Source organism: Mesorhizobium sp. M1252 (assembly GCF_040318265.1).
GTDB lineage: Bacteria > Pseudomonadota > Alphaproteobacteria > Rhizobiales > Rhizobiaceae > Mesorhizobium.
Map to the genome: position 1 here is coordinate 1 of NZ_JAMYLX010000014.1, position 57,671 is coordinate 57,671.

The following is a 57,671-nucleotide window of genomic DNA, read 5'->3' on the forward strand; positions in this document are numbered from 1 at the left end:
CCGCGCTGCCGGGGGGGCGGGGGTGTCGGCCGGCTGGGGGTTGTTTTCGCCGGGGGGGGCTCGTTTCTCCTGTGGGGGGGGGGTTTGGGGTGGCCCCCCCCCCGCTTCGAGCGGCAGCATCGACGCCTCGCCACGCCGGTTCACCTTGCGCATCTGGTCGATGAACAGATGATGCATGATCGTGAACAGCCACTTTCGCGGGCTCTCTCCCGTCTGCCAGTTGTCCAGCCGCAGCAGCGCCCGCTCCAGGCAGTCCTGGACAAGATCGTCGGCGGAATCGCGGTCGCGCAGCAGCGAGCGTGCATAGCGGCGCAGGCGCGGGATTTCGTCGAGAATGGCTCTCTGCTTTTCGTCCATGACCTTTTGTCTTTGTGCATGCCGTTGCCGCAAAACCGCTGCGCCTGGATGAGGACAGCTTTGGCTGATCTGAAAAATTCCTCTGTTCATGCCTGTCGTCGGCTCCAAAACGCTGGGGCACTTTTGGGCGACAGGCATGACGCTCTCAGCTCAGCGCGGCGTGGCGTCGATGGTGACCCGGTCGGGATAGAAGGCGCCGTGGGCGCAAATCTCGGCCATCTCGTCGAAGGGCTGCTCATAGGCCCACATCGCATCGTTACCGGTTTCGCCCGCCGGCAGCACGTTCCAGTAGCTGGAGTCGCCCTTGTAGGGGCACAGCGTCGACCGCTCCGTCTTCCTGAGCTTGCGGAAGTCGATGTCCTCGAACGGGATGTAGAAGGAGAAGGGATGGGGCGGCTCGGTCACCATTTTGGCTTTTGCCGAGGAAGCGATGATGGTGCCGTTTGCAAACACGACGACACGCCCGTTGAAGGGCTCGACTGTGATCACCTTGCCCGGATTGCGCCTGAAGCCGGGTGACGGGTTCGCATGCTGATCCATGACTGCTCTCCTTGTCCGCTGGTGGTTCGATGCCGGTCGACGGCGTCAGCTCTCACTGGTCACTGATGGGCCGGCGACAGCGGTCACACGCGACAGCTTCTGGCGCTTTTCGAGCTGTGGCTTTTCATAGGTCTTCTTCATCGTTCTTCCTTTTCTGACGTCTGGCAGCCGGTCCGCGCGGCTGCCGGCCGTGGATCATGGCTCCAAGGGACAACAGGCGCATCTCCCGTCCGGCCGATGCGCCGCCGAAGGAAATCCGGGCCAGCGTGGCAAGAACGATTCGCATGTGTTTCGCCGCGATCCGACGGCGGTGGATTTATCTCAGCCGGGACGGCCATGCTTGGGCCGGGCGGAACACGGTTTTGGCGAATGCGGCCCTGTCAGCACGACCGCAAGGCTTGGACAGGCGCGAACAGCTACCGGCGCGGCTATGGCGATGGCTGCTTGGCGCCGGTGCACGCCGCGAAATACCGATAATAAAGGACGACAGGTGAGACTCTACAAAATCAAGATGATTTGCCGGATATTTTCGCCTTTTCGGCACGATAAGCAAAATAAATTTTCGACAGACGAACCTTCACTTCGGAAAAATGTCCATTTCATCTCTGTTAACCAAATATTAACCAAAATTATCCGATACATACCGAAGTTATTCGCTGTCGTAATCCGAACCTAAGTTGTAATAATCATTGCACAGTTCGCTTCTGACATTACTGTATCGTTGATGTCTTGCGAAGCATGCAACGGAGGAGCTGTAGGAGTGAAATCCGGGTCAAGACTGTGTTGCGAGGAACGGTCTGCCCGACGGAGGAAACACGCATGAGATTGCTGAAATATGCGCTGCTGGCGGGAGCGTCGCTGCTTCCCATCCTGCCCGCGATCGCCGCGACCGCGACGGGCAGCATGAATGTCCGCATCACGATTACCGACGAATGCAAGGTGCAGACGGCGAGCGATCTCGATTTCGGCTCGCACGGTGTCATTGATGCGAATGTCGACCAGACCAGCACCATCAACGTGCAATGCACGACCGGCAAGTCCTACAATGTTGGTCTGAGCGCCGGAGCGGGCGCGGGCGCAACGGTTGCTGTTCGCAAGATGACCGGGCCGGCGTCGGCGACGATCGACTACACCATCTACAGGGAAAGCACCCGGACGCAGCTTTGGGGCACCACGATCCCCACCGACACGGTCGGCGGAACCGGCAACGGCGCCATTCAGCCGCTGACGGTCTACGGGCGTGTTCCACCGCAGACGACACCGGCGGCGGGCCTCTACACCGACACCGTTGCGATCACCATAACGTACTGACAATCGATACCAACACGAGGACGATCATGCGATCCATGCTTTCATGCATCGGAGCCACGGCTGTTCTGTTGCTGTGCGCCGGTCTCTCACAAGCCGCTTCGCTCAGGGTGGCGCCGACAGGTCTCGAGCTGATCTCGCCCGACGCCTCGGCGGTTCTCAACCTCAGCAACGATGACCCCAAGCGGCCGATCAATGTGCAGATACGCGTCTTCGCCTGGAGCCAGGCTGGCGGGATCGAGACGCTGACGCCGACTACGGACGTCGTCGCCAGCCCGCCATCGACCAAACTCGGACCCAATGCCCAATACGTGGTTCGCGTCGTGCGCGTCAGCAAGGCGCCGGTGCGGGCCGAGGAAAGCTACCGCGTCATCGTCGACGAGTTACCCGACCCGTCGCGCAAGAAGGCCGGTACGGTCGCGCTCGCGCTGCGCTATTCGGTCCCGGTGTTTTTCCGCGACGCCGATGCCGCCGCGCCGGCAGTCGCCTGGAGTGTTTCGCTCAAGGGCGGCAGTCTTGTGCTGACAGCCAGCAATACCGGTGAAAGTCGTCTCCGCTTGTCCAACCTATCCCTGACCCAGAACGGCAAAAAGCTCGGCAACCGAAACGGGCTCGTCGGCTATGTGCTGGGCGGCGCGACCATGCAGTGGCCGATCGGCAGCAGCAAATCCTTGTCCGCTGGCTCCGTGCTTTTGAAGGCACAGAGCGATCTTGGACCCTTCGATGCCAAAGTTGCCGTCAAGGGCAAATAGGATCGCGCTAGTCGTCGCGCTCGCGATTTTCACACCTTTCTCGGCGGTGAACGCGCAAGAATTGCCGGCCGTGACGAACCCTGAAGACCCTGGCCAGCAAGCCGGCCGCAGCCTTTATCTAGAGGTGTTCATCAACGACGTCTCGACCAAACTGATCGGCAGCTTCACCCAGATGCCGGATGGCGGCCTGGCATCGACGCCGCTAGAGCTGAAGGAGCTCGGGCTGAAGCCGCCGCAGGGCGCTGTCGACACCGACGGCCTGGTCAGGCTCGACCAGCTGGCGGATGTGTCGTTTCAGATCGACGAAGCGGCGCAGCGCCTCTACGTCACCGCCGCCAATGACAGCCGCGAGGCGCGCATGGTCGATCTCGGCTTGCGCTTGCAGGACCGGCCGGCGCCGCAATCGGGCTTGGGCGCGGTTCTCAACTATTCGCTGTTTGCCAGCTCCAACACATTGTTCGACAAGCAGGTCGAGCTGTTCCAGGGCGTTTCCGGCGGCTTCGATGCGCGCGTGTTCAGCCCCTATGGAACGCTCAGCCAATCCTTCATCGCCGGCTATTCCGACGGCAGGCTGGGCGGCTTCACGCGGCTCAACACGACATGGAGCTATTCCGACCCCGACCGGCTGATGACCTATCGGGCCGGCGACTTCATCTCCGGTGGATTGTCGTGGACGCGTCCGGTCTATCTCGGCGGCATCCAGGCGCAACGCAACTTCCACCTGCGATCGGACCTGGTGACGCTACCCCTGCCCTCCTTCGGCGGCACGGCGGCTGTGCCGTCGACGCTCGAGGTCTATACGCAGAACGTGCGCACCTATTCCGGCGACATCCAGCCCGGGCCGTTCCAGGTCACCAATCTGCCGGTGTTCACGGGCGCCGGACAGGCGCAGGTGGTGCTGCGCGACAGCCTCGGCCGCGAGACCACGGCCACCTTGCCGTTCTATGCCTCCAGCATGCTGCTGCGCCAGGGACTGCTCGACTTTTCGGTGGAGGCAGGGATGGCGCGGCGCAATTTCGGCATCTCCTCCGACGATTACGACGGCCGCGTCATGGGGGTCGCCACGGCGCGTTACGGCGTGACCGACCGGCTGACATTGGAAGCCCATGCCGAGGGCGGCGCCGACCTGATCAATGGCGGCATAGGCGCTGCCTTCCCGCTCGGGGCATATGGCGCGGCTTCGCTGGCAGTCGCCGGCAGCCATCATGACGGGCGCACCGGCTCGCTGGTCGATGCCAGTGTCGAATTCGGCTATGACGGCTGGGCGATCAACGCCCACATGCAGCGGGCCTTTGGCGGCTATGAAGACATCGCCTCGGTGACGGCGGAGCCGGTTCTCGACCCCGACGACTTCACCCGTTTCAGCGCCGGCGTCCCGCGCGCGGTCGACCAGGTGACACTCAGCGTGCCGATGCCGATCGATTTCTCCAGCCTCAACCTGTCCTATACGCATTTGAAGAGCGCCGAGGGCGAAAGCAGCCAGATCGTCGGCCTGTCCTACAGCCAGGCGATCTTCAAGCGCAGCACGCTCTATGCCACCGCCTTCGCCGATCTCGACGACGACAGCAGCTATGGCGTGTTCGCCGGGATTTCGATCCCGTTCAACGACGAGATCTCGGCGTCGACAGGCGTCGAGCAAGGCCCTGACGGCCTCAATGTCACTGCCGACCTCGCCAAATCGGAGCGGGCCGAGGACGGCAGCATCGGCTGGCGGCTGCGCACCTCGGAGGGCGAGGTCCCCAATCGTTCGGCAGCGGTCAGCTACCGCGCGCCGTTTGCGCGTTTCGAGGCCGGCGCCCAGCAATTCGAGAAGGACTTTCGCGTGACCGGCCAGATGGACGGCGCCATTGCGGTCGCAGGCGGCGGGGTGTTCGCCACCAACCGCATCGACGATGCCTTTGCCGTCGTTGATGTCGGCACGCCTGATGTCGAGGTCTTGCATCAGAACCGGCCGGTAGGCAGGACCGACAGCAAAGGCCGCATCCTGGTCACCGGGCTCAACTCCTATGAGCTGAACACGATCTCCATCGACCCGAAGAATCTACCAGTCGACGCGGATGTCCCGGCTACCAAGGAGACCGTCGTCCCAGCCGACCGCAACGGCGTCGTGCTGAAGTTCGGCGTGTCCGAGGCGGCACAGGCCGCGCTGGTGACGCTGGTCGACTCGAGCGGAACGCCGCTCGAAGCCGGACTGTCGGGACGCGTCGATGGCGGCACTGAAGACTTTGTCGTCGGCTATGACGGGCAGGCCTATATCAAGGGCCTCGGCAAGCAGAATTCCGTGCAGGTCGAGCGCGCGGACGGCGGTTCATGCCGGGCAGAGTTTCCCTTCGAGGCGGTGCGCGGCCGGCAGGTGGTGATCGGGGACGTGGTGTGCCAATGAGAGCTGAGGAAAAATGCTACGCGCCGTAATCATCGCCCTGCTGCTTATGCTGCTGCCGTCGCTCGCCCGCGCGCAAAGCTGCAGTTACACCGTCACCAGTATGAATTTCGGCCTCATCGACACACTGTCAGGCACGGCGGCGACATCGACCGCGACCCTCAGCATGAATTGCAGCGGCAGTTTGCCGTTTCTGCTGCCCGTCCTGGTCTGTCCGCACTTCGCCTCCGGCACAGGCGGCGCTTCCTCGGCGGCCGCCAGGCAGATGGCGAACGGCGCCAACAGCCTCAACTACCAGCTCTATTCGGATCCTGGAATGAGCGTCGTCTGGGGCTCCTACAACTGGGCCTATGCCTCGCGCCCGCCGCCGCAGACGCTGAACCCCAATCTCTTCGGCAACTCATCGGGCACGGCGACCATCTATGGCCGCGTGCCCGGCGGCCAGTCGACCGTTCCGCCCGGCACCTATCTCTCGACGTTTTCGAGCACGCATGTCGAGATCCTCTCCCGGACGACCCTGTTGGGCAGCAGCTGCAGCGGCGGCTTGGGCAACCCCGACACCAATCCGACCTTCACCATCAACGCGACGGTTGCGGCCAATTGCCTGGTCACCACCCAGAACATCGATTTCGGCTCCAAGGGCGTGCTCACCGCCAATGCCGACGCCACCGGCCAGGTCTCGGTCACCTGCACGCCGTCGACCGCCTATACGGTGTCGCTGAATGGCGGCACGACAGGCGGCACGCCGACCAACCGAAAGATGTCAAAGGGGGCTGAGCGGGTGACCTACGGCCTCTACAAGGACGCCGCGCGCTCGCAGCCCTGGGGTGACGCCGGAACGCCGGGAAGCACGGTGGCCGGCACCGGAACCGGCTTGGCGCAACCGCTCATCGTCTACGGCCGCGTGCCGCCGCAGACGACGCCCTCGGCCGGCGTCTACACCGACACGGTGGTGGTGACCATCACCTACTGAGAGCGGCCATTGCCTGGTGAAAGCCAGCGCGCGTAAATCTCGCCGACGATGCCGCGGCGAAAGACCAGCACGCAGATCATGAAGATCAGGCCGGTGGCGATGGTCACAGGGAAGCCTGAGGTGGCGAGGGTGTTTTCCAGGCCGACGACGAGGCCGGCGCCGACGACAGGACCGACCATGGTGCCGATGCCGCCGAGCAGCGTCATCAGGATCACCTCGCCCGACATCTGCCAGGTGACGTCGGTCAGCGTCGCGAACTGGAAGACGATCGCCTTGGTGGCGCCGGCAAGCCCGGCAAGGGCTGCCGACATGACGAAGGCGGCGAGCTTGTAGCGGCCGACCGAATAGCCCAGCGAAATGGCGCGGTTCTCGTTCTCGCGGATCGAACGCAGGATCATGCCGAAGGGCGAGTTGACGATGCGCCAGACGGCGCAGACGCCGATGAGGAAGACGGCGAGAACGACGAAGTACATGTTGAGCGTGACGTTGAGATCGACGATGCCGAACAGATGCCCGCGCGGCACGCCCTGTATGCCGTCCTCGCCTTCCGTGAACGGCGCCTGGACGCAGAAGAAATAAAACATCTGCGCCAGCGCCAGCGTGATCATCGAGAAATAGATGCCTTGCCGGCGGATGGCGAGGAAGCCCATGACCAGGCCGAGCACGGCCGCTCCGGCGGTGCCGAGCAGGATGCCGGCTTCCGGCGGCCAGCCCCATGCCTTGACGGCGTAGGCGCAGAAATAGGCGGCGGCGCCGTAGAAGGTGGCGTGGCCGAACGACAGCAGCCCGGTGTAGCCGAGCAGCAGGTTGAAGGCGCAGGCAAACAGCGCGAAGCACAGCATCTTCATCAGGAAGATTGGATAGACGAAGAAGGGCGCGGCGATGAGCGCCACTATGGCCAAAGCTATCAACACCCGCTCCAGCCGCACGGAGGCGGCGGTGCGCTGGTCGTGAAGGGCTGCCTCGCTCATCTCAGGCGTCCCTTCCGAACAGGCCGGCGGGGCGCAGGAGCAGCACGATCGCCATGATGACGAAGACGACGAGGTTCGACGCCTCGGGATAGAACACCTTGGTCAGGCCCTCGGCGAGGCCGAGCATATAGCCGGTGACGATGGCGCCGAGGATCGAGCCCATGCCGCCGACCACGACGACGGCAAAGACGACGATGATGATATCGGAGCCCATCAGCGGACTGACCTGGTAGACGGGCGCGGCGAGAATACCGGCAAGGCCGGCGAGCGCCGCGCCGAGCCCATAGGTGAGCGTCAGCAGCAGCGGCACGTTGACGCCGAAGGCCTGCACCAGCTCGGGATTTTCGGTCGCGGCGCGCAGATAGGAGCCGAGCCTGGTCTTTTCGATCAGGAGCCAGGTGCCGATGCAGATAATGAGCGAGGCCACCACCACCCAGCCGCGATAGTTGGGCAGGAACATGAAGCCGAGATTGGTGCCGCCGGCAAGCTGCGCCGGAACGGCATAAGGGTTGCCCGACACGCCGTAGTAGAAACGGAACACGCCTTCGATGACCAGCGCCAGTCCGAAGGTGAACAGCAGCCCGTAGAGCGGATCCAGGCGGTAGAGCCGCGACAGCGCCACGCGCTCGACCGCCATGCCGAAGACGCCGACGATGAGCGGAACCAGGAGCAGCGCCGGCCAGTAGCCGATGCCGAGATGGACGAGCAGCAGGTAACCGATGAAGGCGCCGAGCATATAGAGTGCGCCATGGGCGAAATTGATGATCCGCAGCAGGCCGAAGATGACGGCCAGGCCGAGGCTCAGCATGGCGTAGAAGGAGCCGTTGATCAGCCCGACCAGCATCTGGCCGAGCAAGGCCTGGACGGGGATGCCGAAGATCATGGTCATGGCGTCACCGATGGTGTTGCAAGGGGGATGCGTCTGTGCGCACGTACCCCCACCCGGACCTTCGGTCCGACCTCCCCACAAGGGGGAGGTAGGGCGGTGGCCCTCCACCCTCCCCCTTATGGGGAGGGTCGCTGCGCAGCAGCGGGGTGGGGGTACTGCCGTGGGCTGTCGTCATCATACCCCCAACACCTCGTGCAGCTGTTGCGTGTGAGCGGCAAGCTCGCTTACGGCAAAACCCTCCACCACCTTGCCGTGCTCCATCAGGTAGAAGCGGTCGGCGATGCGGGCGGCGAAGCGGAAATTCTGCTCGACGAGCAGGATGGTCATGCCGCGCTTTTTCAAGGTCGCCAGCAGTTCGCCGATGCGCTGGACGATGACCGGCGCCAGGCCCTCGGTCGGCTCGTCGAGCAGCAGCATCTGCACGCCCGTCCGCAGGATGCGGGCGATGGCCAGCATCTGCTGTTCGCCGCCGGAGAGTTTGGTGCCGGGGCTGTTGCGGCGCTCCTTGAGGTTGGGAAAGAGATCGAAGATCTCGTCGACGCTCATGCCGCCCTTGGCCACCACCGGCGGCAGGATCAGGTTCTCGTCGACGGTGAGCGTGGCGAAGATGCCGCGTTCCTCCGGCACGAAGCCGATGCCGCGATGGGCAACACGATGCAGCGGCAGGCGCATCAGGTCGCTGCCGTCGAAGGCGACGCTGCCGCTGCGCTTGCGGACCAGCCCCATGATGGCGCGCAGCGTTGTGGTCTTGCCGACGCCGTTGCGGCCGAGCAGCGTCACGGTCTCACCGCGAAAAACGTCGAGGTTGACGCCATGCAGCGCATGGCCCTCGCCATACCAGGCATGGAGATCGCGCACGGCAAGCAGCGGCTCACTCATGCTCGGTCCCCCTGCTCGGTCCCCATGTAAGCGATCCTGACGCGCTCGTCCTTGCTCACCGTCGCGTAGTCGCCGGCGGCGAGCACCTGGCCGCGCTGCATGACGGTGATCCAGTCGCAGAGGTCGGCGACGACGGTGAGATTGTGCTCGACCATCAGCACGGCGCGGTCCGTTGCCAGCGAGCGGATAATGCCGGAAATGACGCCGACATCCTCGTGCCCCATGCCGGCCATCGGCTCGTCGAGCAGCAGCACTTTCGGGTCGAGCGCCAGCGTGGTGGCGATCTCGAGCACGCGCTTTCGGCCATAGGAGAGATCGCCGGCCGGACGATGCGCGACATCGTCGAGACCGACGACGGCAAGCAGTTCGCGCGCCCGTGGAGTCAGTTGGTCAAGCGCGGCCAGCGAGCGCCAGAACTGGAAGCCGAGCCCGCTCGGCCGCTGCAAGGCGACGCGGACATTGTCGAGCACGCTCAGATGCGGAAAGATCGCCGATATCTGGAACGAGCGGACGAGACCCATGCGCGCCACCCTGGCCGGCGCGGTGCGGGTGATGTCGTTGCCCAACAGTTCGATCCTGCCGCTGCTCGGCTGCAGGAACTTGGTCAAGAGGTTGAAGATCGTCGTCTTGCCGGCGCCGTTCGGCCCGATCAGTGCATGGATCTGGCCGTGATGGACGTCGAGGTCGACATTGTTGACGGCGACGAAACCGGCAAAATCGCGCCGCAGGCCGCGGGCGGAGAGCACCACCCGCGGCTTGATTTCGGCACCGTCCGGCTGGACGGCCACGGCTTGCGCCAGCGTCACTTGGTGACGAGCGGGCAGCCGCTGTCTTCAGCCTTGATGAAGGCCTTGTCGCCCGGAATGGTCGCAAGGTAGGTGTAGTAGTCCCAGTCCTTCTTCGACTCCTCGGGCTTTTTGACCTGATAGAGATACATGTCGTGCACCATCGAGCCGTCGGCCTGTACCTTGCCGTTGGCGTTGATGATGTCGTCGACGGGCATTTCATGGAGTTGCTTGGCGACCGCCTCGGTTTCGTCGGTGCCGGCCTTGTCGATGGCCTTGAGATATTGCAGCACCGCCGAATAGGTGCCGGCCTGGATCATGTTGGGCATGCGGTTGGTGCGCTTGAAGAAGCGCCCGGCGAAGTCGCGGCTCTTGTCGTCGCGGTCCCAGTAAAACCCTTCGGTGAGCACCACGCCCTGCGCCGCCTGCAGGCCGAGGCCGTGCACCTCGGCAAGCGTGAACAGAAGTGCTGCCAGCCGCTGGCCGCCGGCGACGATGCCGAACTCGGCCGCCTGCTTGATGGTATTGGAGGTGTCGAGGCCGGCATTGGCAAGGCCGATAACCTTGGCGCCGGAGGACTGCGCCTGCAGCAGGAAGGAGGAATAATCCGTCGATCCCAAGGGGTAACGCACCTCGCCCAGCACTTTGCCGCCGCTTGCCTCAACAACCTTTGAGGTCTGCTCCTTCAGCGAATAGCCGAAGGCATAGTCGACGGTGATGAAATACCAGCTGTCGCCGCCCTGCTGCACCAGCGCGCCGCCGGTGCCGACCGCCTGCGAGTGGGTATCGTAAGCCCAGTGGAAACCGTAGGGCGAGCATTGCTTGCCGGTCAGGTCGGCCGATGCCGCTCCGGTGACGATGTCGATCTTCTTCTTTTCCTTGGACAACCCCTGGACGGCGAGCGCCACCGAGGATGTCGTCAGTTCCATGATCGCGTCGACCTGCTCGGTGTCGTACCACTGGCGCGCAATGTTGGAGGCAATGTCGGGCTTGTTCTGGTGATCGGCGTTGACGATCTCGATTGGCGCGCCCTGCACCTTGCCGCCAAAATCCTCGACCGCCATCCTGGCGGCCTCGACCGACCATTTGCCGCCGAAATCGGCATAGACGCCCGACTGGTCGTTGAGGATGCCGATCTTGACCTTGCCGTCGGAAATTTCGCCGGCCGCCGCCGGCATCGCAGTCGCCGCAAGCAGCGCGGCTGAGACGAGATAGGATGCTTTCACAGGTGGTTCCTCCCTTGTGGCCGACGCTGGAAAACGCGGCGGCCTTGCAATGGTTCAACAGCTCCGTCCGGTACTCGCTGAAATCCGGGCCAGCGCCCGCCACTTCTCCTCTTGGCAACCCCTCCGCCCTGGGTGCGCCGGGAACCGTAGCATCACATTTCGCAAGGGGAGAATGCTATTTTCGTAGCATGGCGTGTGGGCGCTACCAGTCCGGCTCAATTGGAAGGTCTTCGGAAAAGCCGCTCGGGCCAGGAAGGGACAGCGTTGCGGCCGCGGCGTCTCGCAATGCCGCCGGAGGCCTTTTGAGATGTTCGCTGTCCAGCGGAAGGGCAAGATAGGCGGTGGCAATGCGTGCAGCCGCTTCCGCCTGTTCACGATCTCTCATTGCCTTGACCGCAGACCGATCAGGCAGCGTGGCCAGCCAAGCCTTGTGCAGAGCGAACATTCGAGGGTCGACCGTCGGCATGCTTACGGGATAGCCACGCTCATCGATCGCCACAGCCTCCACCTTCGGGGCGTTGATGAGCCATTGCAGCCCCTCCATGGGTGCGCTGTCGAGATCGTCGGCATGCTGTGTAATCGAGGTAGTGGCGTTGTCCTTGAGGACATGTCTTGCCTGCGGACGGATCAGGTCGACCAGATAGCCATCACGGTTCGCTGCCCTGAAGGCCCGGGGCTGGAGCGGCTTGAAGGACCTGTCCACTTTACGCAACACGCCTATCAGGCCGGACTGGCTTACCCTCTCGCCGGTCACGAAGCTGATGCGACGTCGCGAATCGAAGAGCAGGTCGATGTCGCCGGTTGCCGTGAGACCGCTGGTGATCTGGACGCCCGCCAGAGCCTCGTAAGCGAACAGCGCATTCGTGCCGACAACCAGCAACTGCTTGCCCAGCAGGTCTGTTTCGGCGCACCGCCGCAATATCCGTGCGGCGATGGCCGGTACCCTGCCCAACCCCATTGCCACATTGACTTTCGCCAGGCCGTTCAGGCGATCGGCCAGACCTGCCAGCAGATCCTTGTTCTGCACCCTGCCCTCGGAAAACGCAGCGAACGCCTTCTCCGTCTGGCTGCTTTTCGGCCCGAGTGAATTCTCGACCTGCCGGACCTTCCGCAGCAGGTATTCAGCACCGCTGCGCTCAACCCAGCGCATGCTGCCTGCAAAGCGCCTTTGGCGCTGGTCATCAGCACGCTGCCAGGCCTCGTAGACCTGTTGCGTATCTATGAGTTGGCGCCGCTGCTCGCCGGTCAACTCTCTCAGCATCGTTTTCCACTCTTAAGCCAAGATCAAGTTAACATAGTGGAAAACTCTTAATTAACAATATGTTGCTATGTTTTTTCCACTATCGCAGCTATCACCCACACGCCGAGTGGAAAATACCCTAAAAACAATAGGTTATGTCCAAGAAAGGGAGGCCAGAACCTCACACGCGGGTTTTTAGCTGCGCGCACCATGGCAGCCGCTTGCCGTCGCCTCACCGCTTCTGCGGATAGATCGTCTCGCCGCGCTTCAGCATCTCGACAAAAGCCTCGATCTTCTTCCTGCGCCCCGCCTCCGTCTTCATGTTGTGCGTTCGAAACGCCAGCGCGAACCGGTTCTGGGCGGAAAGCTTTGCCAGCATCTCCTTCGCCTTCGGCTCGGCATCGATGGCGGCCTGCAGATCGTCAGGGATCTTCATGTCCTTGCCTGAGGCATAGGCGCGGTCCCAGCGGCCGTCGGCCTTGGCCGCCTCGACCTGTTTCAGCCCGTGTTCGGTCATGCGGCCCTCCTCGACCAGGCGGGCGACATTGTCGATGTTGATCTTGCTCCAGATGCTCTTCTTGCCGCGCGGCGTGTAGCGCTGCAGAAAGCTCTTGTCGTCGAGCGGCTTGCGTATGGCGTCGATCCAGCCGAAGCACAGCGCCACGTCGATGGCCTGCTTCGGCGTGATCGAGGCGAGGCCCGAGCCGACCTTGTGGACCTTGATCCAGACCTCGCTCTCGCCGGCATGATTTTCGCGCAGCCAGGCGTAAAAACTGTCGGGATCGGGGAATTCATGAACCTTGTCGGGATCGACCTTGAACGGCGCCATCATCACCTCGTTGTTGCCGGGCCGGCTGTATCGGCTGTCGATGCCAGTTTCCGTCAGCGGCGTCGATACCCCCTAGCCTATTGCGAGCCGGCTTGCGCCGCAGCCGACGCCCGTGGCAGTTTCCTGCTGGTCAGCCGGGCAAGGCAGACTGCAATTCGGGGGAAATGCCATGCGAGCGATGTTACTCGGCCTCATCCTTCTGCTGCCGACCTCGGCACTGGCCGAACCGATCGAAACCCAGAAAATCATCACCGCGCTGACCGGCGACTTCAATGGCGACGGCGCCGCCGATCTGGCGATGATCGTCGAGACCGAGCCCGAAGACGATACCATGGACATGCATTTCTTCCTGAGGGACAAAAAGTACAATTTTCTGAAACCCGCCGGCGTCGTGCATGAGCAGGTCTACGGCGAATGGAACGACTACGACCAGCCGCATTATGAGGGCTCCGGCATCGAACCGGAGTTGACCTTGCTGCCCAACGGCTCGATCAAGATCTATCTGCCGGGGCTGATCGGCCCCGGCGAGCGGACCGACATGACGCTGACCATCGCCTGGCGCAACGAGGCCTTCGTCGTCGCCGGCGTTGCCTATGACCATTACAAATACCAGTCCGTTGTCGTCTACAGCAGCTGCGACTACGACGTGCTGACCGGCAAGGGCAAAAGTATGCAGACGCAGGATGATGATAGCAAGGTGAACAGTATCGTGTCTGTCGAAGGCCAGGTCGTGCCCTTCGCGGAGTGGGACACGGGGACGCCTTTTAGGGTGTGCGGGGATTGAGGGGGCAGCCAATCTCCCCCCTTGTGGGGGAGATGGCCGGCAGGGGGGCCGCTGTCCCGCCAACGCACCGGCTAGTGTCAGCCACGTTTATCCCGCGATTCTTGTCAGAAAATAGATCGAGAGGTCGCGATCCTTCGCGCCCCCCCTCTGCCCTGCCGGGCATCTCCCCCACTTGGGGGGAGATTGGCTTCACTGCAGATGCGGTTTCTTCAAAAAGCTGTTTCGGTCGGCGGATTTCACTCGCAGCCAAGTCTCACGACCGTCACGCACGACCCTGAGAGGAATCTCCGAACCCGCCGGATTCTGCCATAGCTTGCGGTAGAAATCGGCGAGACCGTCGACCTCGCCATCGCGCACGTCGGAGATGATGTCGCCCTGGCGCAGGCCGGCCTTGGCGGCGGGGCCGCCTTCGGCGACGCTCATCACCACGACCGCACCGTTCGACTCGGCCGAGAAGGCGCCGAGCCATGGGCGCGGCGGCTTCGCCACCTGGCCGCGCGTCAGGAGATCGTCGAGGATCGGGGTCAGAAGGTTGATCGGCACGACCATGTTGATGTCGGCGACCTCGCCGTTGCGGCTCATCTGCAAAAGCAGCGAACCGATGCCGAGCAGGCTGCCATCCTGGCCGATGAGCGCCGCGCCGCCCCAGGACGGATGCGCCGGGGCAATGAAGATCGCCTCGTCGAGCAGATATTCCCAATAGCCGGCGAATTCCTGCTTGGTGACGATGTGTGCCTTGACCGAGCGGCCGGTGCCGTCGGCAAACACCACGGGGTCGCCGATCTTCGCCTTCGAGGCGTCACCCAGCGCCACCGCCGGCAGGCCGAGCGGCGCCAGCGCCTGCACCAGGCCGAAGCCTGTCTCCTGGTCATAGGCCAGCGCATGCGCCGGCACGACGCGGCCGTCCTGGTCGGTCAGCCAGACCTCCTCGGCCTCGGTGATGAGATAGCCGATGGTGAGCACCAGCCCGTCGCCGCGGATGACGACGCCGCTGCCTTCCCGGCGCGTGCCCAGGGCATTGGCCGTGAAGGCATCGTCGGGAACCATGGCGCGCACGCCAACGACGGAGCGCAAGAGCGGGGAAACGGGATCGATCGGCATGCGGTCATCCTGGCAGATATGCGTGGGCAGTATCCTCTATAGGTATGCCGCGCTGCACAGGGCGCAAGGGCTTAGGCAACAAGGCAATCATTTCAGAGGCTGGCGCTGCCCCTCATCCGCCTGCCGGCACCTTCTCCCCGTATAGTGACGGGGAGAAGGGAGATGGCCGCAACATCGGCGCTCTTGGCAACGCTGGCAATTGGGGAAATCAGTAGGCGACAGCGTCCTTCTCCCCGTCACTATACGGGGAGAAGTGCCCGGCAGGGCGATGAGGGGCGGCGCCGACATCGATAATAGTTCAACACAAGTTGAACCTTTCTGAATTGCACCTATGTGTTCCCGTATCTAGGTTCCGCCGACTTTTCCGCCATCAGTCTCGCGCCGTCGCGCAAGTCGTTTCGCCCGCCAAACCAAGGAATTTCCCGCATGACCGAATACACCCCGCCGAAAGTCTGGAGCTGGAAGAAAGCCAATGGCGGTACGTTCGCCAGCATCAACCGGCCTATTGCCGGTCCGACGCATGACAAGGTGCTGCCGGTCGGCAAGCATCCGCTGCAGCTCTATTCGCTGGCGACGCCGAATGGGGTCAAAGTGACTGTCATGCTGGAGGAGCTTCTGGCGCTCGGCCACAAGGGCGCCGAATACGACGCCTGGCTGATCCGCATCAACGATGGCGACCAGTTCGGCTCGGGCTTTGTCGAGGTCAACCCCAACTCCAAGATCCCGGCGCTGCTCGACCGCAGCGGCAAGACGCCTGTCCGCGTCTTCGAGTCCGGCTCGATCCTGCTTTATCTCGCGGAAAAGTTCGGCGAGTTCCTGCCGACCGAACAGCCGGCGCGCGCGGAAACCTTGTCCTGGCTGTTCTGGCAGATGGGTTCGGCGCCCTATCTCGGCGGCGGCTTCGGCCATTTCTACGCCTATGCGCCCGAAAAAATCGAATACGCCATCGACCGCTTCGCCATGGAGACCAAGCGCCAGTTCGACGTGCTCGACCGGCGGCTGGCGGAGACCGAATACCTCGGCGGCGCCTTCTATTCGATCGCCGACATGGCGGTATGGCCCTGGTATGGCGGCCTGGCGCTCGGCCGCATGTACAATGATTCCGCCGAGTTCCTGTCGGTGCAGGACTACGAGCACGTACAACGCTGGGCCAGGGCGATCGACGCCCGCCCGACCGTGCAACGCGGCCGCATGGTCAACCGCGCCTTCGGCGACCCCGCCATGCAACTGCACGAGCGCCACGACGCCAGCGATTTCGAGACGAAGACGCAGGATAAATTGGTGGTGGCGGAGTGAGCTAATCTCCCCCCTTGAGGGGGAGATGGCCGGCAGGCCAGAGGGGGTCGGCTCGACTGGGCGCGACCTCCTGCGACTGATGAAGGTTAGCGCTCCACGCGCGGCGACCCCCTCTGTCGCCTTCGGCGACATCTCCCCCTCGAGGGGGGAGATTAGCCCATCAATTTCGCCAGCCTCGGCACGCCTTCACCCACGGCGCGTTCATCTGCGAGCGTAAAGCTCATCCGCATCGTGTTGCGGCCCGAACCGTCGGCGTAGAATGCGTTGCCCGGCACGAAGGCGACGCGGGCTTCCTTGACCGAGCGGGCGAGCAGTGCCGTGGCGTCCGCACCTTCGGGCAGCGTCAGCCAAACGAACATGCCGCCTTCCGGTCGGCTCCAGCTGACGCCATCCGGCATTTCCGCTTCGAGTGCCGCAAGCAAGCCGTCGCGGCGCTGGCGATAGGCGCCGATCAGCTTTTCCACCTGGCCGTCATACACGGCCTCGGAGACGCGGTGCATGACCAGCTGGTTGATCGACGGGCTGTGCAGGTCCGACGCCTGCTTCATCAGCACCAGCCGCTCGACGACGCGGCGCGGCGCGCAGACCCAGCCGACGCGCATGCCCGGTGACAGGATTTTCGAGAACGAGCCGCAATAGAGCGTGCGGGCGTTTTCGATGCCGCCGGAGCGTTCGCAGTCGAGCGCCAGGATCGGCGGCTGGCCCTCGCCGTCATAGCGCAGCGCGCGATAGGCGGCGTCCTCGATGATAGCAATGTCGAGCTCGTCGGCGAGGTCAAGCACCGCCTCGCGCTGCTGGCGATTCAGCGTCTCGCCGGTCGGGTTGTCGAAATCGGGCACGAGATAGGCGAATTTCACCTTGCCGCCCTCTTTTGCAAAAGTAGAGGGGGCAGCAGCCGCCGCCTGGTAGGCGGCCGGCGTCATGTTGCCGCCATCCGGCGTCAGCCGGTCGTAGCGCGGCTCATAGGCGTTGAAGGCCTGCAGCGCGCCGAGATAGGTCGGCCATGTTACCAGTGCTGTGTCGCCGGGCGACAGGAAAAGCTTGCCCAGATAATCCAGCGCCTGCTGCGAGCCGGAGGTGATGAAGATGTTGTGCTCGTCGCAGGCAATGCCGAGCTTGCCCATCTGGCCGGCCAGCCATTTTCTGAGCGGCAGATAGCCTTCGGAGACCTGATACTGAAGTGCTGCGCTCGCCTCCGCACCGCCCAGCACCGAGGCATAGGCATCGGCGATCGCCTGGGCCGGAAACAAGGCCGGATCGGGGATGCCGCCGGCAAAGGAGATGATGTCGGGCTGGTCGAGCAGTTTGAGCAGCTCGCGGATTTCCGACGCCTTCATGCGCGAGGCGCGCGACGCCAACAGGTCCATCAAACTCACGAGCCCACCTCCCGGGATACGGCATCTGGTCCAGCATGACCGTTCTGGCCATGCGATTTAGGTCAATCTGACTGACCTATTATCAGGCTCCCTCACCCGCTGGAATAGCCAAACCCTCATTCCGCGTGGCCCAGACGAAAAAGCAAACACATTTCTGCCCTGGACAGGGAAAATTGTTGCGCGCCGAGGGGCGCGGATGCAACCTCATTCCGAGCGGACCGGCATAAAAAGAAAAGCGGTCTCAACAAGGGGGGTAAAATGACGCTTGAGCTCATCGGGGCCGGATTCGGCCGCACCGGCACATGGTCGACCTTTGCCGCGCTGAACAGGCTGGGCCTTCCCAGCTATCACATGCAGGAAGTCATCCTCAACAAGGCCAACAAGGGCCATCTCGACTTCTGGCGCAAGGTGGCCAACAGCCCGCCCGGCAGCCAGCACGACTGGACCAGAGTCTTTGCCAATTACAAGGCGACGGTCGACAATCCGGGATGCTGCGTGTGGCGCGAATTGATGGCCGCCTATCCCGACGCCAAGGTGCTGCTCACCCTGCATCCGCGCGGCGCCGAGGCCTGGTACGACAGCACCATCGACACCATCCACTTCACCGAGACATTGTGGCAGTTCAAGGTGCTGGAATGGCTGACGCCGTTCGGCCGCAAATTCGGCGACATGTCGCACAGGCTGATCTGGGGCCGCACGCTTGCCGGCGTGATGGACGACCGCGCCAAGGCGGTGGCGCGCTACAACGCCTATACCGAGGAGGTGATAGCGGCCGTGCCGCCGGAGAAGCTTCTGGTGTTCAAGGTCAGCGATGGCTGGGCGCCGCTCTGCGGCTTCCTCGGCGTGGCGCTGCCCAACGAGCCTTTCCCCAACCTCAACGACCGCGAAAGCGTGAAGAAGATCATCCGCGACATCATCAAGGGCAGCTACATCATGCTGGGGCTGTCGGTGGCGGCGGTGCTTGCGGCGGTCGCGGCGCTGTGGTGGTGGCTGGGGTAGCCGCCGGACCGTCAGAATATTGCTACTTGCGCGTGATCCAGCCGAGCAGATCCGGCTCGACGTCTTCGTGGTCGGTCAGGTCGCGAACCAGGGAGGCGGCGAGCGCGCGCCACCGCTTTTCCGGGACATTGTCTTCCATCACCGATTTGATGAAGGCGGCGCGCAGGATGGCGCAATCGAAGGCGGATACATCGAAAAGCAGTTCTGCCATTTCGGTTTTCCCCGTTCACATCGGGCGCGCGAGCCTGTCGAAGTCTCAGGCGCCAGCGCCCCATACAATGGTCGACGACAGCGGATTCATACTCTTGCCGAACCAAGGTTCAACACAATTCGATTGTACGGTTTTTACCAAGCGATTGCGGTTCGTTGCCCGCTTTTGCGCCGATGCTAGATTTGCCGGGCGGCCTCTCCCCAGATGGCCGCAAATGGCCGGCGCGGCTCTGGCAACATGCTTTCACCGGCATTCGCGTCGGCCATTTCCAGCCCGTGCCAGGCTCAGCCCAGCAGCCGTTCGTATTCGGCCTCGGCCTGGCCGTAGAAACCATCGGCGACGGCGATCAGGCCATCCCGGTCGCGAATGACGATCTCGCCGCGCCGCGACCGGATCAGGCCGCGCCCTTCCAGGATCTGCAGGCCGATGGTGACGCCCGGACGCCTGACGCCGAGCATGACGGACAGGAACTCATGCGTGATCTGGATCTGATGGCCGACCACCCTGTCGTCACACATCAGGAGCCATCGGGCCAGCCGATCCTCGAGCTTGGCGCGGGCATTGCTCAGCGCCGTGGATTTGGTCTGGCCGTGCAGATAATGGGCATAGCGCAGCAGGAAGGCGCGAAGCGTCGGGCTTTTCTGCAACGCTGCCTTGAACGGCTCGGAATCGATGCACACCGCCTCGCCCGGCATCTGCATGTAGCAGTCATGGGGCGCCCAGTCGGCGCCCATCACCAAGGCGGAGCCCGACATGCCTTCGTGGCCGATGATGCCGACCTCGGTGTCCAGGCCCGGCCGGTTCCTCGCCACCACCGAGGCCAGGCCGCTTTCCAGGAAGCAGACCGAGGCGACCGGCTCGCCCGCCATTTCGAGCGGGGCTTTGAGATCGAGCACACGATGGTGCAAATGCGGCGCAAGCAGTGCGAAGTCGGCCGGGTTCATGCGGCGCAAAAGGCCGCTTTTCTCCTTGCTGACCGACTGGTCCATCGCTCTCTCCCGTCAAGGGCAAGAGCACATGTCATCTCCCAGCCGTCGGCGCCCTGCCCAAATGCAAACGGTCATTGGACGATAGCTGACTCGGATTCAGCCATTGTACTTCGTACAAAACCGACAAATCAGGGGCGACGCCCCATCAATCAATCCAGCAGCTTTTTCCTGGATCAGCGCTTCGGGCGGTCAGCCGCAACCATGCGCGCTTCGCGCACGATGGACGAGCGATCGTTGCCGATCAGCGATGCGATCTCTTGTATCTGCTGCTCGGAGGCCCCGGTTTCCCGCGCCAAGGCCGCGAGCGCCTCGGCGCTCAGACCGGACTGTCTCGGTTGCTCCGCCATGGCTCCAATGCCTCCTGTCGGGGCAGGAGTGCGATGATCGCTCCCAAGCGTCAGCGCCCATTGATGTGGCCGACGATGCTGCACTGTACGCTTCCGAACAATCGATGGCGAGCGATATATTAGCGACGCTGGATGCGGCCCTAGAACGGCAGCCTTATCTCATCGATCGACCTCGACTCCGTCCAGCCAATGTCCTTCTGGATCTCCGTCGGCAGCGCATTCAGTGCGCGCACGGTCTTCCTGTGCTTGCTGGCGCGCGCCAGGGCAGCGCGAATTCTGCTGAGACTTTCAAACATCGGTTACCTCCATGCAGCAGCAGAGCGCTGCCTCAGGCCCGCTCTTGCACGGCCTCTGTAACCGATCGATTGCGCGGCAACGGTGAAGCGCTTCACAAACCGATGCCGGCCAGAAACATTTGTATACAAATTAGTTGCACTCCCGCGGTGGCGTGATCCGACCTATGGCAGGGCGATCGCATATGGCGCTCCCTCGGGTTCGGCGACCCACCTACCCTTCGTCGGCGCAAGGCGATCACATATGAGTTCTTACGAAGAGGACCCCCACCCTAACCCTCCCCACAAGGGGGAGGGAACGCTGCCGCAAGCCACCCATTCTGGCGTGGAACCTAGGCGATTTGCGGCGATCAGCGCCTACCAAGTCTCCCTCCCCCTTGTGGGGAGGGATTAAGGGTGGGGGTATTCGCTGGCGCCGCCTTATGCGATTGCCCTGCCCTCCTCCGCGCCATCGCCGGCATCGGCGTCCGCCAGCCTCGCCTATGGACGAATCCCATCATGCGCAATAAGGATGGGGTCTGCCGTGGCGCTTTCGCGCCGGGGCAGGCGACGTTCGTTCAATGACGCTGCGCCGGGCGCCTTTGACGCCCCGCAAAAGTGTCGATACCGGGGGATCTGGTCATGACCGACAACAAGCCGACCGTAGACGTTACCAAGGACTGGCAGGCAACGCAGGGCCAGAAGTCCGGCGCCACGCGGCTGCGCCTGTTCGCCGTGCTGTCGTGGGTCATCGCCATTGGCGGCGAGATCGCCGGGATCGTCTTGCTCTACAAGCACAAGTTCGACCAGGGCAACCTGCCGCTGCTGATCGGCATCCTGGTCGGGATCGCGATCTTCGCCATCGTCGGCAGCCTGCTCTGGAAGGCGGCCAACCGGAAGGACCCGGCCCGCGAATCCGACACGTTCAGGTTCTTTGTCCAGAACCAGCTCGGCGCGATCATCACGCTGATTGCCTTCCTTCCGCTGGTTCTCTTGATCCTCAACGACAAGAACATGGACCCGAAGAGCAAGAAGGTGGCCGGCGGTATCGGCGCCGTGCTGGCCGTGCTGGCGACGCTGATCGGGGTCAGCTACCAGCCGCCATCGGTCGAGCAGTACACGCAGGACATGAACACCTGCGCGGAACAGATCAAGGCGGGGCAGCCGACCACGGCCTGTTCGCCCGAGGTCGCCGCCCAGGCGCAGGCGATCGCCACCGACTCCACCACGGTGGCCGCGGCGACGAAGGACGCGGCACACCCCAATGGCCAGGATGTCGTCTACTGGATCGCGCCGGAAAACGGCGCCGCCAAGTCCGACACCGAGCATGTCTTCCACCTCTGCGCAGCCGTCAGCCCGCTGAAGGACAAGACCGTCAACAGCGGCTCGGTAACGGAAGCCTACGCCCAGAACGCCATCCGCATCACGAAGCAGATCGAGATGGAACAGAAGCAGTGCGGGTTTACGGCTGCGCCGTGAATCGGCCAGGGTTTGGCGCGCGCAGTGGATCACTGCCAAACCGGTCCAGTTCGTGTTGTCCGCATTAGCGTGCGCGCCAGGACTTCGATCCTACATTTCGGAGCCAGCCGGCGGGCGGCTTGCCAAATCCTGACAGGACGAGACGAAAGTTGAATGTCGCATTTTGGCGAGAGCGACCGGACCGCTTTCGGTATGCGGGAGCGATAGCGGACATTCACCATGCGATCGCAATGTGTCCGGCCCTCGGTGATCTTTTCTCGTTTCTGATGGCAATACGGCACCCGTATCCACGCTGGATCAGTTGCCTGGGTGTCCCTCACATCGGAAGATCCGGGTTGTTCTCCGCAAAGTATTCATGACTATCGGCATTTTCTGTGGCTTGCGGGGGGTTTTCAACCGCGAGTAGCTTGGCGGTATTTTGACCACCAGAGGAATAGTCGTCTGTGAAGACGACGACCTCAAAGTGACTAATTTCGTGTACAATCGTTCCAGATCTTGAATCCGTTCCTTTCAGAGCGGCTGACCAGAACTTTTGACAAACAAAGATATTATAAGGTTGACCACGGAACACATACGCATAAACTCCCGGTCCGCAGACGCTGCCGTGACATCCAAACGATATTGCTTTGTTTGCAAGAGCATCCGCAATCTTCGAGAAATTTCCAGTGGCCTTCGCGTACAGTCCTACGGTATGCGCCCCAAACCATGTCAGATATCGTTGGGAATTCGGTTGCTGGGCAGAAGGCGTGCCCTGCAAAACCTGCAGGGCAGCCGAGGCTATGTTGTTTGCTTCCGCCAGCGCAGCGCCAATATCGTCCTGTTGAGAGCTGTCACACTGGTCGAATTTGGGTGCCGAGAGCGGTATCCGTTCCGGAGGAATTCGACCGGATAGAAGCCTGAACGTGACGGCGTTGCTCAGAACCTGGGCGCGTCTCAGGGCACCTTGAGGGCCAACCAGCAGACCCACTCTCTCTGTATCATAGGTAACCGCATAGATCCCTGCTTCATAGATGGCGTAGTACAATGACAGATCGACGGGCACCGAAATCGATTGTCCGGGTTCGATATTGATAAAGTCAGCCTCGGTCGGTTCTGCTCGCTTCACCAAAGGGCCAATATACTGAATTGGCTGCGACCCTCTCGCTACTGAAAAAATTTCGCCCGAGACGCCGTCGATCGGCGTGGTCCACCTGAGCAGTCTGATCGGGCTGCGTGACCGGTTCGTGAGAGTAAAGTCAATAATTAGTGGGGTATCGTTTCCAAAAGAAGTCAGGCGCGATTGCAGAACTATCTCAATTTCCTGATTCTGCTGCGCAAACGCCAAAGGAACTATACTAAAAAAGGCTGAAATTAGAAACACCATATTTCGAACAATGTTCGGCATTTTTTGCTCCTGTGTAACCACGATTAGAATCTATTGTTTCGACTACGTGAGCTTTTATTTTGCTAACACATGCCAGATCACCCACAGCTGATCCGGCAATCAGGAATAAAATTGCTGCAGACAGGGGAGTACAACTTACCACAAATTCACAAATTCAGGAATACGACATCCCCGGCCTCCAATGACATCGATTTTCACTGGCGCCTTTTTTGGCGTGGTATAAGATGAACCGCTACTTTCCCATCAAGCTCCATCCGAGGGGGCCATTATGTGCGAGCGTTGGAAAGGCTTAATAACAGTCTGCGCGATTTTGAGGTATTTTGCCCTGGCGTATGGGTTCTGTTTTGCTTTCAGCGGCACTGCTTTGGCTGATTCATGTGGAACAGAGGCTACTCATGGCTGGAACGTCAATAATAATCCTCCGGCCGAAGACCGTCAGGCAATCCAAGATCTTTTGTCCCGCTACGCCTGGACGATCGACGAAAAAAATGCAGCCGCGTTCGCCACCCTCTTTGCGGAACCTAAATCGTCTTACTATGAGATTTGCGATGCAGGCAGCAGTGTCCTCGAGCTGACACTCGACCTTGGCCCAGAGTCGGCACATGATCTTCTCGTGCAAATGAAAATAATAGTTAAGAAACTGGAAACCGATAAACTCCAGACCCGGCATCTCGTGACCAACACCTTGTTCGACGTGGTTGACGACAAGACGGTGAACACCAAATCGATAGTCCTTGTGACAATGCAGGACTCCCACTCTTCGGCACCGAGTCTTGACTATTCGGCGGATGCCCGCGCGTCTGTTGTAAAGGGCGATGACGGCATGTGGCGATTTCAATCGCTTACTGTCCACGCTGACTATGACGCTGGCTCTGTCGCAGCGAAGAAGCGATGACGCCCAGAGATCGGCCATGGGTTCACTGGCACGCTCCAGTGGGCTGAGATGCGTGCTGTTGCGCTGATCGCTGCTGTCCTCGGCGTTGCGTTTCTCCTGTTGTCCGGGACGATCGGACATGAAGCTTTTGTGTCGACGCCGCGAGCCGGCGAGAGGCAAGGCTCCAATCAGGCCGACATGATTTGCAGCAAGGCGGGCAACTGCGCGGCGTCACCATTGCCACGCAGTTCCGCTTTCGAGCCGCTGCGCCCTCGCAGCGTCGCTTTCGCTCCCGCTGAACTCGATGGGAAGGCGTTCGCCGAAGCCGTTACGCGATGGAACCCTGACATCTTTTGGGCGCCAGCCTCAAAGAGCACCGACGTCATAACGAGGTCTGGCGATGAAGCGCGGGCGGTGTTCGGTCCTATTCCAGAGGGCGATTGCGGCAGCCCACAGATGAAGGTCATCCCACTGGAAGTTGATGGCAATGTCGTCGACCTCAAGCCCAATCCGACAAAACCGGGCTCTCCGCTGGAGTTCGAGCACAGCAATGAGAACGGAGAGGTGGTGAAATGGACGGCGACATTGCCCAGATGCGACAAGCCTTCGCTAACTGGCAGCTCAACCTACTGTGGGCTGAACTCACGTGCAGTAAGGGTCGTGCGCGGCAACGTGGAATGGCTGTTCCTCTGCAGAAAGTCCAATATCAGCCACGAGGTCAGCACCGATCCCTACTGGACACGGTCGGATCCGAGATTTTCCGTCTTCGGCACCATCGGGTTCAATCGGAAATCCGGAGAAATCATCTTCTTCGACGGCCGCAAGGACCGGAGCGAGTTCGATTGGTCAAAGCCCTTCGTTCCGCCAGGCGGGCGCAACTATTCCGATGACATCGGAAGGGTTGCGGCGGAGAAAATCTATGACCCGACGTTCCAGATCTCGTGCCATGCATGCCATGACAACAAAAGCCCCTATGTGATAGATCCGCACATTGAACAGAGCAGGGTCGGTTTCCGTTCAGCCCGCGATTCCAAATCGACCGCCTTCAGCCTGGGAGATTTTCTACCGCGCCGACCGCGGTTGCCGGGCGCGCCGTTCCGCGTGGTCGGCTCCGGTTACACCGGCACCTATCCCAATGAACTTAGCCAAGCCAGGACGGTCGAAGATCCGACCGGAAACTGCACAAGCTGCCACACGCTTACCACACAAATCACCGGCCGCCGTTTTGCCGCGGACGCAGTCGGGTACGAACCGGCGGTCACATCGCCAACCTGGGTCCAATTGCTCGAGCTGCACGAGGAACAGACCGTCTACGCCGGCATAGAAGCACATCGCACGGACTGGGCGATCGGCAGCAGCGGCATCCATCCCTGGATGGTGCCGGGGTCCGGCAATGACCTGTCCTCAGGAACGCCTCGATTGAGCTTGGAAGACTGGCGCAAGCTGAGCGACTGTCTGTGGGGAGCCGGCGGTCCTGAGTGTGGCTACCGCCCACTCTACACGCGCTGCCCGGCGCCAGAAGCGCAGGATGAAGGCTCTTCGCTTGCCGATGCCGAGATTCGGGTTTTGCCTCCACCGCCCGGAGAGGACGTCAGGACGCGTGTCCTTCGCTTAAGCTGGACCTTTCGCAACAGCTACGGTGGTGTTCCCGAGCGCGACGATATCAGGATCAATGTGGCAGTCAGCGCGGGCACGATTCCGGCAAACGGGGATCCGCCGCAAAGTGGCGAATATCCAAGCATCGAGCAGGCAAAGGGCATCAGCGTCGAGGCTATCTCCGGTCCAGTCGGTTCAGCCGGCTCCAGCTTGTGGATCGAGAACGTTTCGTTTGCTGGTCACAAGAAATGGAGCGATCCAGCGCCGTCGATGTCGCCGCGCACCTTCCAGATCGATCTGCCCGGTGAATGCAACCGACGCACCTTAGTTCGTTTGGTGCCCAAACGGTTCTGCTTCGACCAGAGCCAAGCGGCATTTAGCGAGGCAGACCATTTGATCTACGCCGATGTTCAGTGTGGCGAGCCTCAATGAACCACCTGACGCGATCGAAAGCGACTGGTGAGCACCGGGATTTGCGATAACATGACTGGGTGCTACATGGTCGCCGCACTAAGGAGGGTCCCGGAGCGTGACCACGCCGGTTCCATTGGCTAGCCCCATTTTGCCCGGCAATCCGGCGAAACCTGTTGCGGAACGGCGTTATCTCACCATCCTGTTCTGCGACATGGTGGGGTCAACCGAATATGCCGACCGCCTGGATCCCGAGGATTTCCAACACCTGATTGAGAGCTTTCTACAGACCTGCAGCAGCGTCGTCCGGCGCCGCAAGGGCGTGACGGCTAGTTACATCGGCGATGCTATTCAGGCCTATTTCGGCTATCCAACAGCTGGTGAGGACGACAGCGAGTTCGCGGTGCTGGCCGCGCTCGAGATCGTTGATGCGGTGGCCACCATCTCCGCAAATCTGGGATATCCGTTGCAAGTGAGGATGGGTATCGCGAGCGGCCAAGTCGTGGTGGGTGAGTTCGTCGGCGCACCGAGCGGTGTATCCACCGTCGCCTTCGGTCACGTCGCGCATCTAGCGGCACGGCTGCAGGTACTGGCCAAGCCGAATACGATCCTTGTCGACGCGGCGACCTTCGAGGCCGCAAGCGGCGCGGTTGATTTCACCGGGTTCGGCAAACATGAGCTGAAGGGATTCGCCGCGCCAGTCCAGGTTTGGCAGGTGCAAAGGGCGCGCATGGTGCCGACCCGCTTTGCAAAGCGGGCGCGTATGACCAAGCTGTGCGGCCGCAACGCCGAATTGCGACTGCTGATGGAGCACTGGGAGACTGTCGTGCGCGACAGGCGTGGCAATGCCGTGTTGGTCTCGGGGGAGTCGGGAATCGGCAAGTCCCGGTTGCTCAACGAAATCCAGCAGCGTCTGCGCAGCTTTCCGCAACTGACCATGCAATGTTCTCCGACCTTTGAGAACAGCACCCTTTATCCATTCCTCGCAGAGTTGCAGAGGATTGCAACGATCGAGGACGGTGACTCAACGGAAGAAAAGCTTCGAAAGCTCCGCAACGGATTGTCGATAGGCTCGGTGTCCAGCGACATCGCGCTGGCGATCTTCTCGGGCCTGCTCGGGATGCCGACGACAATGCCGGACAGGCTTGAAGGGACAAGTGCCGAACGACAGCGCAACATTGCCGAGCAAGCATTCATCGATCTGGTCGGTTATTTGGCGCGAACTACCCCGATCCTGATCTTGTTCGAGGATGAGCAATGGGCCGATGCGACCTCGCGCGACCTTCTCGAAAAAATCGTCGCCAGCCTGGCTTCGACACCCGCCCTCTTGCTTGTGTCGAGCAGGAACAACGCAAGCGTTCCATGGGTCGACGGTCCTGACGGGCACCATATCAGGCTTGAAGCGCTCAGCCGAGCGGACGCTGAAGCGATTGTCCATGACATTAGTCCGAATGCGCTCGCTGCTGACGTAGCAGCGGTGCTCGATCGCGGTGAAGGCGTCCCGCTCTATATCGAAGAGCTTACTCGAAGCGTGGTCGAAACAGGGTTGCGCCTAGACGTATCGCAGCCCAAGCGTCTGTCACTCACGAACAACATTCCAAACTCTCTGCAGTTCTCGTTGCTTGCCCGTCTCGACAGGCTGGGGACCGCCAAGGAAGTCGCGCAGGTCGCGGCGGCGATCGGCCGCGAATTCGATTTCGACATGCTGCGCGAAATTTGTGATTGGCCTGAAGCGGAGTTGCGCGCTGCGGTTGGTGAGCTGATGCGCACAGGGCTGATCGTAGCCGAGCGAGGGACGGCCGGAGCAGGCTTTTCGTTCACCCACGTGCTGCTCCAGCAGGCCGCTAGAGGCACGATGCTGCACGAACGTGCGCAACAGATTCACAAATTGATTGCCGAATGCATCGAGCTGCGCGACCCCAACGCGGGCTTTGCCTATCCCGAAGTGCTCGCTGAGCATTTCGCCGACGCCGGTCTGTTCGATCGCGCCGCTGACTACTGGCTGCAGGCAGGGCTGAAGGCCGCCAAGACTTGGGCGAAAGTTGACGCAGTGCGTATCTTCAGGAAAGGGCTTGAAGCCGCGAAACTCTTGCCTGACTCCGACGATCGTAGCCGCAGGTTGCTTCGCTTCGAACTGGAACTGGGCGACGTTCTGTACGCTGCGCTCGGCTACGTGACGGGCGAAGGCAGTGCCGCGTATCAGCGGGCCATAGCGCTGAGCGGGAAGCTTGGCGAACTGGAGGCGACGATTAGGGCACTCGACGGGCTTTTCGGTACCCATTTCAACTCGGGCCAGTTTGGTAAGGCCCTCGCGGCCAGTGATGAATTAATTCGAGTCGGCGAGGAGGGCGGCTACCTAAACGCGCTCGTTATAGGTCTGCAGTTTAAGGGCATGAGTCTGTTCTGTCAGGGTGAGTTGGCGGAGGCTCGGCAATATCTTGAGCGCGCTCTCAGCCACAAGGGCAGTGCAGACGAGGTCGGCAGCGACTTTCCGAGTATGGCCATGATCTACCTTTCGTGGACCTTGCATATTCTGGGGTATCGCCGTCAAGCGCTGAAACTCTACCTCGAGGCGGAGGCGACCGTTCGGCAGCAATCCGCCTATCGCTTGGCCGCCTGCTTGGGAAACGGGTGTGTGTTGTTCGCCTTCCGCGAAGAGAGCAGGGATATCGCTCGGCTGGCGGATGAACTTCTGCCATTAGCGCAGGAAAACGGTTTCAATCTCTGGACACGGGTGGCGCGCTTTTTTGGTGGCTTGGCTGCATCAAGCCTCGATGACAGTCTGGTGGGAAGCCATATGATGGCATTGACCGAGAGTGACCTTGAAGATCAGGAAGTCGACAAATCGTGTTATTTAGGCTTACTGGCCAAAGCTTTCATTAACTCTGGACAATTCGATATAGCGGCAGAGACCGTCGAGAAAGGTCTGCGCGAGGCCGAAAAGATTGGCGAGCATTACTTTACAGCTGCCTTGCTTCGCATTCGCGGCGAGATCGAACTTGCAAATGGAGTCGGAGACAGAGCGGCAGAGGCTTCTTTCCGCGAGGCTATTGCCTTTGCGCGGCAGCAGCGCGCTAGGAGTTGGGAGTTGCAGGCGACCAATAGTCTGGCAAAGCTATTGCGGTCACAGGGTAGATTCGAAGAGGCGCGTGCGGAATTGCGGGAGATCAACGATTGGTTCATCGCAGCAGACATTGAGTGATTAACGACGCATCACGTTCTGCCGGCAATCTCGACGAGCGCGGATTCGGCAACATCACGATCCCCGCGCAGCCGCAACTTACGGTTTAAAGCAGACCAACGTCCGCTTACGGGTAGCGATGGCATTGATCTGAAGGCCGGCAGCGGCCATTCACCCGTAGCTCGCCGCAACGCAACAAGGCCCCTCCCGGGGCCTTGCTTTCAACCTCAGTGCTGAGCGTCGCCCCCTCACTTCCCCATCAGCTGCTTGGCATTCTCGGCCGTGATCGCGGTGGTCTCCACCGTCACCGTCTTGTCCACTTCGGTCGCGCAGTCGAGCAGGATCTTTTTCGACATCTCGATCGCTTCCTTGGCGCCTGTCGGGTAGGTGAAGGTTGCGACCCAGTCGCCCTTGGCGACGGCCTCGATGCCGCCTGCCGGGCCCGGCAGGCCGTCTGTGCCGATGATCTTCACGTCCTTGCCCGCGCCCTTGGCGGCGAGCAGCGCGCCGGCGGCCATCATGTCGTTGGAGGCGTACAGCACCTTGATGTCGGGGTGTGCCTGCAGCATGGCGGCGAAGGCGACCTGCGCCTTGTCCGGCACCCAGTCGGCGGCCTGCTCTGCGACGATCTGGACCTTCGGGTTACCTTTCACGCCTTCCTTGAAGCCGTTGAGGCGCTCGACGGCCGGCGTCGAGCTCGGCAGGCCTTGCAGCACCGCCGCCTCGCCGCCATCGGGCAGCAGCGTCTTGGCGGTGTACTTTCCGGCTTCCTCGGCGATCTTGAAATTGTCGCCGCCGATGAAAGCGGTGTAGTCCTTGCCGGGGTCGCCGACCGTCTTGCGGTCAAGCTCGATGACCGGGATACCGGCATCCATGGCGCGCTTCACCGCCGGCGTCAGCGGCGCTGCCTCGAAGGGCGAGATCAGCAGGACGTCGACCTTCTGGGTGATGAAATTGTCGACCTGCGAGGTCTGCGTGTTGACGTTGCCGGCGCCGTCGGCGATCTGCAGCGTGAAGCCAGGCACTTCCTTGGCCGCCGCCTCCAGCTCGTCATTGACGTGCTGGCGGTAGGGCTCGGCATTGTTGGCCTGCGAAAAGCCGATGACGAACTGGCCGTCCTTGGCGCAGGCTTTCACCAGCGGCTCGGCGGCGTAAGCGGAGCCTGCAATGCACAGGCCGGCGCCTGCCAGCAGCACGGCCTTGAGGGTCGATCCTCTTAGTGTCGTTTTCATAACTCACTCTCCTCCTCGTCCGGCCGGGGGCCAGACCTTGGTTTGACGTTCACGTGTTGCCGTCTCCTCCTTGTTTGTTTGTGCATGTCGTCATCGCAAAACCTTTTGCGCGACATGCACTAACGACCCAACCCCTCGCGGCGGCGAACGAGGGATTGAAGCACTGCCGCCAGGACGATGATCGCGGCGGTCGCGAGCAGCTGCATGGCGGGCGTGATATTGTTGAGCTGCAGGATGTTGGCTAGCGCGCCCAGCATGATGGTTCCGGCGACGGTGCCGACCATCGAGCCGGCGCCGCCAAACAGGCTGGTGCCGCCGATGACCACGGCGGCGATGGCCGTCAGCTCATAGCCCATGCCGTCATTGGCGCTGCCGAAATTGAACTGGCCGGCATGGACGATGCCGGCAAGGGCGGCGGCAAAGCCGGTGATGGCGTAGACCGAGATCTTCACCATCGACACCGGCACGCCGGATATGCGCGCGGCGCGCTCATTGCCGCCGACGGCAAAGACATAGCGGCCAAAGCGCGTGGTGTTGAGGACGATGGTGGCGATCGCGGCAAAGACGACGAAGACCAGCGTCGCCACCGGCACGGTGTTGTTGAACAGCCGCTCGCCCAGCACGGCGAACACCGGCGGCGCCAGGCCTGGCCCTTCGCCATAGGAAATGTTGATGTACTGGTTGCCGGAGACGACCAGCGCCAGGCCGCGCGCGGCCTGCAGGCCAGCCAGCGTGACGATGAACGGCTCCAGCCGGAAGCGCGTCGAGATGGTGCCCTGGATGGCGCCGAAGACGATGCCCAAAGCGAGCACGGCGAGGATGGTGGGGATCAGGCCGAAGCCGCCGGAGATCATCATAGAGGCGGTGACGACGCTGGACAGGCCAAGCACTGCGCCGACCGACAGGTCGATGCCGGCGGTGATGATGACGAAGGTCATGCCGATGGCGATGATGCCGGTCTCCGACACCGCGCGCACGATGTTGGCGATGTTGTCGGGGTTGAGGAACAGGATCTCGCCGTGGCGGCGCGGCGAGAAGATGATGCCGCCGATCGCCACCAGCACCAGGCCGATCAGGCTCTGGAAGCGCACGATGAGCGCCAGCGGATCGCGATGCTTTTGCGCTGCTGCTGTGACTGGGCTTGCTGCCACTGGATTGTTGTCCTGAGACATCAGGCCTCCCTGCCGTTAGCCGCGGCCAGCACCGTGTGCTCGTCGACGCCGCCCAAAAATTCCGCCACATTGCGCCCCTGGCGCAGCACCACGATGCGGTCGCACAGACCGATCAGCTCCGGCATCTCGCTGGACGCCACCAGAATGCCCAGCCCTTGCGCCGCGAGTGCCCTGAGCCGCTGGTAGATCTCGCCCTTGGCGCCGACATCGACGCCGCGTGTCGGCTCGTCGAGCAGCAACAGGCGCGGATTGCCGAGGATTTCTTTTGCCAGCACCACCTTCTGCTGGTTGCCGCCGGACAGTGCGCCGACGGCGATATCAGGGTTCTTCGGCCGGATGTCGAACTGACCGAAGGATTCCTTCACCGCCTCGGCCTGGCGGCGCGGCGAGACCAGCCAGTTCGGCGAGATTCGGGATATGACCGACATCACCAGGTTGAGGCCGACCGCCATGCGCAGCATCAGGCCCGAGCCCCGGCGGTCGTCGGTGACGAATGCGATGCCGGCGTGGCGGGCAGCACTGATCGAATCCAGTTTTACCGGGCGGCCTGATATGGCGACCTCGCCCTCCCAGCGGCCGGACAGGCCGGTGCCGTAGAGGGCGGACAGCAGCTCGGTGCGCCCTGCCCCCATGATGCCGGCAAGACCGACGATCTCGCCTTCATGGACATCGAGCGAAACGCCTTGCGGCGCCTGCCAGCCGGCGCTGTCGCGGGCGAGCTTGAAGCTGGCGTTCCTCAGGCTGAGCAGCGGCTTGCCCGCGGCCTTGGCGCGTTGCGGATAGAGTTCGTCCAGCGGACGTCCGACCAGCAGCCTGACCAGCTCGGCCTGCGGCGCGTGCGGCTCGGTGATGCCGGCGACACGGCCGTCGCGCATTACCGTCACCCGGTCGGCAATGCCGGGCACTTCCTCCAGCCGGTGCGAGATGTAGACGATGCCGACGCCGGTGGCGGCGAGCTTGCGCATGATATCGAACAGCCGCTCGACTTCGCCGACGGTGAGTGCGGCCGTCGGCTCGTCCATGATCAGCACGCGGGAGGCGTAAGACAGCGCCTTGACGATCGCCACCACCTGGCGCTGGCCGATCGACAGATCCGCCACCATGGCGGCCGGATCGATGGCGATCTCGATGGCTTCCAGCCGCTTCTTGGCCTCGCGGCGCATTGCCGGCACGTCGAGGAAGCCGCCCGGACGCATCAATTCGCGGCCGAGGAACAGATTGGCGGCGACATCGAGCGACGGCACCAGGTCGAGCTCCTGGAAGATGGTGGCGATGCCGGCCGCTTGCGCCTCACGCGGGTTGTTGAAACGCACGGGTTTGCCGTCGATCTCGATCGTGCCTTCGTCCGGCGTGTAGACGCCCGACAACAGGTTCATCAGCGTCGACTTGCCGGCGCCGTTCTCGCCGAGCAGCGCGTGGATCTCGCCCGCCTTGAGGTCGAAGTCGACACCGCGCAGCGCCTGCACGCCGCCGAAGCGTTTGACGGCGCCGGTCATCACCAGCAGCGGCGCGGTCATGTTAGCCTCGTGTGGGTCGGCCTCCCGCAGGAGGCGCGCGCCCGCAGCGTCGCCTGCAGCCGCACCGAACGCGGCGCGGAACCGGTCGCCGCGATGCGGGCGCTGAGCAGGGCCGCGGCCTGCCTGCCTATCTCGGTGCAGGGCTGCGCGACTAGCGTCAGGCGCGGTTCGAAACAATCGGCCCATTCGAAATCGTCGAAGCCGGCCAGCGACAGATCGCCCGGAATGGTGAGGCCTTTTTCGCGGATGGCGCGGACGGCTCCGATCGTCGTCATGTTGTTGCCGGTGACCAATGCGGTTGGTGGCGACGGCAGCGACAGGATGGCGTGGGTGGATGCGGTCGCCGCCGCCGTGTCGACATTCTCGGCCGAGAGATAGCGCGGCACGCACTCAAGTCCATTGGCGGCGAGCGAAGCCTGGAACGCCTCGATGCGCTCGCGCGTCGTCGTCAGGCCGGGCTGTCCGGCGATATAGCCGATGCGCTTGTGGCCGAAGGAGGCGACATGGTCGATCAGCGCGCGCATCGACGTTTCGTTCTCGACGCCGATCTGGTCGAAGCGCTGGTCGGCGAAACGGTCGATCAGAACGCATGGCATCTTCTTGTCGGCGAGGTAATCGATGGCGCGCTGCGGCGAGCCCGACGGGGCCAGGATGACGCCGTCGACGCGGCGCTGATGGAAAGCGCGCACCACCTGCAGTTCGCGGTCGGGATCCTCCTGGGTATCCGACAGGAAGACCATCAGCCCGAGCCGTGCGCATTCGGCCTCGACCGCGCAGATGATGTCGGTGAAATAAGGGTTGGAGATCGCCGAGATCGCCAGGCCGACGCTGTTGGTGGTTGAGGCCTTCAGCGAGCGCGCCAGCTCGTTGGGCTGGTAGCCCATGGCGGCAATGGCGTCGTTGATCAGCCTCGCCTTTTCCAGCGAAACGAAGCGCGTGTTGTTGACGACATGCGAGACGGTCGACACCGACACGCCGGCGCGCCGCGCCACTTCAGCCATTGTCGGCAATAAAACTAAGCGCCTGCAAGCGCTCCTCCCTTATGCGTTTCCCATCCGCTCTGATGGCGGATTTCAAGGGAGCTTAGGGCGATCGAAACGTTTGCGCAATCGATTCGATGAAATTTTTAGCGGGGCTTATCTCCCCCCTCGAGGGGGAGATGTCGCCGAAGGCGACAGAGGGGGTCGGTTCGACTAGGCTCGGCCTCATGCGGCAGATGGAGGTTGGCGCTTCACGCGATGCGACCCCCTCTGGCCTGCCGGCCATCTCCCCCTCAAGGGGGGAGATTCGCAGTTTCCGCAAACTCGGCCACCAGCCCCTCATATTCCTCGAAGGCCGGCAGCGCCTCGTAACTGTGCACCGCAGGCGTCGTCGCCCAGGGCAGTTTCTCGCTGGTCCATGTCTCGATGAACGGCGTGAACCAGCCGGGCTCGTCAAGCATGGTGGGGCGCAGATTGACGAACCAGTCGAGCCCTTCGGGGCGCGTGAACATCCAGCTCATGCAATGCGGGCAGAAGTAATGACGCGAGGCGCCGTGCAGCCCGCCGATCACCGGCTCGCCTTGCATGATTTCGAAGCCGTCCGAGGGAATGGCGGCGCTCAGTGAATAGGCGCTGGCCGACATGCGCTGGCAGCCGGTGCAATGACAAGCCATGGTCAAAAGCGGTTTTGCGGAAATCTTGAGCCGCACGCGTCCGCAGCGGCATCCGCCTTCGGCCGGCAAGCTCAGGGTTGGCACGGCAGTCTCCCAGTCTTCAACCGCCGGCGGTTCAGTCGCCCGTCAGCGCCTTCGTCGTCACCAGCGTGACGCCGGCATCGGTGAAGTCCGCATTGTACCGGGCGATGATCTCGGTCGCGGTTTCGCCTTCACAGTCCAGCGTCGAGTGCGCATCGGAAACGACGGTGACGCCGAGGCCTTCGGCCAGGGCGCCCTCAACGGTGCCGGCGATGCAGAAATCGGTTTGCGCTCCGGCAAGCACGACTTCGCCGGCCCCCTGCCCGGCCACCCAGGCGCCAAGCTCGGCATTCGAGAAGGCGTTGCGGACGGTCTTGGAGAATGTCGGCTCGTCCTTGGCCTGGCCGAGTTCCGGCCATACCGGCCAACCCGGCTCGCCGGGCGCCAGCGGATCGCCGGCCGGCCCGTCATGCCTGACGAAAGCAACCTTGCGCCCCTCGCGCCGCGCCCAGTCGATCAGCGAGCAGGTACGCTCGGCTATGCCAGGCGCATCGTGGATCGGCGGCTCGACGCGGCCGTCGAACATGTTGGTCTGGAGGTCGATGACGATGAGGGGAGCGAGGTTTGGCATGGCGAGAAGATAACGCGGGCGATGGGAGGGTCAAGACGGCGAAGCTGCTGATCTCCCCCTTGGGGAGATTACATGTATCTCACCCGATTCCACCCGCGACCACGTAAGCACCAGCCGCGCGCCCATCCTCCAGGCGCACAATCGCCGTAACGATCGAGCCGTAAGCGCCTCGCCACACACTGTGCATTCTTTCATGCTCGCCGGCCGGCACCAGGATGCGACCGTGAAAGCTTGTGCCGCTTCGCTCCATGACAACGGCTTCGCCATTGACGTGAACCTTGAGATCAGCGGTCTCCGCATCGAGTTCAACCGTCACGGCGATCTCGGCCTGGTCTCCTCGCCCCATCGTCTCCGCAACAAGCGTAAGCCTCGGCGCCGGCGCATCGCTGGCCCGTAATCCACCAGGCCGCCCCGCAAACACATCGTCCGGCAATTCCGGCGTGCGCGGCGGGCTGGTGCGGCGCTGGGTGGCGCGCTCGTAGTCGCCGGCGAGGCGCAGCAACTCCGCATCATCATAGGCCTTGCCCGCAAAGGTCAGCCCGACCGGCATGCCGATATCGGCCATCGTTCCCATCGGCACGGTGACGGTCGGGATGCCAAGATGACGCCACACCAGATTGCCATTGGCAACCCAGGTGCCGTTGCGCCAGGCGATTGCTGCAGAGGTCTCGTTGACGTCGGCATCGGCCGGGCCGACATCGGCGACCGCCGGCAGCACGACGGCGTCGAGCCTGTGCTCGTCCAGCCAGTCCTCGAAGTCGATGCGCCGCGTCGCCTCCAATCCCCTCAGACCTTCCGCCAGCGCTGGAATGTCCAGCAATGGCATCACGCCCTGCTTGGCGCTCGTGACGTAGTCGGCCAGATCGAAACCGTCGTCGCCATAGCGGTCCGGCAGCGCGCCCGGCGGCTGCGGGAAAATCTTTGGGCCGTCGACCGCAGCCAGATCGGGGATCGCCGGATCGGCATTGGCGCGCAGGAAATCGTCCCAGCCCCACATGCAGAGATCCCAGATTTCGCGCTCGGCGAAGGCTTCCGGCACCAGCCCGCGTTCGACCATGGTTTTTGTGCCCGGACGGTCGCGCTCATAGTTCGAGACGACGGGGAAATCGACCTCGACCACCTCCGCGCCGAGCTTTTCCAGGTCACGCGCTGCCTGCCGCCAGAGGTCGAGCACCGAGGCGCGGGTCTCGATGGGTTTGGGCGCGCCGCCGTCGCGGCCGATATACATTTTCGGCACGCCGAGGCGTTTGCCTTTCAACGAGCCCTCCAAGGCGAGTGTAGTGTAGCTTGGCGGCCTGAGAGCAGCGCTTTTCGCGATCGACACCCAGGGCTGCGCGCGCCAGAAATCGCCGCGCGTCTCGGTATCGTCGGCGACGATCACGTCGAGCAGCTCCAGCATGTCGGCAATGCCGCGCGTGTGCGGCACCACCACATCCATGGTCGGCACCAGCGGCCAGTTGCCCCTGACCGAAATGACGCCGCGCGACGGCGTGTAGGCGACAAGTGCATTGTTGGACGCCGGCGCGCGGCCGGAAGACCATGTTTCCTCGCCCAGCCCGAAGGCGGCGAAGCTGGCGGCGGTGGCCGTGCCCGAGCCGTTGGACGAGCCGGAAGCGAAGGCGGCGGTCAGGTAATCTGCATTGTAGGGGCTCTCGGCGCGGCCATAGACGCCACGCTGCATGCCGCCATTGGCCATAGGCGGCATGTTGGTCAGCCCGATCAGCACAGCACCACCGGCCCTCAGCCTGGCAATGGTGAAAGCGTCCTCGTTGGCGACGAGATGCTCGAAGGCGGGCGAGCCGGCGGCCACCGTCAGGCCCTTCACCTTATAGCTGTCCTTGGCGGTGTAGGGGATGCCGTCGAGCGGCCCGAGGGTGGCGCCATTGCGCCGCCGCAGGTCGGACGCCGCCGCCTCCTCGAACATTGCCGGGTTAAGCACCGGCACGGCATTGAGCGCAATGCCATGGCGGTCGTAGTGCGCGATGCGCCTGAAATACGCGCCGACCAGCTCGACGCTGGTGACGGTGCCGTCTTCCAACGCGCGCCGCAGATCGGCAATCGAGGCTTCGACGATGTGGAGGTTGGGCATGGGATTCTCGAGGTGCAGCGGCAAATGAGTCTTCGCATCGTGCGATGCGAGTGTCACGCCTCAAACGGAAGGCGTGACGGCGACGCTTATGCACTCGGCTCACAGCATCTTGCTGTCGAGCTGGCCGTTTTCCTTCATCAGGTCGAGATAGGTCTTGGCGCCGGAACTGCCGTGGCCTGCCGCCTTGAAGAACCATTTGGCGGCTTCCTTGTAGTTTGGTTTCCCATCGACGCCGCGGTAGTAGAGCGAGCCCAGACTGAACTCGGCATCGACGCTGCCGGCCTTTGCGGCTTCCAGCCACCAGGACTCGGCAGCCTTGTCGTCTCTGGCAATGCCCACGCCGTTGGCCGAGGCATACGCTAAGGCTAGCTGGGCATCGACATTTCCCTGCCGCGCCGCCTTGAGCCACCAGCCCGCCGCATCCGCACTGCTTTGCGCAACGCCAACACCCTCGGAATAGGCTGTGCCGAGCGCTTTCTGCGCGAATGCATTGCGCTGGTCGGCGGCTTTGCGCCAGAGCCTTGCCGCCTGAACGGGGTCCTTCGTTACGCCTAGACCATCCCAATACAGTCCACCGAGAGCGAACTGCGCCAGGTCATTGTCCTTGTCGGCAGCCTTGCTCAGCCACTCGAATGCCTGCCTTTCATCCTTCCCGACGCCCTGCCCGTCCCGATACACGACCCCGACATTATACTGCGCTACCACATGGCCTTGGACAGCAGCCTTCATCCACCATCGGAAGGCCAGATCATTGTCTTGCGCAACGCCGCGGCCCTGGCTGTAGAGGATACCAAGCAGATATTGAGCGTCGGCGTTTCGCCCGTCGGACGCCTTTTGCGCCCAAGTCGCGGCCGACGCATCGTCCCGTCCCACGCCTTCGCCGAGCGAATACGCCCGGGCCAGATTGGCACCGGCTTCGGCATTCCCCGCTTCCGCGGCCTTGCGCCACCAATAGACCGCCTGCTCGGCGCTCTTCTCGACGCCTTGGCCCATCGAATAATATCCGCCCAGATTCGACTGGGCGAACACAAAGCCCTGATTGGCGGCCTTGCTCATCCACGCAAACACCTGGCCGTCGTCCCTAGGGGTGCCTTTTCCCTGGCCATAAGCGGCCGCCACCGCGTATTGCGCTTCTGTCAGACCGGTGGTTGCGGCCTTCATCCACCACCCGAACGCAAGGCGGTCATCCTGCTCAACGCCGTGGCCCCGCGAATACAAAGTGCCCAGCAAAGCCTGGGCATTCGGCTCACCCAGATCGGCTGCCTTTCTCACCCACACTATGGCGGCCTGATCATCCTTCTTGACGCCTTGGTTACGATAGTAGGCGCGTCCGAGACAGAAAGCGGCCTCCAGGCTTCCTTGGTCAGCCGCCTTGCGCCACCATGAGGCAGCCTGCTCGAAGCTTTGCGCAACACCCCGACCCTGCGCATACAGGACGCCGAGGGCGTACTGAGCGTTCGCATTGCCCTTGTCGGCTGACTGCCTGGAAAACTTCAACGCCAGTTGATCGTTTCTTTCGACCCCTTGGCCATTTAAATAGACTTGGCCGAGAGAATATTCAGCCTCCCCGCTCCCCTGATCGGCCGCCTTGCGCCACCAATAGAGCGCCTGCTCATAACTTTGCGCGACCCCTTGGCCCTGCCAGTACAACACGCCGAGCTGGTACTGCCCATTCATGTTGTCTTTATCGGCGGCCTTTCGTGAGAAACTCTCGGCAAGCCGACTGTCCTTTTCAACGCCCCTGCCCATAAGGTAGGCCGACCCAGTGCTGCTATGGCTTCCGCATTGCCGCCATCGGCGGATTTCTTCCACCAATACACCGCCTGGCTGTCGTTCTGAGCCACGCCCTCACCGCGCCAGTACAGCGCACCAAGCTGGCCTTTTGCGTCAACATTGCCAGCGTCCGCCATGATCTTCATTTGACGGAATACCTCGGCATAATCCTTTGCCTGGAGAGCCGCTGCACCCTTTTGTGCCGCTGACCACTGCACATAGTAATTTCGGCCAGGACCGAGCAGCACAAAAGCCGCCAGCAACACCAGAACGACGGTAAGGACCCCTCGGCGACGCGACTTGGGCGGGCTGTAGACAGGTGTATCCACTTTGGGCGCCCAGTCGTTGTTGCTCACCGTCCCCAATCCATTTGCAGCCACCAGTAATCCTTAGCGCAAGCCAGGCCGTTCTGGAATATCCAAAGCATTTGATGTCGCTACTGCGGTGCGCCGGCGAACAGGATTTCGCCATCGCCGCCAGCCGCCGGCCAATCCCTGATGGTGCGATCGTCGCCGCCGGTGACCAGTGTGCCGTCGGTGGCGAAGGCAACGGCGTAGATCGGGCCGGTGCGGCTGTCGAACATGGCGATCTGGCCGCCGGTGCCGACATCCCACAGCCGCGCCGTGCCGTCGAGCGAGCCGGAGGCCAGGCGCTTGCCGTCGGCCGACAGCGCCAGCGTATAGACGGTGCCTTCGTGACCCTCGAAGCGGCGCAATTCCCTAAACGTGTCGAGGTCCCAGAGCTTGATCGTGTAGTCGCCGCTGCCGGTGACGACATGATGGCCGTCGGCGGTGAAGACGGCCCCGTAAGTGCCCTGCTCGTGGCCGTGCCAGCTGCGCAATTGCTTGCCGCTTTCGACGTCCCAGAATTTCAGCGTGCCGTCGATGGAGCCGCTCAGCGCGCGCGTGCCGTCGGGCGAAATTGCGACCGTGCTGATCGGCCAGTCATGTCCGGTCATCACATGCAGCACCGATTTGTTGACGAGATCCCAGACGATGACGTTGCCGGTGTCGTGGCCACTGACGGCGCGCTTGCCGTCCGGGCTGATCGCCAGCTTACGCACGCCGCCATTCGCGCCCGACGAGAAGACATGCAGCACCGCGCCGTCGGCAAGCTTTCGCAGCACGATCTCGCCATCGTCGCCGGCGGTCAGCGCGGTTGCGCCGTCGGGCATGAACAGCGCCGTGCGCGCCATGTCCTTGTGTTCACCAAGGTTGCGGATCAGCCGCTTGCCGGCGATGTCCCAGAGCTTGATCATGTGGTCGGTGCTGGCGCTCATGACGTCGCGGCCATCGGCCGAGACGGCGAGCCAGACGACGGCGTCGCGGTGGCCGTCGGGCTCGGTCGGCAGCGCCGGCGGAGGCGGCGGCAACGGCGCGACGGTCTGAGGTGGCGTGGCCGGAGCCGGCGGTGGAGCAGTCTCCGGTGGCGGTGTCGCCGGAGCGAGTGCGACTTGTGGCGGCTGAGGGGGAGCAGCCGGAGGCGTAGGCTGCGCCGGCTCGGGCGGTTTGGCTGCCTGCACCGGCGGAGTTGGCTCGGGCGGCATGGTGACCTGCGGCGAACTCGGCGGGGCCGGTGGCGTCGCCAGGGCCGGCGGGACACCGTCGATGCCCTGGTTCTTCGGCTCGGCTTTGGGTTCGTTCGGGGCGGCCACCTCAGCGCCCGGGCCGGCGTCACGCGCCCAAGGGAAGTGGTCGGCCAGCAGCGCCAACACGGCGAGCACCGGCAACATGAGGAAGGCGCGCCGCAGACCGGGGCGGCCCTTTGGGTCGATCTCGGCGTCGCGGCCAAAAAGCGGCGTTCCAGCAGGCTGGCTTCGCCGACCCGGCAGCAGTCCGGCCCAGAACAACAGGGCGCCAAGCAGGCAAAGCCCGCCGACGGTCAGGAACACCACGGGCTGCAGCGTGGCTGGGCCGTGCAGCATGTGGTCGATCCCGCTCCAGCTGAAATCTCTGTCGCCGAGCAGCAGATACGCCCGCACCAGACAAGCCAAAGCGGCCGCCAGCAGCGGAAGCGCAAACAGCCTTTCGGCCAACCTGTCCATCGGACTCCCCCTCCGGTGCCGCACCTTGCTCATCATGCGGCCGCCGCAGCGAAACAAATAGCGCAAAACTGCGCCCACGAAAGTGGGCGCGATCACGCAGCCAAATTCACTTCAATTCGACCCATACCGGCGCGTGGTCGCTGGCGCCGTCCTCACCTCTGACATCGCGGTCGATGCCGGCAGCGGTGAGGCGGCGCGCCAGTTTCTTCGACAGCAAGATGTGGTCGAGCCGCAGCCCGGCATCGCGCAGCCAGCGGTTGCGGCGATAATCCCAGAATGTGTAGAGCGTTTCCTTCGGATGCTTCTTGCGGAGCGCATCGGTCCAGCCCTGCTCGAGCAGACGCTGGAACGACGCCCGGCTTTCCGGCTGCACCAGCGCGTTGTCGTCATAGGAGCGGGTGGCGTAGATGTCGCGCGGCTCGGGCACGATATTGTAGTCGCCGACCAGCGCCACCGGCAGGCCAGTGTCGAAGAGTTCTGCGGCATGCGCCTCCAGCCTTTCATGCCAGGCCAGCTTGTACTGGAATTTCGGCCCCGGCTGCGGGTTGCCGTTGGGCGCGTAGACACAGGCGATGACGATGCCGTTCACGGCCGCCTCGATGTAGCGGCTCTGCTTGTCGGCGGTATCGCCGGGCAGGACGTCACAGGTCAGCACCGGCTCGGACCCGCGCGCGAGTATCGCGACGCCATTCCAGGTCGGTTCGCCCTTCCACACCGCGCCATAGCCGGCCGCCGCAAGCGCCGTGCGCGGAAACTGCAGGTCGCGCGCCTTCAGCTCCTGCAGGCAGACGACATCGGGCTTGGCTGCCGCCAGCCACGCCAGCAGGTTTTGCAGCCGGCTGTTGACGTTGTTGATATTGAAGGTGGCGATTTTCATTTGGCGATCAGGAAACGATCCGCCCTGTCCACGCCTTCACCGTCCCGGCCAGCGTCTTCAAATGATCGGCGGTCGAAAAACCCGACACGCTCTTGCGCGGCTTCAGGTCGTGGTCGCCATCCTCCAGCCAGATCACCTCGATGGCTTTGGAAAGGCCGTAGGTCGCGACCTCTTCTTTCGTGCCGAACTCGTCGCGGGTGCCCTGGAAGATCAGCGTCGGCGTCTTGAGGTCGGCGAGATGTTTTGTCCTGAGTTGCTCGGGCTTGGCCGGCGGATGAAAGGGATAGCCGAGGCAGATGAGGCCCGAAATCTCGCCCTTGGCGAACATCTCGTCGGCGACCATCGAGGCGACGCGCCCGCCCATCGACTTGCCGCCGATGATGAGCGGACCAGCGACGCCCCTCGCCCTCAGATCGGCGATGGCCTTGATGTATTCCGGGTCGACCGTCTCGGCGCGCGGTGGCGGCTTGCGCTGGCCATAGCGGCGGGCCGCCATATAGTGAAATTCGAAGCGCGCGACCTGGAAGCCGGCGGTGGCCAGCGCCTTGGCGGTGGCGGTCATCGAAGGCGAATCCATCGACGCGCCGGCGCCGTGGGCTAGCAAGATGGTGACCGCGGCGGTTTCGTTACCGTCGAAGAGGAAGGCGGTCATGGGGTGAGCTGCCAGTAAAGGCCGAGTTCCTTCGCGCCCCCCTCTGTCCTGCCGGACATCTCCCCCTCAAGGGGGGAGATTGGCAGTTTCAGCGCCTCACGGACCTCGCGACGATAGTGATTGGCGAAAGCGATGGCGACATCCAATCTCCCCCCTTGAGGGGGAGATGGCCGGCAGGCCAGAGGGGGGCGCTCAAGCGCTGCCATTGCGCCCTACCCCGCCGTCCGTGCCAATTGCAAATCGACGAACTGTATCCCCTTTTGCGCCATGCGGGCCCATTCGCTATCCGCGTCGAGTTCGAGATAGCGCACCCAGTGGCGGCGGGCTTCAGCCAGATTGCCGGCGTCGAATTCCAGTCGGGCGAGGTTGAACACTGGATCGGCATAAGTCCTGTCGAGCGTGATCGCTTTTTGCAGATGCCGGCGCGCCGAGGCGATCTTGCCTTCGTCGCTCATCAGCCCGGCGAGGTTGAACCAGGCCTCGACGAACGCCGGATCGAGCTTGATCGCTCTTGCATAGTCGTGCGCCGCGTCGGCCACGCGACCGGCGCCACGCAAGCAATTGGCGCGGTTGAACGCGGCGATGGCGTCGCTCGGATCGATGCTGAGGCAGCGTTGGTAGAGCGCCGCGGCATCGTCGTGCCGGCCCTCCTCTTCCGCGCTTTCAGCCTCGGCGAACAATTCTTCCAGCGTGTCGTCGCCGGCTGCGCTTGCGCTGCCGAGATCGAACAGCAGCTGACCGTCGAGTTCGCTCTGGCCATCCTCGAGATAGATCTGATCGGGCCGGCCATGCTGCGAGCCGACATTGAGCGATTTGGCGGTGAGCGAAGCGACCGGACCGGAGCGATGCACGGAGCGCGCGATCGCGCCCCAGGATGCACCGCCGGCGACCAGCCCGGCATATTTGCGGGCAAGGATCAGATCGCGGAACGAGTAGGGTTCACAATCGTGCTCGAAGGCGTCGAACAGGCTGAGCAGGTCGAGGTCGGCACCGGACAGTCTGGACTGGTCGACGAGAGACTGCCTGGACAGCGAAGACGCCTCCGGCGCCTTCATCAGACCAAGCAGGCGCAGGAAGCCATTTTCGCTAAGGAGTGTTCGGCCAGCGGAGCCCTCGGCTGCAACCCGGCGCTCGATCTCGGCATCGCCGCCCTTCGCCGTGCCGGCCTTGGCGATCAGCGTTCGGCCGAACACAACATGGCTGGTGCGCCTGGTGACGCCGCGCCGCAACTGGCCGTGCTGACGCTCCACCTCACGGGCCGCGAGCCGCAGCGGAAATGCCGCCAGCGCGCCGATGGCGCCGAAGACGGCGCCCGGGATTATACCGGTCGGCGCCGTCACCCCTTGCTCTTGCCGACGGCCTTGAGCAGATTGGCCTTCAACGGGTTTTCCTTGGCCGCACCCGCCTTACCCTTGGCGGCAGGTTTTTCAGCGTCGTCGGCCTTGCTCTTCGACTTGGCCGGCGGCTTGGCTGATTGCGACAGGCTCGCCTTCAACGCGTCCATGAGGTTGATGACATTGCCACGCTCGGGCGCCGCCGCAATGATCGGCTTATGGCCCTTCAGTTTCTCGCGGATCATTGTCATCAGCGCGATCTCGTAGCGGTCCTCATAATTCTTCGGATCGAAGGTGGTTTCCTTCTGCTTGATCAGCGCTTCGGCCAATTGCAGCATTTCGGGATCCGGCTTGCCAGCCGGGATGTTGCCGAAATATTCAGCCGTGCCGCGCACTTCGTTCGGGTTCCTCAACGTACACACGAACATGCCGTTCTCGCGCGCGCCGATCGTCACCACGCGCTCGCGGCTGGACAGGACAAGGCGGGCAATGGCCAGCTTGCCGGATTTGCGCATTGCCTCGCGCAGCACGGCGAAGGTTTCCTCCGCCATGGCGCCATCCGGCGCCATGTAGTACGGCGCATCCTGATAAATGACGTCGACCTCGTCTTCGTCGACGAAGGCCTCGATGTTCATCGTGTGATTGGATTCGATGCGCACTGCTTCGAGGTCGGCCTCATCGATGATGATGTACTGCTTGTCCTCGTATTCGTAACCCTTGACCAGGTCCGCGCGCTCGACGAGGCCGAGTTCAGGGTCGACCGGCTTCATGTTGATGCGGTTGTGGGTCTTCTTGTGCAATTGGTTGAACGATATGCGCTCGCTGGTCGTCGTTGCCGGATAGAGCCGGACCGGACAGCTGACGAGGCTGAGCTTGAGGTAACCTTTCCAACTTGCCCTGGGCGCCATGATACTCTCCTACGCGGCCACGCACTGACATTTCAGACTGAGCATGATCTTAACCGAAAACCGTTCCCACGTTTCGGGATCATGCTTACTGCAGCGCTTCGTCCAAAGGACGAATGGTGCTGCGGAAATCCTACACCGACCGGGCACGATACAGGCAAATCCCTAGCGAAATCTTCCAGTCGCCCTGAAGGTCCAAGGCCGAGAATAATTCAAATTGTCCGAAGCGTCGATGGACTTGGGTTCCTCGCCCCCATGAAATGGGGAGAAAAACCTTATTTGAAGGCCGGCAAATCCCTCGCGAAATCCTCCATGTCCGCCCAGGGGTCGCCCGAGGTCGCCAACAACCCCGGCAGCGAGGAATAGTTCAGATCCTGCGGCGCATCGATCGTCTCAAGGTCGCTCCAGTTCACCGGCGTCGACGCCGGCAGGTTGGTGCGGGCGCGCAGCGAATAGGGCGCCGCGGAGGTGTGGCCGCGCGCGTTGCGGTGGTAGTCGATGAAGATGCGGCGCTTCCGGTTTTCCTTGCCCATTGTGGTGGTGAAAGTGTCGGGCGCCGTGGCCGCCAGATGCGTGGAGATGGCGCTGGTAGCCTGGTGCAGCTTCTTCCAGTTCTGCTTTTGCGTCACCGGCACGGTTATGTGGATGCCGCCGCCGCCGGATGTCTTGGCGAACGGCACCAGGCCGAGCCGTTCCAATTCGCCCTTGATGTGGACGGCGGCCTCGACCACCTCGCGCCAGGCGATGCCCTCACCCGGATCGAGATCGAAAACGATCTGGTCGGGCTTGTCGAGGTTCAAGCGATGCGTGCCCCAGGTGTGGAACTCGACGACGCCGAACTGCGCCAGCGCCAGATAGCCTTTTGCTCCCTCGACCGACAGATAGGATTTGGTTTCACCTTCGGAGTTGGTGGCGTCAAAAGTGACCACCGAGGGCGGCATGCCGGTGAAGGCGTGGCGCTGGAAGAAACAGTCCTTCGGCAGGCCCGTCGGGCAGCGCACCAGCGACACCGGGCGGCCCATAATGTGCGGCAGCATGAAATCGCCGACCAGCGCGTAATAGACGGCGATGTCGAGTTTGGTCGGCCCGGTCTTGCCGAACAGCCGCCGCTCCGGATTGGTCACCCATATGGTGGCGAGATCGGCTTCGGCGATCAGCCGCTTGCGCTTCGGCGACACCGGCGTCGACAGGCCGACATCCCTGAGGCCGCGAAACACACCGTGGCGCAGCGAATTGTCGGCCGTGCGGTTGGCGTAGTGGATGCGGGCCGACAGCATCGGCCGCACCCATTTCATCTCGCGCATGATCTCGCGCGGCACACCCTCGGGTGCTGTCGCGCCGTCGCGCAGCGGCTGCAGCCGGGCCAGCAAGTCGCCCGCCGTCGCGGCATCGAAGCCGGTGCCAACCTTGCCGCGATAGTGCAGTTCGCCATCCGCGAATTCCGCCATGCCGAGTGCGGCCAGTCCTTCGGCGGCGTCGGAGACGGTATAGCCGGCGATGATGAAATCGCCGGTCTCCAGCGCCTTGACCTTGGTCCAGCTCTTGGTGCGGCCGCTCTGGTAGATGGCGTTGGCGCGCTTGGAGACGACGCCTTCCAGCCCAAGAATCGAGGCCTGATCGTAAAGCCCCTGTCCGTCGCCTTCGACATGGTCGCTCAGCTGGATGGCGGAGTTGGCGCCCTGCCCGGCTAGCAGTTCGGCGAGCAGGGCCTTGCGGTTTGCGAGCGGCGCCTTGCGGAGGTCCCAGCCGTCGAGATGCAGCAGGTCGAAGGCATAGAAATGGAGCTTGCTGCCCGCACCCGCCGACAGCGCATCCTGCAGCAGCGCGAAACGCGAGATGCCCTTCTCGTCCAGCACCATGATCTCGCCGTCGATGATCGCCTGGCTGAGGGGCAGCCGGGCGAATGCCTGCGGCAGGTCGCCGTAACGCCTCGTCCAGTCGATGCCGCCGCGGGTGATCAGCCTGACCTCGCCATCGGCGATATGCGCCATGGTACGGTAGCCGTCGAATTTTATTTCGTGCAACCAGAGTTCACCTGTGTCTTCCACTGGCCCACCCGGTGGCTTCGGCACCTGCGTGGCGAGCTGCGGCTCGATGCGCGACGGCGGATCGCCCCTGATCGCGCCGGGCAGTGCACCGGGTTTCAGCGCGCCGGGTTTTGGCGGCAGCCGCGCCGGCTTTTTCGGCGGCGCCACCAGCTCCTCGATGCGCTTGCCGGTCTTCACGCTTTCCGGCCGCGCTTCCAGAATGTCGAGGCTGGTGTCGGAGGCGAGGTCGCGCTCCTTGAACAGCAGCCAGTTTTTCTTCTCGCTGTCTTCGCCGGGCTTGGGCTTCAGACGGGTCAGCATCCAGCCGCCATTCAACTTGTCGCCGGCCAGCCGGAACTTGAAGGCGCCGGTGCGCAGGCTCTTGTCGACATCGTCCATCGGCGCCCAGGTGCCGGTGTCCCAGACGATCATCGGCCCGCCGCCATATTCGCCTTCGGGAATGACGCCCTCGAAGTCAATATATTCGAGCGGATGGTCCTCGGTCTCGACCGCCAGCCTTTTGTCGGCAGGGTTGAGCGAGGGGCCGCGCGGCACCGCCCAGCTTTTCAGCACGCCGCCGACCTGCAGGCGCAAATCGTAATGGTCGGCGGTGGCGTGATGCTTGTGGACGACGAAGCGGTTGCCGTCGCCTGAAATGAGCCCGCCCGCCGGTTCCGGCGTCTTCGTAAATTCGCGCTTGGCGCGATAGGCCTTGAGTGTTGGCGGGGTTGGCATGGGTCAGGCGGGAGCGGCGGCGGACGAAGCTTCCCTGCGCCGTGTTCCTGCACAGTGCTGTCCCGCCAACATTTCAAATTTCCCAGCGCGGTGCGAAGGAACGGCGTTCACACTCAATCGTCGGTGGCCGGCGTCAGGTCTAGCTCGGCCGGGGACAGCCCTTGCTGGAGCTGGCTCAGCCGGAACTCGTCGACCCAGTAGGCCTCGCCGTCGACCAGCACGCGGGCCGAGTAGACGCCGCCGGAAAAGCTTTGCGCGGTGACGTAGACCTTGTGGCGGTCGAGCGCCTTGCGCACCGCGGCGCGCTTGGAATTCTGGCTGGTGACGGAACTGGCCATGGCTCACTCATACACAAGCCGCCCGGCATGGCGGCGGCATAAGGATGCTGGAGATCGGCCGCTCTGTCAATTTTGACCGCCTGCTTCTGGCAGCGCTACGATCCGACGGCAGCAAAAAACCGCTGCGCCTCGGCAGCGGACTTTGCAATGGCGACGACAATATTCGGTTAGTGGTCCGAAGGAATTATGAGCGCGGTGACGCGCGAGAGCTGCTGACGCCGGTTCAGCGTCGGCTTCTCGTAGATCTTCTTCATTGGTATCCCATGGCCCCCAATGGCCGCCGGCAAAGGCGCTTGCGGCTGGGTTTTGTCAAGGGAAGCGCTGTTCTTCCGCCGAACAGCTATGGAAACTGGAGGAGCGGCCGCTATAGTTTTCCTCAGCCCCAAGGAGAACGGCAATGACCCTCAGCACCCGCAAACTCGGCAGCCAGGGGCTGCAGGTCTCGGTGATCGGCCTCGGCTGCATGGGCATGAGCCAGTCCTACGGCCCTGCCGACGAGGCGGAATCGATCGCCACCCTGCACCGAGCCATCGAACTCGGCTGTACCTTCCTCGACACGGCGGAAGTCTACGGCGCCTATGCCAATGAAGAACTGCTCGGGCGGGCGCTGAAGGGCCGGCGCGATGAGGTGACCCTTGCCACCAAATTCGGCTTCCGCATCGAAAACGGCAGACAGGTCGGCACGGAGCGTGACAGCCGGCCCGACCATATCCGCGAGGCGCTGGAGGGCTCGCTGAAGCGGCTCGGCACCGACCATATCGACCTTTACTACCAGCATCGCGTCGATCCGGCGGTGCCGATGGAAGACGTCGCCGGCACGGTCGGCCGGCTGGTTGCCGATGGCAAGGTGCGCTTCTTCGGCCTGTCGGAAGCGGGCGCGGCGAATATCGGCCGTGCGCATGCCGTGCACCCTGTCTCGGCGCTGCAGAGCGAGTATTCGCTTTGGGAGCGCAATCTGGAGCCGGAGATCATCCCGCTGCTCAAAAAGCTCGGCATCGGCCTGGTGCCGTTCGCGCCGCTCGGCCGCGGTTTCCTCGCCGGCGACGTCAAGCGCGCCGAGGATTATCCGGAAGGCGATTTCCGCCGCGGCGACCCCCGCTACCAGGGCGCCAACTACGACGCTAATGTCGCGGCTGCGGCTGCGGTGCAGGAGGTGGCCGCGGCCAAAGGGGCAAAGCCCGCACAGATCGCGCTGGCCTGGGTGCTCGGCAAGGGCGACGGTTTCGGCATTGACATCGTGCCGATCCCGGGGACAAAGCGGCGCAAGTATCTGGAGGAAAATGTTGCTGCGGCCGCGATCACGCTCGAGCGGCCGAGATAGCTGCGCTCGATGCAGCCCTTGCGCCGGGCAAGGTCTCAGGGCCGCGCTACAATGAGCGGGTGATGACGACGATCGATCGGTAGAGGCGTCTAAGCTGCCAATCTCCCCCCTCGTGGGGGAGATGCCTGGCAAGGCAGAGGGGGGGGGCGCGAAGGATCGCCCGCATCAAGTATTCTGCGTAGAGGTTAGCTCAAAGATGTAAGTGAAATTGGCCAATGTCGGCGGGACAGCGCCCCCCTCTGTCCTGCCGGACATCTCCCCCACAAGGGGGGAGATTAGCAGTTTCAGCCCCTCGCCTCACCTTGCGTAATCGATTTTCCTTGGCTAGCATCCTCGGGTCGGCGCCGTGCGGAGGAGAACGTTGCGGCGGACCGGCTGGAGCGCCTCGCGTCCCCTCGGGGCGTTCACAGGACACTCCATTTTTGAATTGACGCAAGGACCGTCCCGAGCCGCTCCCGGTTTCGGGCTCCTGCGTTCATGTGGAGGATATCTGATGAACAGACGCGAATTCCTGTTGTCGACCGTGGCGACCGGCGCCATGGCGCTGGCCGCGCCCATGGCCTTTGCCGCCGACAAATTGACCATATTGGGCTCGGTGCCCAATCTCGGCTTTCCGTTCTTTGTGCACATGCTGAACGAGATCAAGGCGGAGGCGCAGGCGCAAGGCGTCAATCTGACCGAGAGCGACGGCCAGAACTCGGCGCCGAAGCAGACCGCCGACATCGAGGCCGCACTTGTGCAGAAGGTCAACGCCATCGTGATTTCGCCGCTTGACGTCAACGCGCTGGCGCCGGCGATCGAGGAAGCGGTCAAGGCCGGGGTTCCCGTGGTCACTATCGACCGCCGCGTTGACGGCGTCGAGGGCATTCTGGCCCATGTCGGCGCCGACAATGTCAAGGGCGGCGAGGCCGAGGCGCAGGCCATGGTGGCGGCGTTCCCCAACGGCGCCAAGCTGTTCCATTTGCAGGGCCAGCCGGGTGCCGGGCCCGCGATCGACCGCAACAAAGGCGTCCACAATGTGCTCGATCCGCTCAAGGACAAGTACCAGATCATCTTCGAGCAGACCGCTAATTTCGCCCGCGCCGAAGCGCTGTCGGTGACCGAGGCCGGGCTTGCCGCCAACGGCAAGCCGGACGCCATCATCTGCGCCAATGACGACATGGCGCTCGGCGCGCTCGAAGCCTGTGCCGCGCGCAACTTCACCGACGTCAAGATCTACGGCTTCGACGCGCTGCCGGAAGCGCTGGTCGCCGTGCGCGACGGCAAGCTCGCCGGCACGGTCGAGCAGTTCCCCGGCGAACAGTCGCGCAAGGCGGTGCAGATCGCGGTCGCCTTTGCCAGGGACAAGACCGAGCCGAAGGAGAAGCTGGTGCTGTTGACGCCAATCGTCATCGGCAAGGATAATCTCGACAAGGCGGAGAGGTTGAACGAGACGAAGTGAGAGTAAGGCCCATGACGGGTGGAGGTCGCGCTCTGTCGCGCCCCCCTCTGTCCTGCCGGACATCTCCCCCACTTGGGGGGAGATTGGCCGTCACGTCTGTTTTCGCCAATCGCCAACGTTGTAAAAAAAGTGCTGCCGGCAAAACTGCTGATCTCCCCCCGTGTGGGGGAGATGTCCGGCAGAACAGAGGGGGGCGCTGTCCCCCTGCCTATCGCAATCCGGGAGCAATGCTTGTCCGCCGTTGAGCCCACCGCATCATCGCCCCCGCTCCTTTCCGTCGAAGGCGTGACCAAGCATTTTTCCGGCGTCACCGCGCTCAGCGACGTTTCGCTCGAGGTGCGGCCCAGTGAGATCCTTGGCCTGCTCGGCGAGAACGGCGCCGGCAAGTCGACGCTGTTGAAAATCCTGTCCGGCGTGATGCCGCCGTCAAGCGGCCGCATCGTCTTCGACCGCGCCGACTACGCGCCGTCCAGTCCGCAGGATGCGAAGCGGCATGGGATCGTCACCATCTATCAGGAACTGAGCCTGATCCCGACGCTGACGGTTGCGGAAAACATTTTCATCGGCCGCGCGCCGCTCGGGCCGCTCGGGCTGGTCAGCTGGCGCAGGATGGAGGACGCCTCGCGCGCGATCATCGCCCGCGTCGGTCTCGACATCGATCCGGCGACGCCGGTGTCCTCGCTGTCGGTAGCCGAACAGCAGCTGGTCGAAATCGCCCGCGCTCTGTCGCTGGAAAGCCGCCTGATCATCATGGACGAGCCGACCTCGGCGCTGACCGAGACCGAGGTGCAGAAACTGATGTCGATCATGGACAGGCTGCGCAAGGACGGTGTCGCCATCATGTTCGTCACCCATCGGCTGGAAGAAGCGTCGGCGATCTGCGACCGGATGACGGTGTTGCGCGACGGCAGGCTGGCCGGTCATCTCGACCGTGACGGCCAGCCGATCCAGATCCCGAAGATCATCGAGAAGATGGTCGGCCGCGCCGCCTCCGAACTCTACGCGCGGCCGACGCAGCGCGACGTCGCCGGCGAGGTCCGGCTCTCGGTGCGAGGCTTGCGAACGGTGCGCGATCCGCTGGCGCCGCACGCCATCGTGCTCGAAGGCGTCGACCTCGATCTGAAGGCCGGCGAAATCCTCGGCGTTGCCGGTCTCGTCGGTTCCGGCCGCACCGAGCTTGCCCGCGCCATTTTCGGCGCCGACCGCATCGCGGCGGGTAACATCACGCTGGACGGCAAGCCGATCGCCCCGGCCTCCCCCGCAGACGCCATCAAACTCGGCATCGGGCTGGTGCCGGAAGACCGCAAGCACCAGGCGATCTTTGCAGCACTGGGCATTCTCAACAATTTCTCGATCGCCTCGCTCGGCCGCTACAGCAATGGCGCCGGCTTCATGGCCGAACGGCGCGAGCGCGAGGCGCTGGCCGGCTATCGCAAAGCACTGTCGATCCGCATGGCCTCGCCCGACCAGGCGATCGAGGGCCTGTCCGGCGGCAATCAGCAAAAGGTGATCCTGGCCCGCTGGCTGGCGCGCGACCCGAAAGTACTGATCGTCGACGAGCCGACGCGCGGCGTCGATGTCGGCGCCAAGGCCGAAGTGCACCAGATCCTGGTCCAGTTGGCTGCGCGCGGCATCGCCATCATGATGATCTCGTCGGAACTGCCGGAAGTGCTGGCGGTGTCGGATCGCATCGTCACCATGCGGCGCGGCCGTATCACCGGCGAAATGCCGGGCATCGAAGCGACCGAGGAAAAACTGATGGAACTGATGGCGCTCGACCGCAAGCAGGACGCAATCCAATGACCAGCACCACCGAACAGACCCAGCGCAGCGGCATCAACATCGCGCGGCTTCTGATGAGTTTTGGGCCGCTGATGTTCCTGGCGGTGTTGATCGTCATCTTCACCGTGCTGAAGCCGAGCTTCATCGATCCAATCAACCTGTTCAACATTTTGAGGCAGATCTCGATCACCGGGCTGATCGCGCTTGGCATGACCTTCGTCATCCTCACTGCCGGCATCGACCTGTCGGTCGGCTCGCTGCTCGCCTTCTGCGGCATGGTGGCGGCGGTGGTGGCCAAGGGCGGCACCGCCAACACGCTGTCGCTGTCGACCACGGGCACGCAAGGATATGGCTGGTTCGCCGCCTTGCTTGCCGCCGTCATCGTCGGGGCGCTGGCCGGCGGCGTCCAGGGCTTTGCCATCACCAGGCTGAAAGTGCCGCCCTTCGTCGTCACGCTGGGTGGTCTCACAGTGTTTCGCGGCCTGACGCTGACCATCTCCAATGGCGGACCGATCTCCGGTTTCGACGCCTCGATGCGCTGGTTCGGCACCGGGCTCATCGGACCGGTGCCGGTGCCCGCGATCATCTTCGCGGCGGCCGCCATCCTGTGCCACATCGTGCTGCGCTATACGCGCTATGGCCGTGCCGTCTATGCCGTCGGCGGCAATGCCGAGGCCGCACGCCTGTCGGGCCTGCGCGTCGACCGCATTCTGATCTCGGTCTATGTCATCGTCGGCTTCTTCGCCGGGCTGGCGGCCTTCGTTTTGTCAGCACGGCTCAACTCCTCCGAAGCCGTAGCCGGCATCGGCTACGAACTTACGGTGATTTCCGCCGTGGTCATCGGCGGTACCTCGCTATTCGGCGGCATCGGCTCGGTCGGCGGCACGGTGGTGGGCGCAGCGCTGATCGGCGTGCTGCAAAACGGGCTGCAGTTCAACAATGTCTCGTCCTACACACAAAGCATCGTCATCGGCCTGATCCTGATCCTGGCCGTGGCCTTCGATCGTTGGCTGAAGTCGCGGGTAAGGCGGTAAGGGATCGGCCATGGTTCAGATCAGGGCGATGACAGAGAACGATGTAGCGTCGGTATCGCGGCTGCTGGGAGAGTCTTGGCGGCGCACCTATTCGGCGATCCTCGGACCCGAGACCACTGCACGCCTCTCGGACGACAAGCATGCGCCCGAGCGGCTGGCCGAGGAACTTGGGGACGACAACAAGATGTCGTTCGTGGCCGAACGGCCGGACGGTTCGATCGCCGGCTACGCGATGGCGGCGATGGACGACCGTGGCGATGTCCTGCTCGACCGGCTGCACATCGACAAGACAGAGTTCGGCAGCGGGCTCGCCACCGACCTGCTGCACGCGGTGCTTGTCGCGCATGCCGGCATCCCCAGCATTGCGCTGGAAGTGATCGAGGGCAACGACCGGGCGATCGCCTTCTATCGCAAGCACGGTTTCGAAGTGGTCGAGCGCCACACGGCCGCGCACGGCGTTGGCGGCCACGCCTCGCTGATCATGCGCCGGCTGCTGTCGAGGGCGTAAGGGAAGGGAATAGGCCGTAGGGAATAGGGAATAAGGTGGCGCGGATCGATACCCTACGCCTACAGCCTACTGCGCCGCCGCTTGCCGGCCGTCCTCGTCGTCCGGCATATCGAGAATTTCGATCAGCCGCGCCACCTTCGTTCCCGGCAAGCGGCGGCCCTCGTTGACCAGCGCCTCGTCGGCACCGAGCCAGGCGAACGCCTCGCGCAGTTCTTCAAGGGTGGCGCCGGTCAGCGCGATGTCGGCTATGACTGCCTCGTCTACCGGCCCCAACACCGAAATGATGTCGTCGCGTGTCATGGTCACCTCCATGCTAAGTGCCGGCCGGTCGTCGAGATGACGCCGAGACCCGGCCATCCAGCCAACGGATTGCGAGTAAAAACCGCCGACAAAGCAGAATCTGGGTCTTCTTTTCGACTAAGCAAGATGAACGCGCGCGCCTTTTGCCGTCAAGCAGCCGAGTGCGGATCGATGCTGTAGAGATGCACGGGATAGCCGGGACCGATGGCGTCGCGCACCCGGTCCGTCCAGGCGAGGACCGCCGGATAAGCCGCCAGCGCAAAGCCGCAATCTTCGGCACGGTGGCCGTAGGCATAGACAGCAATGTCGGCGATGGTGAGCGTGTCGCCGACAAGGAACGGCGTATCGTTCAGGCTGCGCTCCAGCGCTGCCAGCGTGCGGGCGCCGGCTTCGCGCTTGGCCGGAACCATCGCCTGGTTGCGCTCCAGCCTTCCGGCCAGCGTCCAGAAGCGCAGGGAGCCGATGACCGGCTCGACATGGTACTGTTCGAAGAACAGCCATTGCATAATTTTCGCGTTGACATAGCGATCCGCCGGCAGCAAGGGCGTGCCTTCGGCGAGATAAATGAGGATCGCATTCGATTCGGCGATCGCACGGCCATCCTCGAGTTCGAGCACAGGAACGGCGCCGGCCGGGTTGAGCTTCAGGAAGGCGTCGGTGTGGCTCTCGCCCTCGAAAATCGACACCAGGCGGCTTTCATAGGGAATGTTGAGCAGGCCGAGCACGACCCTCGCCTTCCAAACGTTTTGCGACGGCAAATAATCATGAAGCGTGAGCATGGCTGTCCTTTCGCTGCGGTCGACGCCTGATTTGCACGGTGCCACGATCCCAGCCACCCGAATCCTGCAATGTGTACGCGCGGAAACAGATAAACTATACGCATGTAGAGTTTTATTGACTTCGCTGTATGTGCGATTTACCCGATAAACATTTGCGTCGGATAACTGCGCGGGCAAGCAATCAGTTTGCGTGTGAGAGGAATCGCAAGCATGAGCCTTTCGCGCCGAAGCGAGATCGCCGCCGAGGGCGTGGGGCCAACGATTGTCGCCGGCGAAATCCTGGTCGAGATCATGGCGACGGAACTGGGTTTCGGCTTCCTCGAGCCGCAATCGCTTGTCGGGCCATTCCCCAGCGGTGCGCCGGCGATCTTCATCGACCAGGTCGCCCGGCTGGGAGGCGGCGCCGGCATCATCGGCTGCGTCGGCCGCGACGATTTCGGCACGCTCAACCTGGACAGGCTGGAGCTCGACGGCGTCGACGTCTCAGCCGTCGATATCAGCGACCGCTTCCCGACGGGATGCGCCTTCGTGCGCTACCGGCCCGATGGTATCAGGGACTTCGTCTACAACATCGCCGAATCCGCCGCCGGGCAGATCCACCTGACCACTGCTGCGCGCCTGCTGGCGGACAGGGCCGGCCATCTGCATATCATGGGATCGACGCTGTCGGTGGCAGGGCTGAAGGAGATCGTCAGCTACGCAGTGCAGGCGGTTCGTGCCCGCGGCGGCTCGACCTCATTCGACCCGAATGTGCGCAAGGAGCTGATCGACGGCTCCGACGGCGCACTGTTTTCCGCACTCATCGACGATGCCGACCTGCTGCTGCCGTCCGGCGACGAATTGCTCGCTACGGCGGGCGTCGATGACGAGCACCGGGCGGTGGCGGCGCTGTTTGCCAGGGGCGTCGGCGAGATCGTGCTGAAGCGCGGTGCTGACGGCTCTTCCTGGTTCGGCGCCGACGGCGCCAGGATCGACTGCGCCGGTTTTCAGGTCGAGGAAGTCGACCCCACGGGCGCCGGCGATTGTTTCGGCGCCACCTACCTGACCTGCCGCCGCCAGGGGATGGAGCCCGGCAAGGCGCTGCTTTATGCCAATGCCGCCGGCGCCCGCAACGTCACCCGGCGCGGCCCGATGGAGGGCGTCACCAGCTTCGACGGACTCGATCAATTCATCAAGGGAACAGCGAGACGGACATGAGCGCCAACCCGCTTGCAGGCCTCGCCAGCGCGCGCAAAAACGGCTCGCCCTACGGCATCACCTCGATCTGCTCCGCGCATCCGCTGGTGATCCAGACGGCGATCAGGCGCGCCGTTGCCGACAGGGAGAAAAACCTGCTGATTGAGGCAACCTGCAATCAGGTCAACCAGTTCGGCGGCTATACCGGAATGACCCCGGCGCTGTTCGTCGCCTTCGTGCTGGAGATCGCCTGCCGCGAGGGGCTGGAAGCCTCGCGTATCATCTTCGGCGGCGACCATCTGGGACCGAACCCGTGGCGCGCAGAGCCGGCGGCGCAGGCGATGGACAAGGCCGAGGCCATGGTCGGCGCCTATATCGCGGCCGGCTTCACCAAGATCCATCTCGACGCATCGATGGGCTGCGCCGGCGAGCCGGCGGCGCTTGACGACGAGACCATCGCCACCCGGGCGGCGCGGCTGGCAAAGGCGGCCGAAACGGGCGCGCACGCCGCAGGCAGCACCTTGCCGGTCTACATCATCGGCACCGAAGTTCCCGCCCCCGGCGGCGTCGACCATGCGATCAGCGAGTTGAAGCCGACCGAGGCGGCGGCGGCGCGGCGCACGATCGAGGTTCACCGGGAGATCTTTGCCCGCGAAGGCCTGACCGAGGCGTTCGGCCGCGTCATGGCCGTGGTGGTGCAGCCGGGCATGGAATTCGGCAGCCAAAATGTCGTCGCCTACGCGCCCGAAAAATCCAAGGGCCTGACCGGCTTGCTCGATGAGCAGCCGTCGCTCGTCTACGAGGCGCATTCGACCGACTACCAGACCCGTGCGGCTTTGACCGCGCTGGTCGCAAACGGCTTTCCTATCCTCAAGGTCGGCCCCGGCCTGACCTTCGTCT

Annotated in this window: 52 protein-coding genes and 1 pseudogene (1 of these 53 running past the window's edge); 19 read left to right on the forward strand and 34 right to left on the reverse strand. The window is 63.2% G+C overall.

Annotated elements, in window-relative coordinates; all coding sequences use genetic code 11:
- A partial coding sequence (locus tag NKH22_RS24330) for a sigma factor (RefSeq protein WP_352911315.1) occupies positions 1-357 on the reverse strand: 357 nt, incomplete at its 3' end.
- A 150-nt stretch (positions 358-507) separates the two neighbouring features.
- Positions 508-897 carry a DUF427 domain-containing protein gene (locus NKH22_RS24335; protein ID WP_352445891.1) on the reverse strand — a complete coding sequence of 130 codons (390 nt, stop codon included), beginning with the start codon at positions 895-897 and terminating at the stop codon, positions 508-510.
- Between the two features lie 819 nt (positions 898-1,716).
- Here NKH22_RS24335 and NKH22_RS24340 point away from each other — a divergent pair.
- The 4 genes from NKH22_RS24340 to NKH22_RS24355 are packed head-to-tail and all read left to right on the forward strand — an operon-like array spanning position 1,717 to position 6,310.
- Positions 1,717-2,208, forward strand: a complete 492-nt coding sequence (locus NKH22_RS24340; protein ID WP_023685937.1) for a Csu type fimbrial protein — start codon at positions 1,717-1,719, stop codon at positions 2,206-2,208.
- Between the two features lie 26 nt (positions 2,209-2,234).
- Positions 2,235-2,957, forward strand: coding sequence for a fimbrial biogenesis chaperone (locus NKH22_RS24345; protein ID WP_352911318.1), 723 nt, complete (start codon positions 2,235-2,237; stop codon positions 2,955-2,957).
- A complete protein-coding gene (locus NKH22_RS24350; protein WP_352911321.1) occupies positions 2,929-5,340 on the forward strand; it encodes a fimbria/pilus outer membrane usher protein in 2,412 nt (803 codons plus the stop codon). Before NKH22_RS24345 ends, NKH22_RS24350 begins: the two co-directional genes overlap by 29 nt.
- A gap of 13 nt (positions 5,341-5,353) precedes the next feature.
- Positions 5,354-6,310 (forward strand): Csu type fimbrial protein, encoded by a 957-nt coding sequence (locus NKH22_RS24355; protein WP_352911324.1) that lies wholly within the window; start codon positions 5,354-5,356, stop codon positions 6,308-6,310.
- On the opposite strand, the gene NKH22_RS24360 is transcribed toward NKH22_RS24355, so the two are convergent.
- The 7 genes from NKH22_RS24360 to NKH22_RS24390 form a co-directional block, all read right to left on the reverse strand.
- Entirely contained in the window at positions 6,304-7,281 is a 978-nt protein-coding gene (locus tag NKH22_RS24360) for a branched-chain amino acid ABC transporter permease (protein WP_352911327.1), read from the reverse strand. The two genes, NKH22_RS24355 and NKH22_RS24360, sit on opposite strands and share 7 nt — an antisense overlap.
- Position 7,282: 1 nt before the next feature.
- Entirely contained in the window at positions 7,283-8,170 is an 888-nt protein-coding gene (locus NKH22_RS24365; RefSeq protein ID WP_023693757.1) for a branched-chain amino acid ABC transporter permease, read from the reverse strand.
- Positions 8,171-8,344: 174 nt separating this feature from the next.
- Positions 8,345-9,049 (reverse strand): ABC transporter ATP-binding protein, encoded by a 705-nt coding sequence (locus NKH22_RS24370; protein WP_023671422.1) that lies wholly within the window; start codon positions 9,047-9,049, stop codon positions 8,345-8,347.
- A complete protein-coding gene (locus NKH22_RS24375; protein ID WP_286456597.1) occupies positions 9,046-9,837 on the reverse strand; it encodes an ABC transporter ATP-binding protein in 792 nt (263 codons plus the stop codon). Before NKH22_RS24375 ends, NKH22_RS24370 begins: the two co-directional genes overlap by 4 nt.
- 14 nt (positions 9,838-9,851) lie before the next feature.
- Positions 9,852-11,060: an ABC transporter substrate-binding protein gene (locus NKH22_RS24380; RefSeq protein WP_023689847.1), complete on the reverse strand. Its 1,209-nt coding sequence runs from the start codon at positions 11,058-11,060 to the stop codon at positions 9,852-9,854.
- Positions 11,061-11,262: 202 nt separating this feature from the next.
- Complete coding sequence (locus tag NKH22_RS24385; RefSeq protein WP_023689846.1) at positions 11,263-12,321, reverse strand: GSU2403 family nucleotidyltransferase fold protein; 1,059 nt, start codon at positions 12,319-12,321, stop codon at positions 11,263-11,265.
- A 211-nt stretch (positions 12,322-12,532) separates the two neighbouring features.
- Positions 12,533-13,129: a YdeI/OmpD-associated family protein gene (locus NKH22_RS24390; RefSeq protein ID WP_023693762.1), complete on the reverse strand. Its 597-nt coding sequence runs from the start codon at positions 13,127-13,129 to the stop codon at positions 12,533-12,535.
- A gap of 169 nt (positions 13,130-13,298) precedes the next feature.
- Between NKH22_RS24390 and NKH22_RS24395 the strand changes: the two genes are divergently transcribed.
- A complete protein-coding gene (locus NKH22_RS24395; protein WP_023693763.1) occupies positions 13,299-13,913 on the forward strand; it encodes a hypothetical protein in 615 nt (204 codons plus the stop codon).
- 189 nt (positions 13,914-14,102) lie between these two features.
- Here NKH22_RS24395 and NKH22_RS24400 read toward each other — a convergent pair whose 3' ends face one another.
- Positions 14,103-15,014 carry a S1C family serine protease gene (locus tag NKH22_RS24400; RefSeq protein WP_023671416.1) on the reverse strand — a complete coding sequence of 304 codons (912 nt, stop codon included), beginning with the start codon at positions 15,012-15,014 and terminating at the stop codon, positions 14,103-14,105.
- Between the two features lie 426 nt (positions 15,015-15,440).
- On the opposite strand from NKH22_RS24400, the gene yghU reads away from it, so the two are divergent.
- Positions 15,441-16,310, forward strand: a complete 870-nt coding sequence (yghU, locus tag NKH22_RS24405; protein WP_023689843.1) for a glutathione-dependent disulfide-bond oxidoreductase — start codon at positions 15,441-15,443, stop codon at positions 16,308-16,310.
- A 152-nt stretch (positions 16,311-16,462) separates the two neighbouring features.
- Here the strand turns inward: yghU and NKH22_RS24410 are convergent, their stop codons facing one another.
- On the reverse strand, positions 16,463-17,677 hold the full coding sequence (locus NKH22_RS24410; RefSeq protein ID WP_031198049.1) for an aminotransferase-like domain-containing protein: 1,215 nt from the start codon (positions 17,675-17,677) through the stop codon (positions 16,463-16,465).
- 267 nt (positions 17,678-17,944) lie between these two features.
- On the opposite strand from NKH22_RS24410, the gene NKH22_RS24415 reads away from it, so the two are divergent.
- Complete coding sequence (locus NKH22_RS24415; protein ID WP_023697773.1) at positions 17,945-18,685, forward strand: sulfotransferase family protein; 741 nt, start codon at positions 17,945-17,947, stop codon at positions 18,683-18,685.
- A gap of 22 nt (positions 18,686-18,707) precedes the next feature.
- Here NKH22_RS24415 and NKH22_RS24420 read toward each other — a convergent pair whose 3' ends face one another.
- The 4 genes from NKH22_RS24420 to NKH22_RS24435 all read right to left on the reverse strand — a co-directional run bounded on the left by NKH22_RS24420 (position 18,708) and on the right by NKH22_RS24435 (position 20,528).
- Entirely contained in the window at positions 18,708-18,896 is a 189-nt protein-coding gene (locus NKH22_RS24420) for a hypothetical protein (RefSeq protein WP_023671412.1), read from the reverse strand.
- A gap of 284 nt (positions 18,897-19,180) precedes the next feature.
- The gene (locus NKH22_RS24425; protein ID WP_023685922.1) at positions 19,181-19,885 is read right to left on the reverse strand and encodes a Crp/Fnr family transcriptional regulator; all 705 of its coding nucleotides are present in this window, start codon (positions 19,883-19,885) and stop codon (positions 19,181-19,183) included.
- A 173-nt stretch (positions 19,886-20,058) separates the two neighbouring features.
- Entirely contained in the window at positions 20,059-20,232 is a 174-nt protein-coding gene (locus tag NKH22_RS24430; RefSeq protein ID WP_023689840.1) for a hypothetical protein, read from the reverse strand.
- Between the two features lie 140 nt (positions 20,233-20,372).
- Positions 20,373-20,528: a DUF1127 domain-containing protein gene (locus NKH22_RS24435; protein ID WP_023671409.1), complete on the reverse strand. Its 156-nt coding sequence runs from the start codon at positions 20,526-20,528 to the stop codon at positions 20,373-20,375.
- 618 nt (positions 20,529-21,146) lie between these two features.
- Between NKH22_RS24435 and NKH22_RS24440 the strand changes: the two genes are divergently transcribed.
- Positions 21,147-21,983, forward strand: coding sequence for an SLC5/6 family protein (locus tag NKH22_RS24440; protein WP_023697775.1), 837 nt, complete (start codon positions 21,147-21,149; stop codon positions 21,981-21,983).
- Between the two features lie 316 nt (positions 21,984-22,299).
- Here NKH22_RS24440 and NKH22_RS24445 read toward each other — a convergent pair whose 3' ends face one another.
- Entirely contained in the window at positions 22,300-23,367 is a 1,068-nt protein-coding gene (locus NKH22_RS24445; RefSeq protein ID WP_023735414.1) for a M35 family metallo-endopeptidase, read from the reverse strand.
- Between the two features lie 268 nt (positions 23,368-23,635).
- Here NKH22_RS24445 and NKH22_RS24450 point away from each other — a divergent pair, with 268 nt between their 5' ends.
- The 3 genes from NKH22_RS24450 to NKH22_RS24460 all read left to right on the forward strand — a co-directional run bounded on the left by NKH22_RS24450 (position 23,636) and on the right by NKH22_RS24460 (position 29,450).
- Positions 23,636-24,262, forward strand: coding sequence for a nuclear transport factor 2 family protein (locus NKH22_RS24450; protein ID WP_023693770.1), 627 nt, complete (start codon positions 23,636-23,638; stop codon positions 24,260-24,262).
- Between the two features lie 48 nt (positions 24,263-24,310).
- Entirely contained in the window at positions 24,311-26,269 is a 1,959-nt protein-coding gene (locus NKH22_RS24455; protein WP_023693771.1) for a hypothetical protein, read from the forward strand.
- Between the two features lie 97 nt (positions 26,270-26,366).
- On the forward strand, positions 26,367-29,450 hold the full coding sequence (locus NKH22_RS24460) for an ATP-binding protein (RefSeq protein ID WP_352911337.1): 3,084 nt from the start codon (positions 26,367-26,369) through the stop codon (positions 29,448-29,450).
- 227 nt (positions 29,451-29,677) lie between these two features.
- Here NKH22_RS24460 and NKH22_RS24465 read toward each other — a convergent pair whose 3' ends face one another.
- The 16 genes from NKH22_RS24465 to NKH22_RS24540 form a co-directional block, all read right to left on the reverse strand.
- Positions 29,678-30,661 carry a substrate-binding domain-containing protein gene (locus NKH22_RS24465; RefSeq protein ID WP_031197244.1) on the reverse strand — a complete coding sequence of 328 codons (984 nt, stop codon included), beginning with the start codon at positions 30,659-30,661 and terminating at the stop codon, positions 29,678-29,680.
- Between the two features lie 119 nt (positions 30,662-30,780).
- The gene (locus NKH22_RS24470; protein ID WP_352911340.1) at positions 30,781-31,833 is read right to left on the reverse strand and encodes an ABC transporter permease; all 1,053 of its coding nucleotides are present in this window, start codon (positions 31,831-31,833) and stop codon (positions 30,781-30,783) included.
- A complete protein-coding gene (locus NKH22_RS24475) occupies positions 31,833-33,350 on the reverse strand; it encodes a sugar ABC transporter ATP-binding protein (RefSeq protein ID WP_352515054.1) in 1,518 nt (505 codons plus the stop codon). Before NKH22_RS24475 ends, NKH22_RS24470 begins: the two co-directional genes overlap by 1 nt.
- Positions 33,347-34,360 (reverse strand): LacI family DNA-binding transcriptional regulator, encoded by a 1,014-nt coding sequence (locus tag NKH22_RS24480; RefSeq protein ID WP_352911344.1) that lies wholly within the window; start codon positions 34,358-34,360, stop codon positions 33,347-33,349. The genes NKH22_RS24475 and NKH22_RS24480 overlap by 4 nt, the downstream gene beginning before the upstream one ends.
- Before the next feature lie 263 nt (positions 34,361-34,623).
- A complete protein-coding gene (locus tag NKH22_RS24485; protein ID WP_352911347.1) occupies positions 34,624-35,088 on the reverse strand; it encodes a GFA family protein in 465 nt (154 codons plus the stop codon).
- 31 nt (positions 35,089-35,119) lie between these two features.
- Complete coding sequence (locus tag NKH22_RS24490; RefSeq protein ID WP_352911350.1) at positions 35,120-35,656, reverse strand: isochorismatase family protein; 537 nt, start codon at positions 35,654-35,656, stop codon at positions 35,120-35,122.
- Between the two features lie 79 nt (positions 35,657-35,735).
- Complete coding sequence (locus tag NKH22_RS24495) at positions 35,736-37,745, reverse strand: amidase (protein ID WP_352911353.1); 2,010 nt, start codon at positions 37,743-37,745, stop codon at positions 35,736-35,738.
- Between the two features lie 99 nt (positions 37,746-37,844).
- Positions 37,845-39,494, reverse strand: coding sequence for an SEL1-like repeat protein (locus NKH22_RS24500; protein WP_352911356.1), 1,650 nt, complete (start codon positions 39,492-39,494; stop codon positions 37,845-37,847).
- Positions 39,419-39,874 carry a tetratricopeptide repeat protein gene (locus NKH22_RS24505; RefSeq protein ID WP_352911359.1) on the reverse strand — a complete coding sequence of 152 codons (456 nt, stop codon included), beginning with the start codon at positions 39,872-39,874 and terminating at the stop codon, positions 39,419-39,421. The genes NKH22_RS24500 and NKH22_RS24505 overlap by 76 nt, the downstream gene beginning before the upstream one ends.
- Positions 39,875-39,954: 80 nt before the next feature.
- A complete protein-coding gene (locus NKH22_RS24510) occupies positions 39,955-41,562 on the reverse strand; it encodes a WD40 repeat domain-containing protein (RefSeq protein ID WP_352754894.1) in 1,608 nt (535 codons plus the stop codon).
- Positions 41,563-41,668: 106 nt separating this feature from the next.
- Positions 41,669-42,439, reverse strand: a complete 771-nt coding sequence (locus NKH22_RS24515) for an exodeoxyribonuclease III (protein ID WP_023693779.1) — start codon at positions 42,437-42,439, stop codon at positions 41,669-41,671.
- Positions 42,440-42,446: 7 nt separating this feature from the next.
- Complete coding sequence (locus NKH22_RS24520) at positions 42,447-43,091, reverse strand: alpha/beta hydrolase family protein (RefSeq protein ID WP_352911362.1); 645 nt, start codon at positions 43,089-43,091, stop codon at positions 42,447-42,449.
- Between the two features lie 212 nt (positions 43,092-43,303).
- On the reverse strand, positions 43,304-44,431 hold the full coding sequence (locus NKH22_RS24525; RefSeq protein ID WP_352638960.1) for a tetratricopeptide repeat protein: 1,128 nt from the start codon (positions 44,429-44,431) through the stop codon (positions 43,304-43,306).
- Positions 44,428-45,333 carry a non-homologous end joining protein Ku gene (gene ku, locus NKH22_RS24530; RefSeq protein ID WP_023685883.1) on the reverse strand — a complete coding sequence of 302 codons (906 nt, stop codon included), beginning with the start codon at positions 45,331-45,333 and terminating at the stop codon, positions 44,428-44,430. Before ku ends, NKH22_RS24525 begins: the two co-directional genes overlap by 4 nt.
- Positions 45,334-45,605: 272 nt before the next feature.
- Complete coding sequence (ligD, locus tag NKH22_RS24535) at positions 45,606-48,092, reverse strand: DNA ligase D (protein WP_352911365.1); 2,487 nt, start codon at positions 48,090-48,092, stop codon at positions 45,606-45,608.
- Between the two features lie 113 nt (positions 48,093-48,205).
- Positions 48,206-48,430, reverse strand: a complete 225-nt coding sequence (locus NKH22_RS24540; RefSeq protein WP_023699154.1) for a hypothetical protein — start codon at positions 48,428-48,430, stop codon at positions 48,206-48,208.
- A gap of 44 nt (positions 48,431-48,474) precedes the next feature.
- Here NKH22_RS24540 and NKH22_RS24545 point away from each other — a divergent pair, with 44 nt between their 5' ends.
- From NKH22_RS24545 to NKH22_RS24570, 6 genes and pseudogenes are all read left to right on the forward strand, one after another.
- Positions 48,475-48,831 (forward strand): hypothetical protein, encoded by a 357-nt coding sequence (locus tag NKH22_RS24545; RefSeq protein WP_155921580.1) that lies wholly within the window; start codon positions 48,475-48,477, stop codon positions 48,829-48,831.
- Positions 48,828-49,834 (forward strand): annotated as a pseudogene (locus tag NKH22_RS24550) (aldo/keto reductase). Before NKH22_RS24545 ends, NKH22_RS24550 begins: the two are co-directional and overlap by 4 nt.
- Positions 49,835-50,244: 410 nt before the next feature.
- Complete coding sequence (locus tag NKH22_RS24555; protein WP_023673481.1) at positions 50,245-51,192, forward strand: substrate-binding domain-containing protein; 948 nt, start codon at positions 50,245-50,247, stop codon at positions 51,190-51,192.
- Positions 51,193-51,363: 171 nt separating this feature from the next.
- A complete protein-coding gene (locus NKH22_RS24560; RefSeq protein WP_373420125.1) occupies positions 51,364-52,995 on the forward strand; it encodes a sugar ABC transporter ATP-binding protein in 1,632 nt (543 codons plus the stop codon).
- Positions 52,992-54,008 (forward strand): ABC transporter permease, encoded by a 1,017-nt coding sequence (locus NKH22_RS24565; protein ID WP_023685887.1) that lies wholly within the window; start codon positions 52,992-52,994, stop codon positions 54,006-54,008. The genes NKH22_RS24560 and NKH22_RS24565 overlap by 4 nt, the downstream gene beginning before the upstream one ends.
- A gap of 10 nt (positions 54,009-54,018) precedes the next feature.
- On the forward strand, positions 54,019-54,516 hold the full coding sequence (locus NKH22_RS24570) for a GNAT family N-acetyltransferase (RefSeq protein WP_023705110.1): 498 nt from the start codon (positions 54,019-54,021) through the stop codon (positions 54,514-54,516).
- Positions 54,517-54,582: 66 nt separating this feature from the next.
- Here the strand turns inward: NKH22_RS24570 and NKH22_RS24575 are convergent, their stop codons facing one another.
- Together NKH22_RS24575 and NKH22_RS24580 are read right to left on the reverse strand one after the other, a co-directional pair.
- Entirely contained in the window at positions 54,583-54,816 is a 234-nt protein-coding gene (locus NKH22_RS24575) for a hypothetical protein (protein ID WP_031202909.1), read from the reverse strand.
- Between the two features lie 149 nt (positions 54,817-54,965).
- Positions 54,966-55,595 carry a glutathione S-transferase family protein gene (locus tag NKH22_RS24580; RefSeq protein ID WP_031215554.1) on the reverse strand — a complete coding sequence of 210 codons (630 nt, stop codon included), beginning with the start codon at positions 55,593-55,595 and terminating at the stop codon, positions 54,966-54,968.
- 210 nt (positions 55,596-55,805) lie between these two features.
- Here NKH22_RS24580 and NKH22_RS24585 point away from each other — a divergent pair, with 210 nt between their 5' ends.
- Positions 55,806-56,792, forward strand: a complete 987-nt coding sequence (locus NKH22_RS24585) for a tagatose kinase (protein ID WP_023673475.1) — start codon at positions 55,806-55,808, stop codon at positions 56,790-56,792.
- Positions 56,789-57,671: the 5' portion of a D-tagatose-bisphosphate aldolase, class II, non-catalytic subunit gene (locus tag NKH22_RS24590; RefSeq protein WP_023673474.1), read on the forward strand. The gene runs 395 nt beyond the window's last position; 883 of the gene's 1,278 nt are visible here — the first part of the coding sequence; the start codon lies at positions 56,789-56,791; the stop codon falls past the right edge of the window. Before NKH22_RS24585 ends, NKH22_RS24590 begins: the two co-directional genes overlap by 4 nt.

Coding starts and splice junctions, on each gene's coding strand:
- NKH22_RS24335 (WP_352445891.1), bottom strand. CDS start 897: ATGGATCAGCATGCGAACCCGTCACCCGGCTTCAGGCGCAATCCGGGC.
- NKH22_RS24340 (WP_023685937.1), top strand. CDS start 1,717: ATGAGATTGCTGAAATATGCGCTGCTGGCGGGAGCGTCGCTGCTTCCC.
- NKH22_RS24345 (WP_352911318.1), top strand. CDS start 2,235: ATGCGATCCATGCTTTCATGCATCGGAGCCACGGCTGTTCTGTTGCTG.
- NKH22_RS24350 (WP_352911321.1), top strand. CDS start 2,929: ATGCCAAAGTTGCCGTCAAGGGCAAATAGGATCGCGCTAGTCGTCGCG.
- NKH22_RS24355 (WP_352911324.1), top strand. CDS start 5,354: ATGCTACGCGCCGTAATCATCGCCCTGCTGCTTATGCTGCTGCCGTCG.
- NKH22_RS24360 (WP_352911327.1), bottom strand. CDS start 7,281: ATGAGCGAGGCAGCCCTTCACGACCAGCGCACCGCCGCCTCCGTGCGG.
- NKH22_RS24365 (WP_023693757.1), bottom strand. CDS start 8,170: ATGACCATGATCTTCGGCATCCCCGTCCAGGCCTTGCTCGGCCAGATG.
- NKH22_RS24370 (WP_023671422.1), bottom strand. CDS start 9,049: ATGAGTGAGCCGCTGCTTGCCGTGCGCGATCTCCATGCCTGGTATGGC.
- NKH22_RS24385 (WP_023689846.1), bottom strand. CDS start 12,321: ATGCTGAGAGAGTTGACCGGCGAGCAGCGGCGCCAACTCATAGATACG.
- NKH22_RS24390 (WP_023693762.1), bottom strand. CDS start 13,129: ATGGCGCCGTTCAAGGTCGATCCCGACAAGGTTCATGAATTCCCCGAT.
- NKH22_RS24395 (WP_023693763.1), top strand. CDS start 13,299: ATGCGAGCGATGTTACTCGGCCTCATCCTTCTGCTGCCGACCTCGGCA.
- NKH22_RS24400 (WP_023671416.1), bottom strand. CDS start 15,014: ATGCCGATCGATCCCGTTTCCCCGCTCTTGCGCTCCGTCGTTGGCGTG.
- yghU (WP_023689843.1), top strand. CDS start 15,441: ATGACCGAATACACCCCGCCGAAAGTCTGGAGCTGGAAGAAAGCCAAT.
- NKH22_RS24410 (WP_031198049.1), bottom strand. CDS start 17,677: ATGGACCTGTTGGCGTCGCGCGCCTCGCGCATGAAGGCGTCGGAAATC.
- NKH22_RS24415 (WP_023697773.1), top strand. CDS start 17,945: ATGACGCTTGAGCTCATCGGGGCCGGATTCGGCCGCACCGGCACATGG.
- NKH22_RS24420 (WP_023671412.1), bottom strand. CDS start 18,896: ATGGCAGAACTGCTTTTCGATGTATCCGCCTTCGATTGCGCCATCCTG.
- NKH22_RS24425 (WP_023685922.1), bottom strand. CDS start 19,885: ATGGACCAGTCGGTCAGCAAGGAGAAAAGCGGCCTTTTGCGCCGCATG.
- NKH22_RS24430 (WP_023689840.1), bottom strand. CDS start 20,232: ATGGCGGAGCAACCGAGACAGTCCGGTCTGAGCGCCGAGGCGCTCGCG.
- NKH22_RS24435 (WP_023671409.1), bottom strand. CDS start 20,528: ATGTTTGAAAGTCTCAGCAGAATTCGCGCTGCCCTGGCGCGCGCCAGC.
- NKH22_RS24440 (WP_023697775.1), top strand. CDS start 21,147: ATGACCGACAACAAGCCGACCGTAGACGTTACCAAGGACTGGCAGGCA.
- NKH22_RS24445 (WP_023735414.1), bottom strand. CDS start 23,367: ATGCCGAACATTGTTCGAAATATGGTGTTTCTAATTTCAGCCTTTTTT.
- NKH22_RS24450 (WP_023693770.1), top strand. CDS start 23,636: ATGTGCGAGCGTTGGAAAGGCTTAATAACAGTCTGCGCGATTTTGAGG.
- NKH22_RS24455 (WP_023693771.1), top strand. CDS start 24,311: ATGCGTGCTGTTGCGCTGATCGCTGCTGTCCTCGGCGTTGCGTTTCTC.
- NKH22_RS24465 (WP_031197244.1), bottom strand. CDS start 30,661: ATGAAAACGACACTAAGAGGATCGACCCTCAAGGCCGTGCTGCTGGCA.
- NKH22_RS24470 (WP_352911340.1), bottom strand. CDS start 31,833: ATGTCTCAGGACAACAATCCAGTGGCAGCAAGCCCAGTCACAGCAGCA.
- NKH22_RS24475 (WP_352515054.1), bottom strand. CDS start 33,350: ATGACCGCGCCGCTGCTGGTGATGACCGGCGCCGTCAAACGCTTCGGC.
- NKH22_RS24490 (WP_352911350.1), bottom strand. CDS start 35,656: ATGCCAAACCTCGCTCCCCTCATCGTCATCGACCTCCAGACCAACATG.
- NKH22_RS24495 (WP_352911353.1), bottom strand. CDS start 37,745: ATGCCCAACCTCCACATCGTCGAAGCCTCGATTGCCGATCTGCGGCGC.
- NKH22_RS24500 (WP_352911356.1), bottom strand. CDS start 39,494: ATGGGCAGGGGCGTTGAAAAGGACAGTCGGCTTGCCGAGAGTTTCTCA.
- NKH22_RS24510 (WP_352754894.1), bottom strand. CDS start 41,562: ATGGACAGGTTGGCCGAAAGGCTGTTTGCGCTTCCGCTGCTGGCGGCC.
- NKH22_RS24515 (WP_023693779.1), bottom strand. CDS start 42,439: ATGAAAATCGCCACCTTCAATATCAACAACGTCAACAGCCGGCTGCAA.
- NKH22_RS24520 (WP_352911362.1), bottom strand. CDS start 43,091: ATGACCGCCTTCCTCTTCGACGGTAACGAAACCGCCGCGGTCACCATC.
- ku (WP_023685883.1), bottom strand. CDS start 45,333: ATGGCGCCCAGGGCAAGTTGGAAAGGTTACCTCAAGCTCAGCCTCGTC.
- ligD (WP_352911365.1), bottom strand. CDS start 48,092: ATGCCAACCCCGCCAACACTCAAGGCCTATCGCGCCAAGCGCGAATTT.
- NKH22_RS24540 (WP_023699154.1), bottom strand. CDS start 48,430: ATGGCCAGTTCCGTCACCAGCCAGAATTCCAAGCGCGCCGCGGTGCGC.
- NKH22_RS24545 (WP_155921580.1), top strand. CDS start 48,475: ATGCTGGAGATCGGCCGCTCTGTCAATTTTGACCGCCTGCTTCTGGCA.
- NKH22_RS24555 (WP_023673481.1), top strand. CDS start 50,245: ATGAACAGACGCGAATTCCTGTTGTCGACCGTGGCGACCGGCGCCATG.
- NKH22_RS24560 (WP_373420125.1), top strand. CDS start 51,364: ATGTCCGGCAGAACAGAGGGGGGCGCTGTCCCCCTGCCTATCGCAATC.
- NKH22_RS24565 (WP_023685887.1), top strand. CDS start 52,992: ATGACCAGCACCACCGAACAGACCCAGCGCAGCGGCATCAACATCGCG.
- NKH22_RS24570 (WP_023705110.1), top strand. CDS start 54,019: ATGGTTCAGATCAGGGCGATGACAGAGAACGATGTAGCGTCGGTATCG.
- NKH22_RS24575 (WP_031202909.1), bottom strand. CDS start 54,816: ATGACACGCGACGACATCATTTCGGTGTTGGGGCCGGTAGACGAGGCA.
- NKH22_RS24580 (WP_031215554.1), bottom strand. CDS start 55,595: ATGCTCACGCTTCATGATTATTTGCCGTCGCAAAACGTTTGGAAGGCG.
- NKH22_RS24585 (WP_023673475.1), top strand. CDS start 55,806: ATGAGCCTTTCGCGCCGAAGCGAGATCGCCGCCGAGGGCGTGGGGCCA.